Genomic DNA, 55809 nt, shown 5'->3' on the forward strand with positions numbered 1-55809 from the left:
GACGTTGCGAAGGTTGTGCGTGCGGCGATCAGCCATGATCAGTCAAGCCTACGGTGGCAGGCCGAGTGCCGCCCCGGTCACGTGGCTAACGACCCGGCGTGCCGAACCGGCAGCAGGCACGGCACCCGAGTCGCACCGTGTTCAGCCGCGACACCTGGACCCTGAGCGGGAACTTTCCACTCCTGTCCAGCGACTATCCGGTCGGATCCCCGAAGCGGCCGCTACGGTGACACGCGGCCCGGGACAGGGCGACGCGTCCGGGAGAGGATCGGCGATGTCAGCGGCAGGCAAGCGGACGGCGACCGTCACCGCCATGGTGATCACGGCGGTGCTGGCGGCACCCGGCGCCGCCTGGGCGCACGGGGTGGGCGGGTCCAGCGACACCGTCGGTGGGTTCGTGTGGCTGGGCACGAAACACATGCTCGCCGGCTGGGACCATCTGCTGTTCGTCGGCGGGATCCTGCTGCTCGCCGGCGGGATGCGCCGGGCCGCGAAACTGATCTCGCTGTTCGCCCTCGGACACAGCGCCACCCTGTTCACCGCCACCGTCGCGGACTGGCACGTCAACCCGGTCCTGGTGGACGTCGTGGTGGCCTTGAGCCTGGTCTTCGTCGGCGTCGTCGGCCTGCGCGGCCGGCCGAAGGACTGGACGTGGTTCGCCGCCGCCGTACTCGCCTTCGGCCTCGTCCATGGCCTGGGCCTGGCCACCCGGCTGCAGGAGGTCGGCCCGCCCGCCGGCGGGGAGATCCCCCGGGTACTGGCGTTCAACGTCGGCGTGGAGATCGGCCAACTCATCGCCGTTGTCGCGATGTTCATGCTCGGTGACGTGCTGCGCCACTACATCCCCAGGCTGCGCGACGTACGGCTGTCCCACGCAGCGCTCGTCGCCGCCGGCACGGTGGCCGCGGCGGTGCTGGCGATCAGCTCCGGTGGTGAGGTGCTGCGCCCGGTCCAGGCGCAGGCCGGCGCAGGCGGCTCGTGTGAGGTCCGTGACCGCACCGAAGCGTTCCCGGCCGGCGGGGGTCATCCGGCCAAGGACTTCTTCGAGCCGGGCGAGGCGGTGCCGGCGACGTCGTTCGGGCACGTGATCGGCGACGGGTACGTCATCGTCACCTACCGGCCCGACCTGCCCGCCGAGCAGGTGTCCCAGCTGCGCGGCTTCGTCACCGACCCGGCCGCCGGGCGGGTCGTCGGCGGCTCCGCCGCCGAGCAGGGCGAGGTGGTCAAGGCCGTGCACGCCTACCGCACCCTCACCTGCGACACCGTCGACCCCGACGCCCTGGCCCAGTTCACGCGCGACTGGTTCGACGACCCCCGCTCCCGACCCATCGAGTGACCTCCCCCGCCGGCGCCGGACCCTGCGCCGGTCAGCTGCGCCCGTCAGTCATGGCCGGGCTCACCGGTGACCCGGTGGGCGGCGGCGTGTCGGACTTCGGTAACCAGCCGGCGGACGTGTCCGCCGCGGGCGGTGTAGAGGGCGCGGCGGCCGTCGCGGCGCACCGTGACCAATCCGGCCAGGCGCAGCTTCGCCAGGTGCTGCGACACCGCCGGCCGGGCCACCCCCACCGCCGACACCAGCGCGCTCACGTCGTGCTCCCCCTCGCCGAGCAGGCACATCAGGCGTAGCCGGGTGCCGTCGGCGAGCATGCGCAGCATGTCGGTCGCCGCCAACACCTCGCTGTCGCGGGGTAGGCGTTGTTGCAAGTCACCGGCACCTGCAACGTTGTCGCGTGCATACATGAGCACATATTATCCGGGCGGGAGACAGCGGGGAATGACCGCGCTGTGCCGCACCTCGGGGAGCCTGAGCCTGTGCAGGACGAGCAGCACGACGACAGCCACGACCACAGGGCGGGACATCGTCACGACCACGACGCCGGCCGCGGCCGCGAGCAAGGGCAGGACGTGTCGCACGGCCACCACCACAGCCATGAGCATGGCCACGGTCGGGGGCCAGGCTCGTGGTGGCACCGGTTGCGTCACGTGCTGGTTCCGCACTCGCACGATTCCCGGGCGAAGATCGACCCGGCGCTGGAGTCCTCCCGCGACGGGTTGCGGGCGCTGTGGATCTCCCTGGTCGGCCTCGGCGTCACGGCCGCCGCGCAGGCAGTCATCGTCGCCATGTCCGGGTCGGTGGCGCTGCTCGGTGACACCCTGCACAACGTCGCCGACGCGCTGACCGCCGTACCCCTGGCCATCGCCTTCCTGCTCGGCCGCCGCGCCGCGACCCGCGCCTACACCTACGGCTACGGCCGCGCAGAGGACCTCGCCGGCATCGTCATCGTCCTGGTCATCGCAGGCTCCGCCGTCGCCGCCGCCTGGACCGCCGTCGACCGGCTCCTGCACCCCGCCCAGGTCACCCACCTGCCCTGGGTACTCGCCGCCGGGATCGTCGGATTTGTCGGCAACGAACTCGTCGCCCAGTATCGCGTCCGCGTGGGTCGGCGGATCGGCTCGGCCGCGCTGGTCGCCGACGGGCTGCACGCCCGCACCGACGGCTACACCTCCCTCGCCGTCGTCGCCGCCGCCCTCGGGGCCTGGGCCGGCTGGGACTGGGCCGACCCGGTCGTGGGCCTGGCCATCGCGGTGGCGATCACGTTTGTGCTCAAGGACGCCGCGCGGGAGGTGTACCGGAGGCTGATGGACGCGGTCGACCCCGCGATCGTCGACCAAGCCGAGGACACCCTGCGTGCCGTGGACGGTGTCCGCGACGTCACCGCCGTACGACTGCGGTGGATCGGCCACCGCCTCCACGCCGAAGCCGACCTCGTCGTCGACACCCACCTCAGCCTCGTCGCCGCACACGCCATCACCGCCGACGCCGAACACCAACTCACCCACGCCGTACCCCGGCTCACCACCGCCACCGTGCACACCGACCCCGACTGCCACCCCGGCGCCCACCACCACCCCGTCCTGTCCCACCACCGCCGCGCCATCACCCCACCACCGGGGAGCTGACCTCCGCGACCAGCCGACACGGACAAGGGGCACGCCGGTGAGCTGGTCACCTCACTTGTGCACTGGCGCAACAAACCTGGATCCCACGTGCGCGTGCAGAGGCGTGGTGGGCAGCTCCGTGACGAGCGGCTGATCGGCGGCCGATCCAGCTTCCCCGGCTCGGGCCGCCCGACACCCACAGCCTCAACGCCGCAGCCGCCACCGGCCACGTCGCCGCGACCCATGGCCGAGCGATCACGGGTGGCCAGCGTGACCAGCCCGAAGACGCAGCCGCCGCACGAGAGCATCGTCAACCGTGGCGTGCGCGGCAACGGCCGCCCATCCTGCCTCTCAAGGACTCGGAAAGGGTGGCTCGCATGACATCGGCAGGCACGATCTTCAAGCGGTGCGGATGCCGCGACCCGTACGGACGACGGCTGGAGAAGGCCTGTCCCCGGCTTCGCGAGCGGAACCATGGCACCTGGTACTTCCACTGCTCCGCCCGCAACGTGCTCGGCCGCTTCGAGCGGATCCGCCGCGGCGGCTACCCGTCCCAGACCGCCGCCCGCCAGGCCCGTCAGGAGTGGTTGAGCACCACCGAAGCCGACCGCACCGCGCAGGGCTGGACCGTCGAACGGTGGCTGCGACACTGGCTCGATACCCGCACGAAGATCCGACCCACCACCCGTTTCCACTACACCCGCGACGTCGAGAAGATCCTCATCCCCTACCTGGGTCGCTACCGGCTGACGGATCTCGACACCCGCCTCCTGCGCACCCTCTTCGCCCAGATCGCCACCACCATTAACAGCAAGGGCCGCCCGCAGTCGGCCTCGGCGATGCAGCACCTGCGCACCACCCTGCGCGCCGCCCTCAGCCTCGCCGTCAGAGAAGGGCTCCTCGACTGCAACCCGGCCAGGCACATCGAGATCAGTGGCTACCAGCAGCCCCACGCCAAGGTGTGGACCGACGCCCGCGTCGAGCGCTGGGAACAGGACGGCGAGCGGCCACCGGTGGCCGTATGGACCGCCAAGCATCTCGCCACGTTCCTCGGCGCCGTGACCGACGACTCCCTGTACGCTTTCTGGTGGCTGACCGCCCTGCGCGGCCTGCGCCGCGGTGAGATGTGCGGGCTTCGCTGGGCCGACATCGACCTGGACCGCGGCGTGCTCACCGTCGAACGCAACCGGACCACCGCCGGCTACCAGATTGTCGAAGGCGATCCGAAGACGCCGGCCGGCCGTCGCGCGGTCGCCCTGGACAAGCGCACCGTGCAGGTGCTGCGCGCGCACCGCCGCTGGCAGCTCGACCAGCGCGCCCAAGCCGCCGAAGACGGCAAGCCGTGGACCGACACCGGGTACGTGTTCGCGCGCGCCGACGGGCTGCCGATCAACCCGAACTACGCCACCACCCGGTTCCGGAAACTCGTCCAACGCACCGGACTTCCGCCAGTCCGGTTGCACGACCTGCGCCACGGCGCCGCGTCCCTCGCGCACGAAGCCGGCGCCGACCTGAAGACCCTGCAGGACCTGCTCGGGCACTCCAGCATCGTCACCACCGCCGACACCTACACCAGCGTCCTACCCGAAGTGCAACGGCGCTGCGCCGACGCCACCGCCCACCTCGTCCTCGCCGCCGCCCGCCGCACCCGCAAAAAGATCAAGAACAAAGCCCGGAAGAACCGACCCAACCCCCGGCCGAAAACAGGTGCCCCCACCCCGACGGCTCCCGCAGCCGCGGCGAAGACGCAGGTCAGCCGGCCGAGCCGCAGCACACAGCCCGCGCAGGCGCCGACACCCACATCGCACCCACGTGACACCCACCGTCCACACCAGGCGGACAACAGAAAAGGCCCGAACCGCGATCCCGCAGCCCGGACCCCTTTCGACCTTGCGCGCCCGAAGGGACTCGAACCCCTAACCTTCTGATCCGTAGTCAGATGCTCTATCCGTTGAGCTACGGGCGCTGGTGCTCAGCCAGCCTACACGACCGACTTTCGCGCGGAGACTCCGGGATTCGAACCCGGGAGGGGCTTTAAGACCCCAACCGCATTAGCAGTGCGGCGCCATAGACCAGACTAGGCGAAGTCTCCCCGGCGACCCCTGGAGGCCACCGGGCCCGAGGATACAGGGCCCCAGCCGTCGGGAGCAAAGCGACTTCCCCCGCGCGCCCCGACCAGGGCTCCGGGTCCGGCCCGATTCCCCGCTGTGCGGGAACGTGATCAAGACTACGCTCCATCGATATGCACGAGCAGCCGTCGAGCGAGCCGACCCGTCGAGAGCCTGCTGCCGAGAAGCGGAGGCGCTCCCCGAGGGCCACGTTCACCCCGCCTCCCGCTCCGGTGGAGCCCGCTCCGGCTGCCGACGCCGGACAACGGCGGCCACAGCGGGCAAAGCCGGCGCCGACCGTGCTCTTCCAGCCTCCCGCGCCGCAGCCGCCGGCACCCCGACAGCCCGACCCGGCACCGCAGGCCCAGTCCGTGACCCGACAGCCCGGCCCTGGACCGCAGGCCCAGGCCGTGCGGCCCGACGCTGGGCCGCAGGCCGAGGCCGTGACCCGGCCGCCGGAGCCGACACCGCCGACCCGGTCCCGCCAGCCGGGTCCGGCACCGTCGGGCGAACCCACGAGCCCCGAACCGGAGCTGAGCCCGGTTGGACCGAGACGTCCCGAGGCTGGCGCGAAGCAGCCGCCGGAGGCGCCGCCAGCAGGGGAAACACCGCAGGTCAGGGTGACCGACGACACAGACGCCGCATCCGGCCGGGCGCCGGGGACGACCAACGCGCCCCGGGCGAAGCGAACGCCGGCGAAGAAGGCCACGTCCGGTCGCACCACCCGGACCGAAGCCGAGCCCGCAGTCGGCGTCGACGCCCCCGCCGCCGACGCGCCGACCGCCACCCGCGCCAAGTCGGCCACCAAACGGACCACGAAAGCCGCCCCGAAGGACGCTCCCGCACGCGCCCGCAGGACCACCCGGACGGCACCGAAGCCGGCCATTGAGCAGGAGGGCCCCGCCACGGTGACCCCTCCCACGGCCACTCCCGCACCCGACGCGGACGCCCCCGCACGCCCCCCGGCGGCGACCACCGCACCCCAGCAGGACACCCCGGCAGACCCCCCGGCGGCGGCCACCGACCCCGACGCGGGAACCCCCGCAGACCCTCCCGCGGCAGCCACCCCACCGCACCAGGACACCCCGGCAGGCCCTCCCACGGCAGCCACCGCGCCTTCCGCGACGACGGCCGAGGATGACTACGCGGCGCCCTCTCCGCACGCCAGGACGCCCGCAGACGCCGCTGCGGCCCCGACCACGCCGCAGCCGGACAACCCGGCCCACCGGCCGGTCCTGACGCGTACGCCCGAGGTGGTCGCCCGGCGGGTGCTCGACCATCCGGGGTACGCGCCGGAGCTGCTCGCCCTGGCCGCCGTGCAGGGCGTCGGGCCGCGAGCGCGTGACTGGGCCGAGCGGCTGCGGTCGGCGTACCCGAAGGCGACGGGTGACGGCCTGGCCCGGCTCGCCACCCGGCGGTACGTCCGGCAGGCCGGGGCGGGTGGCGGGGTTGCCGCGCTGGCCGGCGTGTTCGCGCCGGTGGCGGAGTTGGGCGCGGTGCTGTGGACGCAGGCGAGCCTGGTGCTGCACCTGGCGGCGGCGTACGACCGGGACCCGACGCACCCGGACCGGGCGGTGGAGCTGCTGGTGCTGACGCAGGTACACCCGGACGCGGACAGCGCCCGCGCGGCGCTCCAGGCGGCCCGGGCGGCGGACGGGCCGGGTGAGGCGCCTTGGCCCCGGGCGGTGGAGGCCGCCTGGCGGCTGGCGGCGCCGCTCGCGGCACAGGCGGGCGGCTGGCTGGCGCTGCGGCTGGTGTCCCGGCTGCTGCCGGGCGCGGCAGCGCTCGCGGCCGCGACCGGCGACGCCGCGGCGACTGAGCGCCTCGCGGCCCGTGCCGTCGCGGCCTACCGACCGCCGCGGACCGCCCGGGTCAACTGAGGCCGGCTTGCACCGAGCGGCCGATCAGAGCCAGTCGAACCATTCCTTCGGGAGCAGGCTGTAGCCGACGAAGGCCACGATGTCGAGCAGGGTGTGCGCCACCACCAGCGGCATCACCCGCCGGGTCCGCAGGTAGAACAGGCTGAACACGACGCCCATGACCGCGTTGCCGACGAAGGCGCCGAAGCCCTGGTAGAGGTGGTACGAGCCGCGCAGCAGCGCACTCGTCGCGATGACCGCGCCGAGCCGCCACTGGAGCTGCCGGAGCCGGGTCATCAGGTAGCCGACCACGATCACCTCCTCCAGCACGGCGTTCTGCACGGCGGCCAGGATCAGCACCGGGACCGCCCACCACAGGTCGGGCAGTGCGGCGGGCACCAGCGTGGCGTTGACGCCGAGCTGCGCCGCCGCCCAGAAGAGGGCCAGGCCGGGCAGCCCGATCAGCGCGGCCAGGCCGGCGCCCCGGGCCAGGTCCTGGCCGGGCTGCCGGGCGTCCAGGCCGAGGGTCCGCGCCGGGTCGCCGGGGTCCCGCGCCAGCAGGTGTACGGCGAGCAGCACCGGCAGCAGGGCGAACACGACACCGAGCAACTGGTACGTGAGGTCGAGGTAGGGCCGGGCGGACCGGGACGTGTTCAGTGCCGCGGTCTGCGCCGAGAGCGGGCCGTCGGCGGTGAGCTTGGCGACGATCGACACGAGCGCGTAGACGGCCGACTGGCCGAGCGACAGGCCGAGCACGAGCAGCGTCTCGGTGCCGAGGGTCCGGCGGGTCACCGGGCGGTCGAGCTCGAGGGTCACCGCACCACTGTGCCTGACCGGAGCCGCGCTCGGCAGCGCCGAGGAGATCTCGCGGGCAGCGCCGAGGAGACCTCACGAGCTGGTCGCACATTCTGTGCGACCGGTCGGCACTCTCCGTGGACATTCTGTGGATGCCCGATCCCCGTACGGAGAAGGAGCACGCTCCCGTGGACAACGTCGCGCGGCTGCTGAAGGAGAGCTGGACCCTGGTCGAGGAGCACCGGGACCGGCTGAGCGGTCACTTCTACGCCCGGCTGTTCCTGCTCGACCCCGAGCTGCGCCCGCTCTTCCCGGTGCAGATGACCGGCCAGGGCGACCGCCTGCTGGAAGCGATCATCACGGCCATCCACACCGTGGACGACCCGGAGAGCTTCGACGAGTTCCTCCGCTCGCTGGGCCGGGACCACCGCAAGTACCACGTCGACGCGACGCACTACGAGACCATGGGTGTCGCGCTGCTGGACGCGCTGCGCAGCACCGCCGGCGACGGCTGGAACCTGGAGTACGACCAGGCCTGGCGGGACGCGTACGCGGCGATCTCGGCGAAGATGCTCGCCGGCGCGGCGGCGGACGACGACCCGCCGTTCTGGCACGCCGAGGTGCTCACCCACGAGCGGTACGGGCTGGACACGGCGGTGCTGACCGTCCGCGCCCTGCAGCACCCGCTGCGGTGGAGGGCGGGCCAGTACGTCAGCGTCGAGGTGCCCCGGTACCACCCGCGGGTGTGGCGCACGTACTCGGTGGCGAACGCGCCGAACGACGACAACGTGCTGGAGTTCCACGTCCGGACGCCGCAGGGCGCGGGGTGGGTCTCGGGCGCGCTGGTCCGGCGGGTGAAGCCGGGTGAGCTGCTGCGGCTGGCGGCGCCGATGGGGTCGATGACCCTCGACCGGGCGTCCGAGCGGGACATCCTCTGCGTCGCCGGTGGTGTCGGGCTCGCCCCGGTCAAGGCCCTCGTGGAGGAGCTGGCGAGCTACAACCGGACCCGCTGGGTCCACGTCTTCTACGGCGCCCGCACCCGGGACGACCTGTACGGTCTCGCCGGCCTCCAGGATCTGGTGGCCGCCCACCCGTGGCTGTCGGTGACGCCGGCGTGCAGCGAGGACGACGACTTCGACGGCGAGCTGGGCGACATCTCCGAGGTGGTCGGCCGGTACGGGCCGTGGACGGCGCACGACTGCTACATCTCCGGTTCGGCCCCGATGGTCCGGGCCACGCTGCGCGTGCTGGCCGGGGACGACGTGCCGCCGGAGCGCACCCGGTACGACACCTTCGGCGAGCTGTAGACATTTCCTCCCCCAAGGACCGGGGCGCGTGCCTCCGCCCGCTCGGGCACGCGCCCCGGTCCCCCCGAAACGGGCGGACCGGCACCGCCCCGCACGACCACGTCCGCCCTGCCGTCCTTCCCACCTGGGCGGACGTGGTCGTGCCGCCGGGGCTGGACGCGCGGCGACGCGCGAGAGGGCGTCAGTAGCGCCAGGGCTGACCGGAGTAGCGGTACTCCTCGACGGGCACCAGCGGCACGCCGGGTGCCATCCGGTCGACGTAGAGGCGCCCCTCCAGGTGGTCGATCTCGTGGGCCACGAGCCGGGCCATTCCGTACTCGAACGAGGTGATGATCCGGCCGCCGTCGACATGGGCGTGTTCGACGTCGATCCGCAGCGGGCGGGGCACGAGGCCCCGGTGGTCGAAGAAGGAGAGGCAGCCCTCGTACTGCTCGTCGACGTCGGGCGACGCGTCGACCACACGGGGGTTGAGCAGGACGACGGGTTCGGCTCCCCGGTCCGGTGGCCGGACCACGGCGGCGGCCCGCCCGATGCCGAGCTGGGGGGCGGCGATTCCGACACCCTTGCTGAACGGGTGCAGTTCGTCGAGGCGGAGCAGCGTCCCGGCGAGCCGGTCCACGACGTTGCGGGCCACCTGCTCCTCGCGCGGCAGGTCGAACGGTTGGGTGGGCTGGCGCAGCAGGTCGGCACCGCGCTGGACGATGCCGAGGCCGCGCATGCGGTCGCTGGGCCGGACGCGGTCGGGCTCGTCCGGGTCCCCGTCGGGCCGGGCGCGGAACCGCCACTGCATCCGGTAGCGGGCGTTCAGCGGCGGGTCGTCGGTCGCCCAGTCGAAGACCACCCGGTCGCCCGCCTCGCGGCGCGCCACCGGGGTGCGGAGCGGGCCCTCCTCCGCCGAGAGCGAGGTCTCCGCGCCCCAGACCTGTGGGTCGAGCGCCGCCGGCAGGTCCAGGCGTACGGCGAGGTGCCGCGTCGGCACCCGGACGGCCCGCTGGAACCAGGGGCCCCACTTGTCCGCTCCGACGTGGTACGCGTACTCGATGGTGGCGCGGTCGCCGGGGTAGAGCGGGAAGCGCCGGTCGGCGTTCTCGAAGAGGAGCCAGATCTCCTTGAAGGCGTCCCGGTCGTGCTTGGCGCGCCAGTGCATGACCTCGCGTTCGCCCGCGTCCAGCCGGTGCGCCCGCAGTCGCAGCTCGGCGAAGGTGAGCGGGTGTTCCCGGTGGTGCCGGTTCGATCGGCCCGGGTCGGCGGGGTAGCGGTCGACGGCGACGCGCACGAGGTAGCGGGTGACCGGTTCGGTCCCCGCGTTGTACAGCCCCCGCCGGATCACGCACCGGTACACCTCGTCGAGGTAGGTGAGGGTGGCCTGTTCCCGCTCGACGATGAGGCCGGTGCCGGGCGGGAGCCACTGCCCGGGGATCGGGGACTCCCGGTGGTGGGCCTTGTCACCGCGGGCGTGCCGCAGTTCGTCGTACTCCCGGTAGCGTTGCCAGATCGCGCCGCTGGCGTCCAGGACGGCTTCCGCTCGGCGGGCGAAGTCCTCCGTGGGGCGGTGTCGCCGCCCCTCGACGTGGCTGACGTACGACGGGTCGAACCCCATCAGCGTCGCCAGCTGTTTCTTGGACAGTCCCCGCCCGGTCCGGTGACGGGCGAGTTCGGCGGCGAAGGAGTCGGCAGCCCGATCGAGCGGTGAGGTCGTCATCAGCTTCCTCGTGGCCGGGAGTATTCAGTTTCACGTTCCGTCGCCGGTCGCGTACACAACTGCCACCTTGTCGACACGTGCCTTGACGCGCGAGCGACGGGCGTCGATACTCCGGCCGTCGTTTCCCGAGCCGGACGCCGGGTAGAACCCCTGAGCGCGAGCGGGCCGGTCATCCATCCGACTGAGGTGGGCCTTCCCTTCGCCCGATCGATGTGGTTAGGCTAGCCTTAGCTCAGAGACGCGGCGCTTCGGACGGGGGACGAGTCAGGTGACAGCGGTCATGCCGGGGCGGGAGATCGCCGCCACGCTGGCTCCGGTCACCGCCGCCCTGCGTCAGATGTTCGGCACCGACGACGTGCCCGGGCTCGCCCGCGGCCTGCTGGTGGCCGACGAGTTCGGTTGGTCCCCCGCGACCGAACTGGTCGACGGCACCCGGCTGCCCGAGTTCCTGCGCGCGGCCACCGCCCGCTGGGGTGGCACCCCGCACGCCTGCGCCGCGCTCGCGTGGAAGTCGTACAGCTACTGGACGGCGCTGCCGGTGGTGCTGGGCTGGGCCTCCGCCCGGCGGGTGCCCCTGCTGACCCCGGCCGACGTGCTGATCCACTTCGAGGACCACCGGCCGCTGCTGACGATGGGCCTGCGGCGGTCGACCACGGTCGCCGTCCTGCCGGGCGACCCGCTGGCGCTGGCCGGCCTGCCCGAGGTGCGGGTCGTGGCCGGCGAGGCGGAACTGCTCCAGGCGCTCCGGGCCTCGCTGCTCGACGCCCACCTGACTCCGATGATCGCGGCGATCCAGGCCGAGGTGCGGATCGGCACCCGGACGCTGCTCGGCTCGGTGGCCTCCGGCATCGCGCACGGGATCCTCCGCGCCGCCGACAGCCTGCCGGGCTCCTCGGTCGCGACGATCGACGCCCTGCTCGGCGCGCTCGACCTGCGTGACCTGGTGGACCTGGTCCCCGGCCCGTCCGGCGAGCCGACCGTCCAGCGCCGCACCTGCTGCCTGGCGTTCACCCTCCCCAACCCCAAGATCTGCCAGGGTTGCTGCGTCCGCCAGTGAACGGCCGCCCGCCGGCCGTCAGTCGGTGAGTTCGCGCACGTCCCAGAGCCAGACACCCCCGGTGTACGTCGGCCGGACCCCGGTCAGCTCGGTCATGCCGCGGCGCAGCGCGTCGGCGTACGGGTGCGGGCCGAGCACCACCGCCCCGGCCCGCCAGTACCGCAGGTCGTCCACGGCGGCCACCCGGGCCCGCGGGGTGATCGGCGGCACGGCGCCGGTGCGCCGGATCAGGCCGAAGTAGTCGCTGGTCGGGCGGGGCGGCGCGCCGAACAGGGCCACCCGGTGTCTTCCGGGTCGGGTGTCCGGGCCGAGGAAGTAGCCCCGGGCGATCGGCATCTCCAGCCCGGTCTCGGCCGACCAGCGCAGCGGGTCGGCGTAATGGGTGTCCGGGAGCGGCAGGGTGACGATGCTGCGCCCGCCCGCCACGTAGGGGCGCCAGGCGCCGGAGGTGACGAAGGCGGGCGTGGGGTCGAGCCGCACCGCGGGCAGCGGCGTGGGCAGCAGTGGCAGAAGCGCCATCGCCAGCACGGTGCCGGTGACGAACCGGATCTGCGGTCGGGCGTCCGGGTGCCGGGCGGCGAGCGTACGAACGCGCTGGGCGCCGTAGGCCAGCAGCAGCCCGATGATCGGGGTGATCGCCAGGGACCAGCGGGTCGGCACCACCGAGTGCAGGATCGGCAGGTTCTCCAGCGCCGCCCAGGGGGCCGGGATGCCCGTACCCCGGCCGTTGAACTGGATCTCCCGGCCCAGCGAGAGCACCGCGAACAGCAGCGCCAGCACGGCCAGCCCGCGGACGACGGGGTCGCGCCGCAGCCACCAGACCAGCGCGACGACGAGCACCACCAGCGGCCAGCCGAAGAACGCGTTCTCCTCGGTGGGGTTCTTGGCCAGGCCCGTCGCGCTGCGCTGGTCCCCGGCGAGGGACTCCCGGGAGTACGCGACGAAGGACGCGAGGTCGGTGGAGTAGCCGCGGATGAGGCGGGACAGCCCCTGGTAGGCGCCGGGCCCGAAGAACTGCACGGAGAGGGGGTACGCGAGCACGACCAGCGCGACCACGGCGGCGACGCCCAGCCCGGCGACGAAGGGACGGGCCAGCCGGCGCAGCTCGGGCCGGCCGAGTGCCAGGGCGACCACGACCACGCCGAGGCCGATCGCGGTCATCAGCAGGATCTCCAGGTTGATGAAGGCCTGCCAGACGATCACCAGGGCGAGCAGTACGCCGTTGCGCAGCCAGCGTCCCGGCTCACCGAGGCGCAGGGTGCGCCAGATGATCAGCGGCACCACGAACTGCGAGACGATGTTCGGGTGGGCGTTGGCGTGCGAGACCATCGCCGGGGCGTACGCGCAGAAGGCCGCCCCGAGCCAGGCCGGTCCGCGCGAGCGGAGCAGCACCCGGGAGAGCAGGAAGTACCAGGAGGTCGCGGTGGCGGCCATGCCCAGAGTGAGGAAAAGGAGAAAAGACGTTCGCGGACCGGCGAGCAGGGTGACCGGCGTCATCGGTATAGACACGGATAATACGGACGTATTCGCCATCAAATTGACGGTGTCCGGAACGTTCATCCGGTCGGACGTGAAGGGATGGACGAACTCGGTCACGACCCGTGCGCCGTGCGCCATCATCCATTCGAACTGCGACTGGTCGGTGCGGTTGTCGCGGAGCCCTCGGTCCGGGTGGAGCCAGAGCCGGGCGGTCACCCAGAGGGCGAGTGCGACGAAGCTCAGGACCGCGAGCAGGTCCGCCCGCCGCCCGCGGAGCGGAAACGCGCCCTCGTCGGGCCCTTCCCGCTCGCCCCGGCTCCCGGTAGCGCCGAGGGGTGCGCCCGATTCCGGAGTAGTCATGACGATTCGTAGAGTAGTCAGGCGATGAGCCTGCCGTGACAGGTTTCGGGGTACTGAGTACTATGTGCCGGGTTCGCCGACCGCCGATCACGTGCCCGCCCCCCGACCACAATTCGGCCACCCCGGTGCCCCGATTTGTTCTGCCTTCGATGCGGATGATTCACTCTGTCGGTCCAGGCGCGGATCGAGTCACACCGTGAGGAATCGACGCATGGCAGATATCACCGGAGATCAGCGCGTGCAGTCCGAGGTTCTGGAGGGCCTCGCGACCGCCGTGAACCACCGTCGCTGGTTCGTCGAGCTCGCCCTGCCGTACCTCGGTGACAACCCGATCGAGATCGGCAGCGGTCTCGGTGACTACGCGCTGGAGTGGGCCGAACGGGTGCCGCGCTTCACCGCCACCGAGGCCGACCCGGACCGGCTGGTCGCGCTCAAGGAGCGGCTCGCCGCCGAGCCGTCCGTCGAGGTGCGCCAGATGCTGCTGCCCCACTCGGAGCGCGGCGACTACAGCGCGGCCGTGTCGTACAACGTGCTGGAGCACATCGACGACCATGTGGGCGCACTGCGCAGCATGCGCGACCTGGTCCGCCCGGGCGGAGCGGTGATCATCATCGTGCCGGCCTTCCAGTTCGCGATGAGCCCGGCCGACATCGCCACCGGCCACGTCCGGCGCTACACCAAGAAGACCCTGGCCGCAGCGATGACCGAGGCCGGCCTCACCGTGGAGAAGATCCACTACGCCAACGCGCTCGGCCTGATCGGCTACTTCATGGCCACCAAGGTCTTCCGGCTGATGCCGAAGGAAGGCCCGATGGTCAAGGTGTACGACACCCTGGTCCTCCCAGCGACGAAGGCGGCCGAGCAGCGCATCCGCCCCCCGTTCGGCCAGTCCGTCTTCGCAGTAGCCCGCACCCCGTCCTGACCGGGCCCGGGCTCCCTCCCCCCTCCCTCGCGATCTTGCACTTTCGGCCCCGGCTACGCGGCTTTTGACACGATTTGTCGGGGCAAGAAGTGCAAGATCGCGGGGGTCAGGCGCGGGTTACTGCTTGACCTGGTAGGTCGGGCGGATCACCGCGCGGGCCAGGGTGTGGAAGGCCAGGTTGAAGCCGACGTACGCCGGGGTGGCGTCCGGGGTCACGTCGAGGCGCTCCACGTCCAGGGCGTGCACCGCGAAGACGTACCGGTGCGGACGGTCACCCGGCGGCGGAGCGGCGCCCCCGTACCCCTGCTCGCCGTAGTCGTTGCGGACGGTGAACCCACCCGCGAGGTCGGCGTCGCTCGCCCCCCGGGGCAGCTGCGTGACGCTGGCCGGCAGGTTGACCAGCACCCAGTGCCAGAAGCCGCTGCCGGTGGGCGCGTCCGGGTCGAAGCAGGTCACCGCGAAGCCCTTGGTCTCGGCCGGGAAGTCCGACCAGGCCAGCTGCGGGGAGACGTTGTCACCACCGCCACCGGGGTGGGCGTGGGCCGCGTCCATCGGCTCGCCGTTCTGCACGTCCTCGCTGGTGAGCGTGAACGACGGAACGGTCGGCAGCAGCTCGTACGGGTCCGGGGCGATCGGACGTTCCAGGGTCATCGGGACGGATCCTTCCGGTGAGCGCGATATCTCCTGCGCACCTTCATACCCCGACCGCGCCTCCGAGCGAACCGGAAGCGCCCGCTGGACCCGGTGCGGAGGGTGTGGGATTCGAACCCACGAGGACGTTGCCGCCCTACCGGTTTTCAAGACCAGCGCCATCGGCCACTAGGCGAACCCTCCCGGCCCGCGCACCCCGTGGGGTACGCGACCGTGCCTAGTCTGCCACGGCGGCCGGCCGAGCGAACGCGCACGCCCACCCCCGACCGGCGTCCACAGTGGGGCGCGCCGCTTCGCCGGGGATGCGCCGCCGGCCGCCGAGCCGGTGCGGTAGACAGGGACCATGCGCGCGATCACGATCCCGGAGCCCGGTGGACCCGACGCCCTGGTGTGGGCCGAGGTGCCCGACCCGGAGCCCGGCCGGGGCGAGGTGATCGTCGACGTGCGCGCCAGCGCGGTGAACCGAGCGGACCTGCTGCAACGGCAGGGGCTCTACCCGCCGCCGCCGGGCGCGCCCGCGTACCCCGGTCTGGAGTGCTCCGGGGTGGTCAGCGCGACCGGCCCCGACGTGACCGGGTGGGTGGTCGGCCAGGAGGTGTGCGCGCTGCTGGCCGGCGGCGGGTACGCGGAGCGCGTGGCCGTGCCCGCCGGGCAGCTGCTGCCGGTGCCGGGCGGCGTCGGCCTGGTCGACGTGGCGGCCCTGCCCGAGGTGGCGTGCACGGTCTGGTCGAACGTGGTCCAGCTGGCCGGGCTGACGAAGGGGGAGACGCTGCTGGTGCACGGCGGCGGCAGCGGGATCGGCACCTTCGCCATCCAGCTCGGCTCGGCGCTCGGCGCGACGGTGGTGGCGACCGCCCGGGCGGCGAAGCACGGCCCCCTGCGGGAGCTGGGTGCCGCGCACACGATCGACTACCGCGAGCAGGACTTCGTCGAGGAGGTCCGGCGCGTCACCGACGGCCGGGGCGCGGACGTCGTCCTCGACATCATGGGCGCCTCCTACCTGGGACGGAACGTCGCCGCACTGGCGACCGGAGGCCGGCTCGTGGTGATCGGCATGCAGGGCGGCCGCAAGGGCGAGCTGGACCTCGGCACGCTGCTGGCGAAGCGGGGGACGGTGGCCGCGACGGCGCTGCGCTCGCGGCCGATCGAGGAGAAGGCGGAGATCGTCCGGGGCGTACGCGAGCAGGTGTGGCCGCTGGTCGAAGAGGGGAAGATCCGTCCGGTGGTGGACCGCCGGCTGCCCATGGCGGACGCCGCCGCGGCGCACCGCCTGATCGAGTCGAACGAGCACGTCGGCAAGGTGCTGCTGACCGTCCCCTAGCGCGGGAGCACCAGCCGCGCGCCGGACCCCTCACCGGCCAGCGTGTCGCCGGGGTTGTAGAGGGCGCAGCGCCGCAACGACAGGCAGCCGCAGCCGATGCAGCCGTCGAGGTCGTCGCGCAGCTTGGTCAGGAGCCGGATCCGCTCGTCGAGCCGGTCCCGCCAGACGCGGGAGAGCCGGGTCCAGTCCTCCGGGGTGGGGGTCCGCGCGGCGGGCAGCGAGTCGAGCGCCTCGCGGATATCGTCGAGCGAGATGCCGACCTGCTGCGAGATCCGGATGAAGGCCACCCGCCGCAGCTCGATCCGCGCGTACCGGCGCTGGTTGCCGCCGGTGCGCTCGGCCCGGATCAGGCCGAGCCGCTCGTAGTAACGCAGCGCGGACGGCGCCACTCCGCTGCGCTCGGAGAGCTGGCCGATGGTCAGTGACTCCTGCATCACGTCGCCTTGAGTTGAAGTTAACTTGAACTTGCAGGCTATCCGCATGACCAGACTCGCCACCACCACGAGGCTCGTCGAGGCCGCCGCGCCACTCGACGGCCGGAACGCCGCCGCACCCCCCCGACGGCCGGAACCCCACCGCGCCACTCGACGGGCGGCACGCCGTCGCGCCGCTGCTCGACCGGGTCCGCGCGGGCCGGGAGTTCGGCGCGAACGTGTACTCCACCCTCGACGTGCTCTGGGTGCTCTACGACCGGATCCTGCGGGTCAGCCCGGCGACCGTCGACGACCCGGACCGGGACCGCTTCCTGCTCTCCAAGGGGCACGCGGTCGCCGGCTACTACGCGGTGCTCGCCGCGAAGGGCTTCATCCCCGTCGACTGGCTCGACGACCAGGGCGGCCCGGCGAGCCGGCTCGGTGACCACCCGGACCGGCTGCTCGTGCCGGGGGTGGAGATCGGCTCCGGCTCGCTCGGCCACGGCCTCGGCCTCGGCGTGGGCACCGCGCTCGGGCTGCGGGCCCAGGGTCTGCTGGACCCCCGCGCGTACGTGCTGGTCGGCGACGCCGAGCTGGACGAGGGCTCCAACCACGAGGCGATCGCGTACGCGGGGGCGACCGGGCTGGCCAACCTCACCGCGATCGTCGTCGACAACTCCTCCGCCACGCACGGCTGGCCCGGCGGCGCGGCAGCCCGGTTCACGGTCAACGGCTGGACCGCGGCGACCGTCGACGGGCACGACCACGACGCCCTGCACACCGCCCTGACCGGGCAGGACAACCACCGGCCGCACGTCGTCGTCGCGGCCGTCGACACCGGGGAGTGACCGTGCGCGACAGCTTCATCGACACCACCACCGCGCTGCTGGCGGAGGATCCGCGTACGGCGCTGGTGCTCGCCGACATCTCGGCCGCCCAGTTCGCCCCCGCCGCCGCCCGTCATCCGGACCGGGTGGTCAACGTGGGCATCCGGGAACAGTTGATGGTCGGCGTGGCCGGCGGGCTGGCCCTGACCGGGCTGCGGCCGGTCGTGCACAGCTACGCGCCGTTCCTGGTCGAGCGGGCGTACGAGCAGCTCAAGCTCGACCTGGACCACCAGGGCGTGAGCGCCGTGCTGGTCAGCGTCGGCGCCTCGTACGACCGGGCGGCCGCCGGGCGCACCCACCTCTCGCCGGCCGACGTCGCGCTGATCGACACCCTCCAGGACTGGACCGTGCACGTCCCCGGGCACCCGGGCGAGGTGCCCGCGCTGCTGCGCGCGACGGTGGCCGCGGACACGTCGGCGTACGTGCGGCTGTCGGTCCTGCACAACGACCGGCCGTACGGGGGTGACGGCTCGCTCCGGGTGGTCCGGGACGCGGGGCCGGGGGCGCCGCTGCTGGTGGCGGTCGGGCCGGTCCTGGACGCCGCGCTGGCGGCGACGGCCGACCTGCCGGTCACGGTGGCGTACACGCACCGGCCGCGGCCGTTCGACGTCGCCGGGCTGCGGGCACTCGCCGGCACCGACGTGATCCTGGTGGAGCCCTACCTCGCCGGGACGTCGAGTCGGGTGGTCACAACCGCGCTGGCGGACCGCCCGCACCGGCTGCTGGCGCTCGGCGTCGGCCGGCAGGACCTCCGGCGGTACGGGTCCGCCGAGGACCACACCCGCTGGCACGGGCTGGACGCGGCAGGGCTGCGCCGGTCGGTGGCCGACTTCCTGGCGCCGGCGTTGGTCCGGGCCTAGCGGGAGCGGGGGCGGCGGCGGGCGCGCTCACGGCCGAGGATCCAGAGCGCCTCGACGCCGTCCTTCCAGGTGATCTTCTTGCCCTCTTCGCGGTTCCGCGCGCGGTAGCTGATCGGGACCTCGTACGGGCGGATGCGGCGGCGCAGCAGCTTGCCGGTCACCTCGGCCTCCATGCCGAAGCCCCGGGAGCGGATCTCGAGCGAGCGGTACAGCTCGACCGGCATGAGCTTGAAGCAGGTCTCCAGGTCGCCGATGTAGGAGTTGAACAGCACGTTCGCCGCCATCGTGACGCCCTTGTTGCCCATCACGTACCAGAAGCTGTAGGCGCTGTGGCTGCCGAACGTGCGGTTGCCGTAGACGACGGTGGCGCGCCCGTCGAGGACCGGCGCGAGCAGCTTGGGGATGTCCTGCGGGTCGTACTCGAGATCGGCGTCGAGGATGACCATGTACTCACCCTCGGCGTTGTCGACCGCCGTCCGGATCGCCGCGCCCTTGCCGGCGTTGCGCGGGTGGGTGATGACGCGCAGGCGCGCGTCGTCGGCGCGGCCCAGGATCTCCCCGGTGCCGTCCCGGCTGCCGTCGTCCACCACCACGAGCTCGATCTCGCACGGGTAGTCGACCGCCAGAGCCTGCTTCAGGGCGTCCGCGATGCGTTCTTCCTCGTTGTAGACCGGCATGAGGATCGAGAGCTTCACGGAATTCTCCCCGGTAACGGACAATACGCCGCCACAGCCTACCCTGCCGGCCAGCTCCGCCCGACGCTCGGCCACCGTCCGACCGGCTCGTTCCCGCCGGTGAACGGCCGGTCCTGCCCTCTCGACGCCCCGATCCGCGTCGGCGATGCGCCCGGATCGTCCGGTTCGGCAGCCGACGCGCAACCATTCTGAGATGCATTCACATGCCTGCATCACACGCGTTACCGTCCGGTAACCCGATCGACGTCCGACGATCGGACCGAAAGGAGTGCGTCGATGCGTGGAAACCCCAGGCGCGAACGGACGACCCGACGGAGAACCCTCACCGCCGCGATCGTCACCGCGCTCGTTCTCCCGCTGCTCGGCCTGCCGGCCACCCCCGCCGTCGCGGCCGACCGTCCGACCGTCCAACCACTCCCCGCCAACCTCGAGGCGATCCGCGCCGCCGAGGCCACCGCGCTCTACGGGGCGCCCGACATCCGCCCCCTGGAGCAGCGCCGCACCTCGCTCGTCACCATGGGCGACAGCGAGATCTCCGGCGAGGGGGTCGGCAACTACGTCCCCGGCACGCACCAGCCCGGCAACTGGTGCGACCGGTCGTACGACCAGGCGGTGTTCCGCACCGGCATCGCCGCCGACGCGAAGTACAACATCGCCTGCTCCGGGGCGACCCCGTGGAACCTGATCGCCGGCGGCCCGACCCAGCACAACGAGCTGAACCAGGGCGACTACCTCGGCATCAAGGCCCGCAACACCCACGTCAAGCTGATCTGGGTCGTGGTCGGCGCCAACGGCGACGGCACCATCCAGTTCGGTCCGGTCGCCACCGACTGCGCCGTACGCCGGGTGTTCTTCCAGGGTCCGTGCTGGCCGACCTACACCGACCAGTGGACGATCCGCACCGACGGCAGCCGCCGCGCGGTCGAGGACGCACTCCGCGACATCCGGCAGACCATGACGAAGGCGGGCTACCTCACCTCGGACTACGAGCTGGTGCTCATGTCGTACCCGAGCCCGGGCAGCCCGGACGTCGAGGACAACCCGAACTTCCCCGGCTGGTACGCGGGCGGCTGCCTGATCTACCTCGCCGACGCGGCGTTCGCGCGGAACAAGGCGGTGCCGCTGTTCGAGACGGCGTTGCGGGCGGCGGCGGCGAACACCGGAACCCGCTACCTGGACGCGAGCCGGCTCTTCCACGGCCACGAGGTCTGCATGGACGTCACGGCGGTGCGCGGCCTCTACATCGAACTCGGCATCTGGGACGAGAACGCGGCCCGGCAGTCCTTCCACCCCAACTACCGGGGCCACGGCATGTTCGCCCAGTGCATCACGCAGTTCTACGCCTCCGGCCAGGACCGGGCGACCTGCGTCGACCCGGCCAGCACCGGCAACGGTGTGCTCTACCCCGGCCTGTTCGAGTTCCGGCAGCTCCGCAACGCCGCCACCGGCACCTGTGTCGACGGCCGGGGGTACGACTCGCGCAACAGCACCGTCCAGCAGTCGTACGGCTGCCACGGCGGTCGTAACCAGGGCTTCTGGTACGACCCGACGCGCCAGTCGCTGCACTCCGAGCTGTCGCACGACCGGTGCCTGGACGTGGCCGGCGGGTCGTTGACCGCCGGCACGGCGGTGAACATCTACGACTGCCACGGCGGCGCCAACCAGAAGTTCGTGTTCAGCGGTCGGCAGATCAAGGCCGCCGGCAACACCAACCTCTGCCTGGCGTTCGACAACCCGTGGCTCGGCACCCCGCGGCTGCGGCTGGCGACCTGCTCGACGAGCAGCCGCCAGCAGTGGTCCTTCGAGTCCCGCACCTTCGCCAACCCGGTCGGCTACGGCCACGACGACTTCATCGGGTCGCGCGTCTACTGAACAGGGTGGGAGCCCCCGGCCGACGCGACCGGGGGCTCCCCTCCGCGTACCTACTTGCCGCGAGGCAGGACGATCAGGCGGGCCACGCCGTTCTCGCCGTCCTTCGCGCCGGCGACTCCGAGCACGCTGCCCACCTCGACCGCCTCGGGCTGGACCGTCCGGCGGCGCTCCAGCACCCGCAGTTCAGGGCCGAAGGTCCAGGTCATCGTGAAGCCGTCGGTGGACTTCACGGTCATCTTCTGCCCGTCGATCGCGGTCACCTCGCCGCGCTGCACCGCGACGGTCTTCGTACCGCCGTCCTTCGTCTGCACCACGACCTCGCCGTGCAGGGTGTTCTTCCGCAGCAGCACCCGGGCCTGCCGGCGCTTGCGCCACTCCTCGGCACGCTCCCGGCGACCCGGCGCCGCGGAGGTCGACGGCGACGGCGAGGCCGGCGCGGCGACGGTCGCCACGTCCATCTCGGCCGGGTCGAAGCCCATCGCGGCCAGCGCCTGACCCTCGACCCCCATCGCGGCGGCGACCTCGACGGCCGCCTCCCGCGCCGGTTCACCCGTCACCTGGGCCGCGCCGCAGCCGGTGAGACCGAGCGTGACCGCCGCGAGCAGCGTGGTGGCGGCGAATCCCCAACGTGCCATGACTCTCCCTCTCGTCGCTCCGTGTGGCCGCGCCAGCCGCGACTTCGACACGAGCCCAGCCTGCCCTCGACGGGCGAGCGGCGCGTCAGGCCGATGTTCGGGTCCGGTAAGGATCCGGCGGCAGCCGGACCGTGAACGCGGCACCGCCCTCCGGCGCGTGCCCGGCGGTGATCTCCCCGCCGAGCCGCCGGACCAGGCCCGCGGCGAGCGCCAACCCCAGGCCGCTGCCGACCTTGCGCACCCCCCGGTACCGCTGGTGCAGGGCGCCGCGCTCGAACGCCACCGCCAGGTCGTCGTCGGTGAAGCCGGGTCCGCCGTCACGGACCTCGACCACTCCGCCGTCGGCCCGGTCCGCGCCCGCCGGCCGGACCGCGAGCACCACCGGCGCTCCCGGGGGTACGACCCGCAGCGCGTTCTCCAGCAGCCCGTCCACCACCTGCCGGATCCGGCCCGGATCGGTGTACGCGGGCACCGGCCGGTCCGGAATCTCGGCCCGGAACGGCACCCCCACGGCGGCGCACCGGGCGGCCCAGGCGGGTTCCGCGTCGGCGGCGAGCCGGGTCAGGTCGACGGGCACCGGTTCGAGCGGGAAGTCGGCGGCCTCCAGCCGCGCCAGTGCCAGCAGGTCGCTCACCAGCCGGTCCAGGTGCTCGGCCTCGGCCAGCACGGTGCGGCCGGTACCGGTCACCTCCTCCGGGCCGATCACCCCGTCGGCCAGCGCCTCGGCGTACCCGCGGATCGCGGTCAGCGGTGTCCGCAGCTCGTGGGAGACGGAGAGCAGGAACTCCCGCTGCCGCCCCTCGCTGGTCGCGAGCGCGGCCGCCAGTCCGTTGAGGGCCTCCGCCAGGTCCGCCACCTCCTCCGGTGGCTCGACCGGGATCCGGACCGCCCGCTCACCGGCCCGCAGCCGCGCGGCGGCGGCCGCCGCGTGCCGGATCGGCCGGGCCAGCCGGCGGGCGAGCAGCAGCCCGGCGACCACGCCGGCCGCGAGCCCGGCGAGCAGCGGCAGCCAGAGACTCCGGACCACCTGCCGCCACACGCCGCCGCGCTCGACGGCGCGGGCGAGCACCACCCCGTCGCCGCCCGGCAGGGCGCGCCCCTCGACCAGGGCCGGACGGCCGGCGACCGGCCGGCGGCCGGAGAAGTTGTGGCCCTCGGCGACGCGCTGCACCACCCGGGGCGGCAGGCCGGGCCGGGCAGCCTCGCCGTCCCGGATCAGGTACGCCTCGACGCCCTGCGCCCGGAGCTGCCGGATCAGCCGCTCCTCGTCGCCGGTCCGGGGCGTGTCCAACCGGCTCCGCAGCGCCTCGGCGGCAAGCCGGGCCTGGGCGGCCAGGGCGCGCTGCTCGCCCCGCTCCACCCCGCGTACCACGAGGGGGATCCCGACTAGCGCGGTGACCAGCACCGAGATCAGCGCGACCGCGCAGGTCACCAGCACGGCACGGGACGTCAGCGTGCGGCCGGATCGGGGACGGGGGGCCGGGTACGCCCCGGTCACCGGCAACGCGACGGTCGGCGCGTCGACCGGGTGGTCACGCATCGGCGGCGTACCCCACACCCCGGTGGGTGCGGATCACGCTCACCGCGCCGAGCTTGGCGCGGACCTGCGCCACGTGCACGTCGACCGTGCGGGTGCCGGCGTGCGCGGCGTACCCCCAGACGGCGGCGAGCAGTTCCTCCCGGGTGAACACCCGGCCGGGGCGGGCCATCAAGTGGGCGAGCAGGTCGAACTCGGTGGACGTCAGGTGCACCGGGACACCGGCGGCGGTGACCGTACGCCGGCCCGGGTCCAGCGTGACGGGGCCGACCGCGCGCGGCCGGTCCGCGCTCTCCGGCGGCCCCGCGGTACGCCGCAGGACCGCCCGGACGCGGGCCACCAGCTCGCGGGGGCTGAACGGCTTCGTGACGTAGTCGTCGGCGCCGAGTTCGAGCCCGACGATCCGGTCCACCTCGTCGTCGCGGGCGGTGAGGAAGATGACCGGCGTCCAGTCGCCGGCCTCGCGCAGCCGGCGGCACACCTCGGTGCCGGCCAGACCGGGCAGGGCGATGTCGAGGACACAGGCCACCGGGCGGAGCCGGCGGGCGGCGGCCAGGCCCGCCTCGCCGTCGCGTTCCAGGTGTACGCCGAAGCCGTCCCGCGTCAGATAGAGCCGGACCAGGTCGGCGATGGCCGGCTCGTCCTCCACGACGAGGACGAGTCCGCGGGACGGCGCGTCGGCGGTCACCGGCCCATGATGGCCGACCGGGTCGGTGCCGCGAGGTCCGGGACGTGTTCGGGTTCGGTAAGGACGTGCCCGGTCAGCGGACCACGACGGGACGGAACGCCGCCGGCCGCGCGGTGGCTGGCGCAGGGTCCCCGATCGTGGCCACCAGCCGCTCGCGGGCGGGGCGTACGCGGGTGCGGAAGGCGTGGTTGAGCAGGGCGTCCAGCTGCCACACCTGCTTCGGGTGCCGGGTGCGGATGAGGAACCGCTCCCGGACGCCGTCGATCGCGGTGGCGGCCAGCTCGACGGAGTGCAGTCGCGGATCCGGGCTCCACGTGACGTTGCTCAGCTCACGCAGCTCGGTGTTGAGGTGCAGGCGCAGCCGGTGCAGGACCCGGGTCTGCTGGGTGACGACCAGTCGGCGGTGGGTCAGCAGCAGCAGGTACTCGCCGGCCACCGGCCGGTCCGGCCGGCTGCACCGGGTGACCAGGATGGTGGCGTCGCCGGAGCCGACACAGCGGCGGAAGACCGGCATGTGCCGGCTGGCGGTCTGCATCGCCACGCCGGCGTCGGCGGCGGCCGGGAGGAACGTTCGGGAGAAGACGTCCATGCCCTGCCCAACGACGCCCGAGCGGGGGTGACGTGGGCCACTCGGCGGAATTTGCAAGTTGCATGCCCGCCGTCGCACCGGGGGTGCGACGGCGGGCGTTGCGAACGGCGGGGGCAGTCCGGAAGCGCCCGCTACAGCAGCGGCTTCTGGAGGTAGTTCCACTTCATGCCGACGATGAGGACCGGGCCCGACCAGCCGCTGCCGAGCCAGCCGTACCGGTGGAGGAGACCCGTCGTCAGGTCCACCGCGACGAGGTCGGCCCGACCGTCCCGGTCGAAGTCACCGACGCGGACCAGATCCCGCTTGTTGGCGAACCCGCTGCCGACCTTCACCGGGGAGCCGAGCTTCCCCGCGGTGGTCACCGAGTAGCGGTACAGGGAGCCGCTGCTCTTCTCGCGGGCGATCAGGTCGACCTGGCCGTCGGCGTTGAGGTCCGGCCCGCCGGTCAGCTCGTCCATCTTGTTCCAGCCGCCCGTGGCCAGCAGGATGCGGCTGCCGAAGGAGGTGCCCCGGCCCGGGTAGAGGTACAGCGCACCGGTGGCGGCACTGACGCCGAGCAGGTCGGGGTATCCGTCCCGGTTGTAGTCACCGATCGGGGTGATCTCCCGCAGCCCGTTCCACCCGGTGCCGATCCACACCCGGGACGCGAACGCGCCGGTCCCGGTGCCCGGGTACAGCCAGAGGTTGCCGTTGGTCGAATCACGGGCGATGACGTCCTCGCCGCCGGACCGGTTGAAGTTCCCGGGGCGGACGACCGCGTCCATCACCTTCCAGCCGGTGCCCAGGGAGACCGGGGCACCGAGTCTGGTCCCGTCGCCGTGGCGGACGAGGAGCTGCCCGCTGAAGCCGTCCCGGTAGAGCAGGTCGGACCAGCCGTTCCCGGTGAAGTCACCGGTACCGGTCGCGGGTAGCGGCGCGAAGTCGACGTAGTTGGAGTCGATGTTGAGGGTGACCCCGCCCCAGGTCTCGTGGTGGTCGCCCCGGTACTGCTTCATGCGTCGCTTCGGCATCCAGTAGCTGGCCGGGATCGCCGCATCGGTGACGGTCGACACGCCGTCCCACTTCGCGAAGTCCAGGTAGTCGGGCCGGACGTGGTCGGTCCGGGGGTACGCCGTCACCTGGTCCGCCACGCCGGAGGAGAGGCTGCTGTAGAAGCCGGAGAAGTAGCCGTGGTCGTGCAGCCGGGCCGTCCACGCGCTCAGGTATTCGTTGACCGCTTTCGTGCACGCGGTATCTCCCGTGGGATACGCCTCGATGTCGACGATCAGGACGCTCTCCGGGGCGAGCCCGAGGTTCCGGGCCTGGGCCGCGGCGTCGTCCGCCTCCGCCCGGCCCTGCGCGGCCGCCAGCTCCGGGTTGATGCGGTTGCGGAAGCCGGTGCACGGAGCCTGGAGACCGACGTAGAGCGGGATGAGATGCCATCCCGCCGCCTGCTGCGCCGCCACCCACTCCCTGGTGAGGTTGGGCTGGGCGCAACCGCGGCTGATCCCACCGATGTAGATCCCCACGCCCCGGTACGGCGACTGCAACCAGGCCTGCATCTGGGCGCTGGAGGGAGCGGTGCAGGTGTCGAACGCCTGCCCGGTGAAGGTGCCGGGCTGTGGACCGGTGGTCGCGGCCGCCAGCCGGACGGCGGACGCCGCGTCGGTGCCGGATCCCGTCCCGTCGGGTCCGCTGAGCACGGTGGTGCCGAGCAGCGCGGTTGCCAGCACAGCGGAGAGCCCTGCGGCGAGACGGCGCGACCGGCACCCGGAGGTGCGAGAAGTCATGTGTCCCCGTTTTTCGTCGGCGAAGAGCCGGCGGACGGGCCTGTGAGGCCCTCACTCGACGCCGGCTGGCTGATTCTGCCTGGCCGGCGTCGTCGATGTCCACAGAGGCCGTGCTGATGACCGCGAATCCGTCCAGGGACCGTCGGCTCGCAGCGGGATTCCGGCACCCGGCCTACACCGGGTTGGGGGCGAGCAGCTCCTCCAGCCAGCCGGGCACCGCCTCGGCGTACTCGCGGCGGGCCGGGTCCGGCGTGTCGAGGGCCCGGCGCCAGGACAGGGAACGGCTGACCGTGGTGACCCGCGTGGCGATCCCGGCCAGCTCGCGCAGCGTCGCCCGGTCGTGCCGGTCGGTCCACGGCTCCAGGTACGCGTCGCGCAGCCGCACCAGCGTCGGGTCGTCCGGCGACAGCTCGGACGAGTACGCGACCGACCGGAGGGTCACCAGCAGCGTGCCGAACGGATGGGCCAGCGAGGCGTCGCCCCAGTCGAAGAAGCGGTACCCGTCGCCGGTCACGAAGATGTTGCCGTCGTGCAGGTCGTCGTGCTGCACGGTGGGGGCGACACCCGATTCGGCCAGCCGCCGGCAGTCCTCGGCGAACGTGTCCCGGTGCGCGCGGAGCCGCTGGTGCGCCTCCGGGCTGAGCCCGCCCTCCGCACCGAGCAGCAGGGACTCCTCGTCGTCGAGCAGCGCCTCGAACAGCTCGGGCAGCACCTGCGGACGGTGGTCGGGCAAACCCAGGGCGAGCAGTTCGTCGGCGTACGCGGCGGTGGTGAGCTGGAGGTCGGCGTACTCCGGCAGGATCCGCTCCCAGCGGGAGAGGTCCCGGTCGCGGGACAGCACGTCCCGCAGCGACTTCCCGCCGGCGGGCAGCAGCGACCAGCCGCGCCGCGCGTCCACGGCGATCGGTTCCAGCACCCGGCCGGGGGCCAGCCGGGCCAGCGCGGCCAGCAACCCGGCCTCGTGCACCGTCCCCGGGTTGTTGGCCTTGAACCAGACGTCGCCACCGTCGGTGGGGACGCGCCAGACCAGGGACCACGGTCGGACCCGGGCCTCGACCGGCCCGGTCACGTGTCGGCCGTGCGGCCGGAGCCGCTCGGCGACCCAGTCGAGGGCGAGGTCGCCCCAGCGCGGGTCGGCCCAGTCGGCCTGCGGTGTGTCGGTGGTCGTCACGCTCGGCAATCTAGGTCGCCGGCGGGTCCGCCGGCGACCTAGATTACGCCGGTCAGAGCAGCTCGACGATGGTCGCGTTGGCCATGCCGCCGCCCTCGCACATCGTCTGGAGGCCGTAGCGGATGTTGTTGTCGCGCATGTGGGCGAGCATCGTGGTCATGATCCGGGCGCCGGAGCCACCGAGCGGGTGCCCCAGGGCGATCGCGCCGCCCCGCGGGTTCAGCCGCTCCGGGTCGGCCTCGGTCTCCGCGAGCCAGGCCAGGGGCACCGGGGCGAACGCCTCGTTCACCTCGTACACCCCGATCTCCTCGATGCCCAGCCCGGCACGGCGCAGCGCCTTCGCGGTGGCCGGGATGGGGGCGGTGAGCATGGTGACCGGGTCGTCGGCGGCGACCACGGCGGTGTGGATGCGGGCCAGCGGACGCAGGCCGTGCCGGCTGGCCCACTCGGCGGTGGTGACGGCGAGCGCGGCCGCGCCGTCGGAGATCTGGGACGCGGACCCGGCGGTGACCACACCGTCGGGCCGGAACGGGGTGGGCAGCTCGGCCAGCTTCTCCAGTGAGGTGTCGCGGCGGATGCCCTCGTCGGCGCTGAACTTGCCGCCGTCGGCGAGGGCGACCGGCGCCAGCTCGGGGTCGAAGGCGCCGGCGTCCTGCGCGGCGGCCGCCTTCTCGTGGCTGGCCAGCGCGAACTCGTCGAGCTGGGTGCGGGAGAAGCGCCAGCGCTGGGCGATCAGCTCGGCGCCGACCCCCTGGTTGAACGGGAGCGGAGAGTCGGCGGCGACGCCCTCGACGCCCCGGTAGCGCTCGAGGATCGCCGGGCTGAACGGCATGCCACCGGCCACGCTGGAGCCCATCGGCACCCGGGTCATCGACTCGACTCCACCGGCGACGACCAGGTCGGCCTGCCCGGACAGCACGGTCGCGGCGGCGAAGTGCAGAGCCTGCTGGCTGGAGCCACACTGGCGGTCGAGGGTGGTGCCGGGCACGGACTCCGGCCAGCCGGCGGCGAGGACAGCGTTGCGGGCGACGTTCCACGACTGCTCGCCGACCTGGGAGACGCATCCCCACATCACGTCGTCCACCAGGGCGGGGTCGATGCCGGTGCGCTCGGCGAGAGCGCGCAGCACGTGCGCGGACAGGTCGACCGGATGCACACCGGCGAGGCTTCCCTTGCGCCGCCCCACGGGGGTGCGTACGGCGCCGACGATCACTGCGTCACTCATGTCTACTCCCCGGTAACCTGGGCCGGCTTCGATCGTACGTCGCCGCCCGACCGGCCGTCTCGCCCCACTGGCATGCTGGGCGCATGGATCCAGAGTCGTCCGGGAGGCGGGAGTGGCGGGTGCCGGCCGCCCTGCCGGCGGTCAAGGCCGGTGGCGCGGTCGCCCTGGTCGCGCTCGGTCTCCTGCTCGCCGACGGTGACCCGGTCCGGCTCGTCCTGGCCGGGGTGGTCGCCGCGGCCCTGCTCGTCTGGGCCGCCCGGGACGTGCTGGCACCGGTCCGCCTGGCCGTCGACCCGGACGGGCTGACCGTCGTCCACGGCTTCGCGGGGCACCGGCGGCTGCCCTGGTCGCAGGTGGAGGCGGTCTCCGTCGACCGGCGGACCCGGCTCGGCCTGGCCAGCGCCGTCCTGGAGGTCGACACCGGGGAGTCGCTGCACCTGTTCGGCCGCTACGACCTCGACGCCGACCCGGCCGAGGTCGCCGAGGAGCTGAACGCCGTCCGGCCGGCGCCCTGACCGGCGCGCACTGGTCCTGACCGCGCGCGGAGCCCGACCGGCGCCCGGCGGGCCGGCCGGCACACGGCGGGCTGGCCGGCACGCGGCGGGCTCGTTCTCAGGCGAGCAACGCGGCGGTGCGGATCAGCGCCAGGCCGAGCAGCGCCGCCACGATCACCGCGCCACCGGCGCCCTGCACCAGCGTGCGCCGCGAGCGCGGGGCGTACGCGAGGACGAGGGCCATCAGCCCACCGACCGCGAGGCCGCCGAGGTGGCCGGGGATCGAGATGCCCGGCACCGTCAACGTGAAGACCAGGTTGATCACCAGGATCGGGATGACCTGGGAGATGTCGCGACCCATCCGGCGCTCGATGACGATCAGCGCGGCGAAGAGCCCGAAGATGGCGGTCGACGCGCCGGCGGTGGGCCGGTTCGGCTCGGTGAAGACGTAGGCGAGGACGTTCCCGCCGAGGCCCGAGATCAGATAGAGCGCGGCGAAGCGCAGCCGACCGAGCTGGGCCTCCAACGACCGGCCGAGCACCCAGAGCGCCCACATGTTCAACGCCAGGTGGATCACGCCGAAGTGCAGGAACATCGCGGTGACCAGGCGGTACCACTGGCCCTCCGCGATGCCGCCGACCGTCCCGTCGGGGAAGATCGCCGCGCCGAGCACGGAACCCCAGTTGGTGAGGGGGGTGCTGTCACCGAGCAGCCCCCCGAGGCCGCTGCCGCCGATCACCGCGCCACCGCTACCGGCGGAGGCGATGGACAGCAGCATGACCAGCACGTTGATCACGATCAACGCCTTGGTCACGTAGCCGTGCCGGCCGGCGGCACCGCCACCGAAGGCGGTGCGCGCCGGCCGTACGCTGCGGCGCCCCTCGTTGACGCACTCCGGGCACTGGAAGCCGACGGACGCCTCGCGCATGCAGTCCGGGCAGATCGACCGGTCGCAGCGGGTGCAGCGGACGTACGTCTCCCGGCCGGGGTGCCGATAGCAGACCGGGGTGGTCGGCGGGGACTCGCTCACCGGTCGGTCCTGGTACCCGGGCGCTCAGTCATGCGAGCAAAGGTACCTCGCGACCGCTCAGGAACCGCTGCGCTCGATCTCGACCCGCTCGATGACGACGTCCTGCAGCGGCCGGTCGGCCGGGCTGGTCGGGGTGTTGGCGATCGAGTCCACGACCTTCGCGGACTGCTCGTCCGCCACCCGGCCGAAGATGGTGTGCCGGTTGTTCAGGTGCGGCGTCGGCGCGACCGTGATGAAGAACTGCGAGCCGTTGGTGCCCGGCCCGGCGTTCGCCATCGCCAGCAGGTACGGCTGGTCGAAGCGCAGCTCGGGGTGGAACTCGTCGGCGAAGGTGAAGCCGGGGCCGCCGCGGCCGGTGCCGGTGGGGTCGCCCATCTGAATCATGAAGCCGCTGATGACGCGGTGCGAGATCGTGCCGTCGTAGTACGGCCCGCTGCCCGGCTGGCCGGTGCGCGGGTCGGTGTACTGCTTGGTGCCCTCGGCCAGTTCCACGAAGTTGCGGACGGTCTTCGGGGCGTGGTTCGGGAACAGCTCCAGCCGGATCGGACCGGCGTTGGTGTGCAAGGTGGCGTAGACAGCCTCGGCCACGGGTACTCCTCACTCGTTGGTCAGTTCCATGCGGATCCTCCCATGTGCCCGATCTGGTCATGCGGAGGCATCCGAAGGTGGAGGATGACGGAGGACAACTCCCAGGAGGTGGGACCGTGTTTGGAATCGGGCGGCGAAAGACCCAGGGGCAGCTCGCGAAGGCCGAGTTGAACCAGGGCTTCGGTCACCTGAAGCAGGCCGCGACGTACGCGGCGAAGGGTGCCGGCGCCACGGTCGGCCCGCGGGTCCAGGCGGCCCGGGGTGCCATCGCGCCGACCGCCGTCGTCATGCGTGACCGCGCTTCCAGCGGCTACGCGTCGACGGTCGCAGCCCTCGCCCCGCTGGCCCTCGCCCTCCGCAACGCGCAGGTCGAGGGTAAGGCCGCCAACGGAAAGGCCGCCGCCAAGCAGGCCGCCGTCAGCAGGAAGGTGAAGGCGAAGAACATGAAGGCAGCGCGCAAGAAGAAGAAGTCGGGCCGGGGCGGGATGATGACCGGCCTGCTCGCCGCCGGCGCGGTGGCGGGCCTGGCCGGCGCCATGGCCATGCGGCGGCGGCGCGAGCAGCAGGAGTGGGCCGAGTACGACCCGACCCGCTCGCTGGAGCCGATGCGGGACGAGGTGGACACCATCGAGGTCACGACTCGCACGCCCGCCGAGAAGGCGACCTCGGCGTCCACCGTGGCCGGTGGTTCCGGCACGGCTGGCGGGCCGACCGGCGCGGGCAGCTCGGCGGTGGCCGGCGGCAGCAGCGCCTCGACCACCAGCCCCACCAAGCAGGCGTCGGTCCACGCGACCGACAAGATCCCCTCGGTGGCCGAAGGCGCCAAGGAGTCCTCGGGCCGCCCGGCCGACGACCTGAGCAAGGCCCTCAACAAGAACGGCCGCCGCTGACCCCCGGCCGTGTCAACCCCGCGATCTTGCACTTGTGGTCCCGCGTTCGCGGCTTTCGCCACGTTCGTCCGGGCAGGAAGTGCAAGATCGCGGGGTTTTGACCGTCAGAGCCAGCCGTTGCGCCGGAACCAGCGGTACAGGGCCAACGAGATGCCCAGCATCAGGGCCAGGATCGTCGGGTAGCCGTAGGTCCATCTCAGCTCGGGCATGAATTCGAAGTTCATGCCGTAGATGCCGGCGATGGCGGTCCAGACCGCGGCGATCGCCGCCCAGGCCGCGATCTTGCGCATGTCGTTGTTCTGGTCGACGGTGACCTGCGCCAACCGGGCCTGGAGGATCGAGTTGAGCAGGTCGTCGTACGAGTTGACCTGTTCGACGGTGCGGCTGAGGTGGTCCTGCACGTCGCGGAAGTAGCGCCGGATCTCCTTCGGCACGTCCCGGTTCATCTGCGCGGTGAGCGTCATGAGCGGGCGCTGGAGCGGCATCACCGCCCGCTTGAACTCGACCAGTTCCCGCTTCATCTGGTAGATCCGCTGGATGCGACCGGTGGCCTGCCGGTCGAACACCTCGGCCTCCAGGATGTCGAGGTCGTCCTCCAACTGGTCGGCGACCTCCAGGTAGAGGTCGACCACCCGGTCGGTCACCGCGTACGCGACCGCCCAGGGGCCGTGGAGCAGCAGTTCCTCCTTGGTCTCCAGATCCGCGCGAACGGGGGCGAGCCGACAGGCGTCGCCGTGCCGCACGCTGATCAGGAAGTTCGGCCCGATGAACAGCATCACCTGACCGGTCTCGACGACCTCGGAGGTCTCGGTCAGCTCGGTGTGCTCGCAGTAGCGGGCCGTCCGCAGCACCAGGAAGCTCACGTCACCGAACTGCTCCAGCTTCGGCCGCTGCTGGGCCTTGACCGCGTCCTCGACGGCCAACTCGTGCAGCCCGTACGTGGCGGCGATCTCGGTCATCTCCGCCAGCTCGGGCTCGTGCAGACCCAGCCAGACGAAGCCGTCGTCCGTCTGCCGCGCCGCGGCCAGCGCCTCGGCGTAGGTCCAGGTGCCCGACCGGCGCTTCCCGCCGACGTAGAGCGCGCAGTCGACGACGGAGTTGCGTCGCGGACCGGCCGGCTCCGGCACGCGTGGCGAGCCGTCGGGGGCGAGCCGCCGGGTCATGGCCCGCACCGGCGCGACCCAGTCGCGGGACCGGGTCATCCGGCCACCACCCGGCAGCACCGTCCGTGCCCGCTCCGTGCCGTCCGCCATCACGCCCCCCCTTCCACGCAGCGTCGCGGATTGCAGGGTACGCCGTCGGCGACCTCACCGCCGGTGACGGACCGCCACGGGGGTGGCGCCGGGCGGGCCGGGCCGTGTTGGGGGGTGAGGGGACGACACGGCCCACCCGGCGCCCTGTGGGGGCGGGGGATTGTGCTGGTGGCGCCGTTCCACGTGCGTCGGGCGGGCGTGCCCGGATGGGCGCCGCCCGGGTCACCCGACGGTGACCTCCGCTACACGTGGTGAATGACGCTCGCAGCATTGTGGGCCGGCAGCCGCCCCGGCGGGAGCCCCGGGACGGCTGATATCGCCGAACTGTCGGGAACCCGACAGAAATTCAGCCCCGAACTGCTGCAACCGCCTCGGCGAGTCGGCGTACGCCCTCGTCGATCCGGTCGGCGGTCACCGCCGAGTACGCCAGGCGCACCGCGTGCCGCCCCCCGTCGAGGACGAAGTCGCTCCCCTTCACCACGGCCACGCCACGCTCGGCCGCGGCCGGGGCGAGCTTGTCCACGTCGACGTCCTCGGGGAACTCCACCCAGAGGAAGTAGCCACCGTCCGGCTCCACGAACCGGGCGTCCGGGATGTGCCGCCGCAGCGACTCGCCCAGCACCCGGGCGCGCTCACCGAGGGCGCGGCACACGGTCTCGATCGAGCGGTCGATCGCCCCCGAGACGCAGAACTGGTGCACGATCGCCTCGGAGACCATGCCCGGCGAGATGTAGAGGCTGGTCGCCTTCTTGGCGATGTCGGCGATCAGGTCGGCCGGCCCGACCAGGTACCCGACCCGGACGCCCGGGCAGACCGTCTTGGTGAAGCTGGAGGCGTGGACGACCACGTTGCGGGTGTCGAGCGAGAGCATCGACGGCAGCGCCTCGCCCCGGAACCGGATGTCCGCGTACGGGTCGTCCTCGAAGATCGTGAACCCGTACTCGGCGGCGAGGTCGAGCAGCTCCCGCCGCTTCTCCAGGCTCAGCGTCACGCCCGCCGGGTTCTGGTAGTTCGGGATGATGTGGGCCAGCCGGGGGCGCACGCCCGACTCCAGCAGCTTGCGCAGCTCGGCGGTGTCCAGGCCGTCCGGCTCGATCGTGATGCCGTGCAGCTCGCTGCCCATCCGCTTCAGGTTGAGCAGGGTCCGGTCGTACGTGGGCCGCTCCACGACGACCGCGTCGCCGGGACGGACCAGGTGGTCGAAGAGGAACGCGTCGGCCTGGAGCGATCCGTTGGTGACCAGGACCTGGTCGGCCTGGACCCCGTGCTTCTTCGCGATCCACTCGCGCAGCGGGAGGTAACCGACGGAGGTGCCGTACGCCGTCACTCCGGCGGGGTCGGCGTCGAACGCGCGGACGGCGGCGGCCTTGAGCCCCTCGACATCGACGATGTCCAACGAGGGAGCGCCACGGGCGAAGGAGATCAGCTGCTCGGCGGTCATGGCTGTTGAGCGTACGGAAGGCGACGGGGTGCGTGCGGTCGGCACGGCGATGTCCGCATCCTGAGCCACCGGGACGGGTGACCGGGCTCGACCGGTCGGCGGCAGATCAGACCGGAAGGCCGAGCGGGTCGTGCTGCGCCTCGCGGGAGAGCCCCTCCACGTGCAGGCCGAGCGCCGTGACCAACTGTCCCCAGTCGAAGTAGGACCGCCAGGCGGCGATCCGTCCGCGCCGTACGCGCACCACGTCCACGACGTCCCAGCTGATCGTCCGCATCGTCGGCGCGACGGTGCCGAAGGGCGTGTGCAGCACACCGGTGTGGGTGCCGGTCAGCCGCTGCTCCACCGCCGCCCCGCCGGCCGTCTGCACGGCGCCGAGCCGGTCCACGTACAGGTCGGGGAAGGCCCCGGTCCAGGTCCGCAGCAGCGCCGGCAGCTCGATCGGGCGCACGGTGACACCCGGCATGGCGTAGAAGGCATCCGCCGCGTACAGGTCGGGCAGCCGCGCCACGTCGCGGCGCAGGAGCATCGCGTACTGCTGCTCGACCAGTCGGTCCGCGCCGGGCATGGCGTCCTCCCCCGCGGGCCGCGGCCCGTCCGCGCCCGCAGGGGATCCTTACCCGTCGATCCGCGGCCCAACCCTGTCGCGGCCGGCCGATCCGGCACTCAGCCGGCGCCGACCATCCGGCTGGCCGCCCAGACCCGCATGATGTCCCGCACCGAGATCACCCCGGCGACCTCGCGGCCGTCGAGCACCACCAGGTGCCGGAAGCCACCGCGGGCCATCGCCGCGGCCGCCTCCTCGACCGTCCACTCCGGCCCCGCGTAGACCACGTCCCACGTCAGGTGGGCCCCGGTCCGCTCGACGTCGCAGTCCAGACCTGCCCCGATCGCGTTGAGCACATCCCGTTCGGTCATGATCCCGATCCCCTCGGAGTCCGGATCGATCACGACCGCCGACCCGATTCCACGGGCCGACATCATCTGCGCCGCCTGGCGGAGCGTGTGCTCCGGCCCGACCACGAGAACCTGGCTGGACATCGCTTCCCGAACCTGCATCACGCATCACCCCTGTGGGACGGTGGCACCCGGTACGGAACATGGTGCGCCGGGTGTGTTTCCGGGACAAGACCAGACATCGCCGCGGCCCTGGGCGGCTCGCTACTGTCGAGGCGTGTCCACCGAGCCCCTGCGCTGCGCGGGCGCGCTGATCGTCGACGACGACGGCCGCCTCTTCGTCCAGCGGCGATCCCCCGACCGACGCCTTTTTCCCAACTGCTGGGACATCGTGGGCGGTCACCTGGAACCGGGCGAGGAGATCGAGGACGCCCTGCGCCGGGAGGTGACCGAGGAGACCGGCTGGACGGTCGCGTACGTGCTCGGCCTGGTCGGCGAGTACCGGTACGTGGCCGACGACGGGCTGGAGCGGATCGAGAGCGACTGGCTCGTCCGGGTCGACGGCGACCTCGCCCGGCCGACGCTGGAGGCGGGCAAGCACACCGAGTACCGCTGGCTCGCCGAGCAGGACCTCGACCTGCTCGACGAGCACCGGGACGTCAACGACGGCCTGATCCGCCGGATCGCGGAGGACGCCTTCGCCCTGCTCCGCACGATCGGTTCGTGAACGACACCGTCGACCTGGCGCCGCACCGGTTCGCCGGGCTGGTGGCCCCTGCGGTCGAGCGGACGTTCGTCGCCGGCATGCGCGCCGGCCGGGACGCCGGCGGCGCCGAGGTCAGCCGGCGGTACGGCGGGCCGGCGGCCACCGGCTTCCTGGTGGATCTGCGCACCCGGCTCGCCGTGCCGGGCGGCACCGTCGAGGCGGCCGGCTTCACGGCGGTCACCCGGTACCGGGACCCGGCCGCCTGCCGGCGGGCGCTGGACCGGCACGTCGCACACGGGCTGGTCCACCGCGGGGCGGACGGCGCGATCACCGCGACGGAGCGGGGGCTGGCCTTCCTCGACGAGCTGTGGCAGGTGCACGCGCGGGCGACCGGGGAGCTGTGGGCCGGGCACGCCGACCGGGTCCTTCGGCTGGTCGAGGCGCTCGGCCGGGTGCTCGCGTACGCCCTCGTGCTGGCCGAGGACGACGGCGACCCGGCGGCGGACGGCGCGTTCCTGGCCATGGCGCCGCCCCACGAGCCGGACGGCACGCCACCCGGTGTGCTGCTGCTCAACCGGCTCGGCACGCTGCGCTACCACCGCGCCGACGCGCACGCGGCCGCGTGGACGGCCGCCGGGCACACCGCCACCAGCATCGTCCAGCTGGCGTCGGGGCCGGAGCGCCTCGCCATCGAACTGGAGACCGACCGCCGGGCGGCCGGGCCGTACGTGGTGCTGACCGCCGAGGAGCGGCTGACGATGCTCGCCGACCTGGCGGCCCTGCCCGGCTAGGGCCGCTGCCGAAGTCCCCGGCCGAGCCGAGGCGGAGTCCAGGCCGGCGGTCCCGGCCGGCGGCGCTATCCTCCTCCGGTGAACGCCAGACGAACGGGACATGATGCCGGCATGGTCGGAATGGTGCTGGCAGCTGGTGCCGGGCGGCGGCTGCGCCCGTACACCGACACGCTGCCGAAGGCGCTGGTGCCGGTGGACGGGGACACCACCATCCTCGACATCGCGCTGCGCAACCTCGCCGAGGTCGGGCTCACCGAGATCGTCGTCGTGGTCGGCTACGCCGCCGGCGCGGTCCAGGAGCGGCAGGCCGACCTGGAGAAGAGGTACGGCGTCACGATCACCCTCGTGCACAACGACAAGGCCGAGGAGTGGAACAACGCGTACTCCCTGTGGCTGGCCCGGGAGTGGTTCGCGCGGGGCGTCCTGCTGGTCAACGGCGACACGGTCCACCCGGTGAGCGTGGAGAAGACCCTGCTGGCCGAGCGCGGTCCGGGCGTCCTCCTGGCGATCGACACGATCAAGACGCTGGCCGAGGAGGAGATGAAGACGACCTTCGACGTCGCCGGCCAGCTCACTCGGATCACGAAGCTGATGGACCCGGGCGAGGCGTACGGGGAGTACATCGGTGCGACGCTGATCGAGCCGCACGTCGCCGACGCGCTGGCCGACGCCCTGGAGACGACCTGGCGGCGGGACCCGAACCTCTACTACGAGGACGGCTACCAGGAGTTCGCCGACCGGGGTGGCGAGGTGCGCGCGGCGCCGATCGGCGACGTCTCCTGGGTCGAGGTCGACAACCACGACGACCTGGCCCGCGCCCGGGAGATCGCGTGCCGCTACTAGCCCGTAGCGTGCTGACCCCGCTGCACATCGACGTGCGCCGGGGCGCGGTGGCGGATCTCGGCACGATCCTCGCCGACGGGCGCATCTCCTCCGGCGGCGACGTCGCCGTCGTGGTGGGGCCGGGACAGGGCGAGACGGTGGCCGGCCTGGTCCGCCCGTCGCTGCGGTCGGCTGACGTGTTCACCGTCGCCGGAGGCAGCCTGGACGCCGCCGACGAGCTGGGCAGCAAGCTCCGCAACCGGTCCTACGACGCGGTGGTCGCCATCGGCGGCGGCAAGACGATCGACGTGGCGAAGTACGCGGCCACCCGTCGCGGCCTGCCGATGGTCTCGGTGGCGACGAGCCTCGCCAACGACGGGATCGCCTCGCCGGTGGCCAGCCTGATCACCGAGGGGATCAAGGGCTCCTACGGGGTGCACATCCCGATCGCGGTGATCGTGGACCTGGATTTCGTGGAGGCCGGGCCGGAGCGGCACAACCGGGCCGGAATCGGCGACGTGGTCAGCAACATCAGCGCGCTGGCGGACTGGGAGCTGGCCCGGCAGGTGCGCGGTGAGCCGGTCGACGGGCTGGCGGCCTCGCTGGCCCGGGCGGGTGCCGAGGCGGTGCTCAACCACCCGGGCGACATGTCCGACGACGCCTTCGTCACCGTGCTGGCCGAGGCGCTCATCTCCAGCGGCCTGGCGATGGCGGTGTGCGGCACCAGCCGACCGTCCAGCGGCGGCTGCCACGAGATCATGCACGCCGTCGACGCGCTCTACCCGGGCACCGCCTCGCACGGCGAGCTGGCGGGGCTCGGCGCGCTTTTCTGCACCTTCCTGCGGGGCGACGAGCGGCGCTTCGTCGAGATGTCGGCCTGCCTGGCCCGGCACGGCCTGCCCCGGCTCCCCGCCGACGTCGAACTGACCGACGAGCAGTTCGTCGAGGCGGTCCTCTTCGCCCCGCGGACCCGCCCGGACCGCTACACGATCCTCGAGCACCTCGCCCTGTCCGCCGACGACGTCCGGAACCGGTTGGGAGACTACGTTGACGCCCTCCGTGATCACCTTGGCTGAGCAGTCCCGGCCGACGGTTGCCGACTTCTACCGGACCAACCGGGGCGGAGGGCTGTTCAGCGAGTCGGTCAGCCAGTGGATCGGCGCGACGTTCGCCGTCGTCGCCCACCGGCTCGGGCTCCGGCCCACCGCGCTGACGATCACCAACCTGGTGCTCGGGCTGAGCACCTCGGTGGCGGTCGTGGCGCTCGCCGAGCCGGTCGCCGACGGCCGCGTACCGGCCTGGCTGGTCGGGGTGCTGGCGCTGGTCGGCTGGCAGGTCGCGTACGCCCTGGACTGCGCCGACGGGCAGCTCGCCCGGGTCACCGGCCAGGGCAGCGCCGCCGGGGCCCGAGTCGACGTGCTCTGCGACGTGGCGGCCCAGATCGCCCTGGTCGCGGCGCTCACCGCGACCACCGTGGCGCAGACGCCGTCGACGCCGACCTGGCTGATCGCGGCGTTCGCCGGGACCTGGATGGTCAACCTGGTGACGTCGGTGATGCAGTCCGGCCCGAACGCGGCGAGCATGGTCACATCGACGTCGCTGCCCGTACGCCTGGTGAAGCTGGTCCGCGACTACGGTGCGGTGATCTTCGTGGCCGGGCTGGTGCTGCTGTTCGCGCCCGCGCTCACCCTCTGGGTGGTGGTCGCGTTCACGGTCGTCAACGGCGGCTTCCTGCTGGCCAGCATCGCCTTCTCCGCCCGCGCCAGCCTCCGCTAGGGCTGCACCTGGCCGCCGACCGCCGCGGCCGGCCGATCACCCGGCACACGACCCCCGGCCAGCGCGCCGACTGCACCGGCTTCACGCAGGTCATGGCCGCGATCCGGATCCGACGGAGGGTCGGGCGGCCGCGGACCCGGCCCGGGCACGTGCTGGCTGACAAGGGCCGTCGATGCGCCCTTCGAGCCCGAGGGGCCGAAACCGAGCCGACCGCAAGCCCGTGACCAGCACAGACCCGCCGACGATCACGCCCGTGTGTCCACGAATTGCGGAACTCGGGCTTTCGGTTGAACCGGTTGGCCGGTTGCACCGTTGTCCCAACGTCCACTGTCCTCAGTTGTCGGCCGGCGCGCTGGCCAGCTTCGACGTACCGAGGAAGCTTCGACGCACAAGGAAGCTTCGACGCAGCGAGGAAGGCTATGACCAAACTCACGCTCGATCTGCACCCGATCTTTCAGAGTGATCGCGACATCGACCGCACCCTGCGCGAAATCATGTTCGAGGCGGTGCGCACGAAGGCCGAGCTCGTCGAGATCATCCCGGGCAAGGGCCGCGGGCAGCTCAGGCGGCGCGTGTTGGGCTTCCTCGCCCAGCGGCACATTCGCCGGCTGTACGACCGAGTCGAGACCGACCCCGACAACAGTGGCGTCATCTACGTCCGGTTCAGCCGCCACGCCTGAACCCCTTGTTCACCAGGCTCTAAGGAGGCCATAGATCGTGACCGTTCCAGCATCGTCTCAGCTTGCGGGGAGCGACGGATCAACACCCGATGGCGACCAGTTGGCCGAAGAAGGCGGCCGCGTTGTTGAGCCTGTCTCGGCCAATGCTGCAGGAGTGGTTCTTACGCCTGCGGCGGTCCGCAAGGTTTGGGAGCTGCTCGAGCAGGAGGGGCGGAGTGGTCTGCGGCTGCGTCTCGCGGTCCAGCCTGGCGGCTGTTCCGGCATGCGGTACCAGTTGTTCTTCGACGACCGGCTTCTTGACCGTGACCAGCGCTTCGTGTTTCCCGTAAACCCGGAACCTGCTCACACGGATGACGCCGGCACTGATAGCGGATACGAAAGCGGGAACGATGAGTGACGTGACCCAGCTGAGTCAGCAGAAGGTTCCTGGTGTGGGGGATCCCGTGGTCGAGGTGGTGATCGACAGGATGAGCCTGCCGTACCTGGCGAACGCGACGATCGACTACGTGGACACCATCGCGCAGCAGGGCTTCACCATCGACAATCCCAATGCTGCCGGTGCCTGCGCATGTGGGGATTCCTTCCACTGACGATGGGTACTCCGACAACGGTGCCGATCGGCTGGTTCGCCGCGGAACAGGCCGCCCAGGATCTCATCGCGCACGTCGATGATGAGCTGGCAGTAGCGACGTTCGAGTACCGAGCTACCAGCGACGTCCTCGCACTCACCTGGTCCCTGGCGGAAATAGCGACCCCCTCAGCCGCTGATCCCGTCAGGTCGATTCGGCAGCTGCACGCGCATCTGACGAATGAGCGGCACTGGCGGGCGTGGTGCCATGCTCGGCTTTTGCGTCCACCTGCCGCACTCACACACGCCGACCTGCGACTGGCCAGCCAGGCCTGGAGCCGGTTGGTCAGACGGGGACTGCTTGCGGGCTTCACGGTATCCGGCGTGACAGCTGAGGTCTCCTCCTCGACAGCATGCTGCATCGGGCTGCATCATGCCCGACGTCTCCTTGACGCCTACTAGCCCGGGGTCGGAGCTGATCCTCCGACCCCTAGCCCCTGCGGGCGATCGACGCGTAGACGTCGATGAGGCGCTTGGTGACCACGTCCGGGTGGAAGGTGCGCTCGTAACGGGCGCGGGCGGCGGGCGCCAGCCCGGCGGCACCGGCGGCGGCCACCGGCAGGGCGGCCGCGAGGGCGGCCGGCTCCGGCGGCACCACCCAGCCCGCCTCCCCGGCAACGATTCCGGCCGGCACGGCGGCGGCCGAGGCCGGCGGCGGGGAGCCCGGCCCCGTCGCCGGGGCGGCGGCCGAGGCGGACGCGGCCGGGCCGGTGCCGGCCGGCTCCCGCGGGGTGTCCGCGCCGACCAGGTACGGGATGCCGCCGAGGGCGGTGCCGAGCACCGGACGACCGGCGGCCAGCGCCTCGATGATCACGGTGGGCAGGACGTCGTGCCAGGTGGAGGTGGCCAGCACGACCGCGCTGGACTCGATCGCGGCACGGACCCCGGCCCGGTCCAGCGGGCCGAGGAAGGTCACGTCCGCCCGCTCCGCGGCGGCGGCCTCGACGAGCGGCCGCAGCTCTCCGTCACCGGCGATCCGCAGCGGCCCCAGCGCGCCGTCCGGGTGCCGGCGCCAGGCGTCGACCAGCAGGTCGAGCCCCTTCTCGGGGGAGAGCCGGCCGAGGAAGAGGAAGCCGGTGCCGAGCGGGGCCGGCGCCCCCGGGTCGGGGATCGCATTCGGCTTCACCACGATCCGTTCGTCCGGAATGCCGTAGTCGCGCAGGTGGTCGGCGACCGCCGTGGTCAGTGCGATGAAGCGGTCCACCGACCGCCAGGTGCCCCGGTGCACCGCCAGCGTCGTCGCCATCAGCGCACTCTGCGCCCGCGAGCCCCGGTAGCAGCGGTGCACGACGGCGGGCACGCCCAGCGCGCGGCCCCGGCAGTCCTGGCAGATCATGCCGTCCCGGAAGTACAGGCCGGAGGAGCAGACCTGCCGGTAGTTGTGCACCGTCTGCACCACCGGCACCCCGTGCCGGTGGGCCGTCCGCACCACCCAGGGCGAGAGCAGGGGGTACGGGTTGTGCAGGTGCAGCACGTCCGGCCGCTGCTCGGTGAGCAGGCGGCTCAGCTCCTGCTGGGCCTTGGGGGCGTAGATCGGGGAGATCGGCAGCAGCGCCTTGGCGGCCCGGGACATCGACGGGATCTCGTCGGAGCTGCGCAGGAACGGCAGCACCTCGACCCCGGCCGCGGTCAGCTGGGCGATCTCCGCGTCGACGATCGTGTTCTCGCCGGACGGCTGGGCCTCCCGGTACCGGTTGTGCGCCACCACGATTTTCATGAGATTGGAGGCTACCGTTGGCGGGTGCCCGAACTACCGGAGGTTGAGGCGCTCGCGGAGTACCTGCGCCAGCGCGCGGTGGGCCGGCGTGTCGACCGCCTGGAGGTCGCCGCGATCAGCGCCCTGAAGACGTACGACCCGGCACCCACGGCCGCCGCCGGGCAGGTGGTGACCGACGCGCGCCGCCACGGCAAGTTCCTCGACGTGGTGCTCGGCGACGACCTGCACGTGGTGGTCCATCTCGCCCGGGCGGGCTGGCTGCACTACCGGGAGGCGTTCCCGTCGAGCGCACCGCTGCGCCCCGGAAAGGGCCCGGTCGCGCTGCGGGTACGCCTCGACGACGGCTCGGGGTTCGACCTGACCGAGGCCGGCACCCAGAAGAGCCTCGCCGTGTACCTGGTGACCGATCCGGCGGCGGTGCCCGGCGTGGCCCGCCTCGGCCCCGACGCCCTGGCCGTCGACCCGGCCACCTTCGCCGACCGCATCCGCAGCCGGAAGGGCCAGGTCAAGGGGGTGCTCACCGACCAGACGGTGCTGGCCGGGGTGGGCAACGCGTACTCCGACGAGATCCTGCACGCGGCGAGGCTGTCGCCGTTCGCGCTGACCAACCGGCTCACCGACGAGCAGCTCGCCACCCTGCACGCCGCGACCCGGGACGTGCTCGGCGACGCGGTGGCCCGGTCGGTGGGCCAGCGGGCGGCGGAGCTGAAGGGCGAGAAGCGTTCCGGGCTGAAGGTGCACGCCCGCACCGGGCTGCCGTGCCCGGTCTGCGGCGACACCGTCCGGGAGGTGTCGTTCGCCGACTCGAGCCTCCAGTACTGCCCGACCTGTCAGACGGGCGGCAAGCCGCTCGCGGACCGTCGGTTGTCCCGGTTGGTACGGTGAGTGACAACCCTCACCGACTACGGAGAGGAATCGGCAGCCGCGCGACGAACGTCCGGGTCGCGTCTCTACTCCGGCCCTCATCCATCGGTATAGTGGCTCGGTCCCCGGCTTCTGAAATGGTCCGGAGCCGGCCAGATGCCACGCGGTTCGTCCCGACGCCACGCCCCTCGGGTCAGCGTCCGGGTGCGGTGACCGCGTGGGAGACTGGGACGGTGGGCGACGTGGACCCCTCACGCCGAGTGAGCGGCTCACGTCATGCGGGAGGACATGGGTGAGGTGACGACAAGCCTCCAGCGCCCGGTATCCAACGAAGGGCCGAGCAAACTCGTGCGGCACGTCGACAGCTTCGAGATCCAGCCGCCGACACCGCCGTCCACCAACGGCGTACCCCGGTCGGCGTGGGCGCGGGCCCGGCGGCGGGTCTCCCGCTGGCACCGCCCGTACACCGCGATCCTGCTGCTGCTGGACTTCGCCGCCGCGGCGTTCGCCAGCTTCACCGCGATCCGCACCTTCGACCAGGCCCGGGCCGGCTTCTACCAGGCCCACGACGATCCGACCTGGTTCTACACGGTGGCCTTCGGCCTGCTTCCGCTCGGCTGGGTGGTCATCCTCTGGTTCAACCGGTCGTACGACCGGCGCTACCTGGGCCTCGGGCCGGACGAGTACAAGCGGGTGATCCGCGGCGGCGTGGCGGTCTGCGCGACCGTCTCCTTCCTGGCGTTCGCCACCAAGACCGACCTGTCCCGGTTCACCGTCGGCACCGCGCTGCTCCTCGCGCTGCTGCTGATCCTGCTGGGCCGCATCCTGGCCCGGTTCGTGCTGCACGTCGTCCGGCGCAACGTCGGCCAGGCCGGGCACCGGATGGTGCTGGTGGGCACCCTGCCGGAGTGCCTGGAGGTCTACCGGTCGGTCACCCGCAGCCCGGCCGCCGGCCTGGTGCCGGTCGCGATCCACATCACCGACGGGTACGCGGCGGCCCGGGGCGTGGAGACGCCGGTCCCGATCTACGCGGGGCGGGACGTCCTCGCCCTGGTCCGCGAGGTCGGCGGCGACACGATCGCCGTCTGCGGGTCGGCCAGCGCCGAGCCGGGTGAGCTGCGCCGCCTGGCCTGGCAACTGGAGGGCTCGGGCGTCGACCTGGTCGTGGCCCCGCAGCTGACCGACATCGCCGGCCCCCGGGTGCACATCCGGCCGATCGAGGGCCTGCCGCTGCTGCACGTGGAGGAGCCGACCCTCTCCGGCCCGGCGCTGCTGGCGAAGAACCTGCTGGACCGGGTGGCCGCCGGGCTCGGCCTGCTGCTGCTGGCGCCGATCTTCCTCGCGATCGCCGTCGCGATCCGGATCTCCGACCCGGGTCCGGTCTTCTTCCGGCAGCCCCGCGTCGGCCACGAGGGGCGGACCTTCCGGGTCTGGAAGTTCCGCACCATGTACGTCGACGCCGAGGACCGGCTGGCCGGCCTGGTCGACCAGAACGAGACCGACGGCATGCTCTTCAAGATCAAGCAGGATCCCCGGGTGTTCCCCGTGGGTCGGTTCCTGCGCGCGTCGTCGCTGGACGAGCTGCCTCAGTTGATCAACGTGCTGAAGGGCGAGATGTCGCTGGTCGGGCCGCGCCCGCTGCCCGCCGACGACGGTGACTTCCTCGGCGACGTCCGGCGGCGGCTGCTGGTCAAGCCCGGTATGACCGGTCTGTGGCAGGTCTCCGGCCGCTCCGACCTGTCCTGGGACGAGGCGGTCCGGCTGGACCTCTACTACGTCGACAACTGGTCGCTGGCGTACGACCTGAGCATCCTGTGGCGGACGGTCGGGGTGGTGCTCGCCCGCAAGGGCGCGTACTGACACCCTTGGCGCGCTGCCCCCTTGGCGGGGCGGCCCGCACGGGCAAGGATCGCTGCGTGGGTGGCAACCTCTCCGCCGTCGTCGGCGTCGTCTCGCTGGTCACCGCGCTGGCCGCGGCCCTGTTCGCGGTGGTACGCCTGCGCGGGCGCCGGGGGATCGCCACCGCCACCCAGCGGGCCACGTACGAGGTGCTGCACACCGCCGGGCTGGCGGCCGAGCCGCTGCGCGCCGGGCTCACCACCGCGAACGCGGCGAAGGCGGCACGCCATCTGCGGGCCCTGGTCGGTGCGGTGGGCCTGGCGCTGACCGACGCCGACGGGCTGCTCGCCCTCGACGGCCGCGGCGCGCACCACGAGGCCCAGCTGGTCGGGGCGGCCCGGCGGGCGGTGGCGGCCGGCCGGTCGACCGTGCTCGGGGAGGCGGAGCTGCACTGTGACCGGGTGGACTGCCCGGTCCGGGGAGCGGTGGTCGCCCCGCTGACGGGGGTGGACGGGCGGGTCGTCGGGGCGCTCCTCGCCGTCGCCGACGGCGCACCCGCACCCGGCCTGGTGCAGGCGACGCTGGAGACCGCGCACTGGGCCGGCAACCAGCTCGCCCTGGCCGAGCTCGACTCGTCGCGGGAACGGCTCGCCCGGGCCGAGGTCCGCGCGCTGCGGGCGCAGATCAGCCCGCACTTCATCTACAACGCGCTGACCGCCATCGGCTCGTTCGTCCGGACCGACCCCGATCGGGCCCGGGAGCTGATCCTGGAGTTCGCCGAGTTCACCCGCTACTCGTTCCGGGCGCACGGCGAGTTCACGACGCTGGCCAAGGAGCTGCGGTCGATCGACCGCTACCTGACCATCGAGCGGGCCCGGTTCGGCGACCGGCTCCAGGTGCGGCTCCAGATCGCGCCGGAGGTCCTGCCGGTGACGCTGCCCTTCCTCTGCCTCCAGCCGCTGGTCGAGAACGCGGTGCGCCACGGGTTGTCCCGGAAGCCCGGCACGGGCATGGTGAGCATCGAGGCCCGCGACGCGGGCACCGAGTGCCACATCACGGTGGAGGACGACGGAGTGGGGATGGACCCGGCCGCGCTGACCGCCGGCATCGCCGAGCTGGCCGGCGCCAGCGGCGACCCCGGCGACGACCCGGGCGGCCACGTGGGCCTCTCCAACGTCGACGAGCGGCTCCGGTCGGTCTTCGGGGACGGCTTCGGCCTGGTGGTGGAGACCGGCCTCGGTTCCGGTACGAAGGTCAGCATGCGCGTGCCGAAGTTCCACCCGGGCGTACGGGCGGGCTCGTGAGCGGGTTCCTGCGGGTGCTGGCGGTGGACGACGAGCCGCCGGCGCTGGACGAGCTGGCGTACCACCTGCGGACCGACCCGCGGGTGGCCCGGCTGCACACCGCCGGGGACGCCACCGAGGCCCTGCGGGTGCTCCGCGACGACGACGTCGACGTGGTCTTCCTCGACATCCGGATGCCCGGTCTGGACGGCATGGAGCTGGCCCGGGTGCTGCGGCGCTTCGCCCGGCCTCCGGCGATCGTGTTCGTCACCGCGTACGACGACGGCGCGGTGGACGCGTTCGACCTGGGCGCCACCGACTACGTCCGCAAGCCGGTCCGCGCCGAGCGGCTGGCCGAGTCGCTGCGCCGGGTGATCGGATCACGGGTGGTGCCCACCCATCCGGCAGCGCTGGCGCGGGCCGAGGAGGACCCGACCATCCCGGTCGAGCTGGCCGGGACGACCCGCATGCTGCCCCGCTCGGCGGTGCGCTGGGTGGAGGCGCAGGGCGACTACGCGCGGCTGCACACCGCCGAGGGCTCGCACCTGGTCCGGGTGTCGCTGGCGACCCTGGCCGAGCGCTGGGCGGACGCCGGGTTCGTCCGGATCCACCGGTCCTACCTGGTGCAGTTGAAGCTCATCGCCGAGCTGCGGCTGGTCAACTCCGGCTACGTGGTGGTGGTCGACTCGACCGAGCTGCCGGTCAGCCGTCGGCACACCCGGGAGCTGAAGGACAAGCTGGTCCGGGCGGCCAAGCAGGACTGGAGCCGCTAACCGCTCACGACCATGGCAGCGATCGCCGCGACGAGCATCGCCGGCCCGTACGGGACGGGGGTCCGCCAGCCCGCGCGACGGGTGACCAGGAGGCCGGCGACGAGCGGCAGGTTCACCAGCGGGGCGAGCAGCACACCGGCCACGACGGCCGGCCACCCGAGCCAGCCGAGGTGGAACCCGAGGACGGCCCCGAGCTTCACGTCACCGAAGCCGAGTTGGGAGCGGGGCAGCAGGGCGAGCGTGAGGTAGCCGGCGGCACAGGCCAGCGCGGCGAGCGCACCGCGTACCAGTGCCGGGACGGCCTGGTCGGCGAGCGCCGCCACCACCAGGAGCGCCACCCCGCCGAGGAGGGCGGCGCCGACCAGCGGGTCGGGCAGCCGCAGCACCCGCAGGTCGACCAGCGCCAGCGGCACGGCGAGGGCGGCCAGCAGGAGGAACGCCGGCAGTGCCCAGGTCGGGCCGAGCGCGGCCGCGGCGACACCGCAGGCGAAGGCGGACAACGGGACGGTGACCCAGCGTCCCGGTACTACCCGCCGATCGCACCCGGGGCACCGGCCGGACGACCGCCACCAGGGCGGACTCGCCGTCGCGCACCGGGGGCAGGCGGTACGCCAGGGCGGCTTCGGGTGGCCGTCCGGCCACGTCACCGCGTACCGGTCGATCAGCCCGGGCAGCAGCATCCCCCAGCCGGCCCCGGCGACGGTGGCGGCGGCCACGAGGGGGAGCAGCACGGGCGGGATCGTATCGACGCTCACCGCCGGAGCGGGGTCCCGAAGGAAGAGATCGGTGGATCGGGAACAACCGGCCATCGTCGTACACTGTACGGTAGGCCGTACGAGACCGAGGAGGACGCGCGTGACCGAGACCCCCTTCGACCCCGGCGCCGAATTCGACCGCCAGGTGCACCGACTCGTGGAACTGGGCTATCCCGCGCTGGCCGGCCTGACCCCGGAGAGCTTCCGCGACCTGGCCGCCCCCTTGCGGGGGGCGGCGGTCGCCGGCGCGGCCAACCTCCCCGCCCCGACCGAGGGACGCGTGCCGTTCCTGCTGGTCGTGACCCGCGAGATGGTGCCCGTCGAGGCGCGCGTCGGGCTGACGACGCTCGCCGGCAAGAGCAAGCCCGGGATCGTCGACCGGCACTACGCCGAGGGCGACCTGGCCCGCTTCGATCCGATCAAGGAGCTGGAGGTGCCGGCCGGACCGGCGTACCTCCTGTTCGACGTCGACCGGGGCGAGGAGACCCTGAACCTCGCCCCCGCCTCCGCGATGGAGGTGATCACCGGCCAGGACCGGCTCCCGCTCACCATCGACGAGGGCCTCGCCTTCGTCACGCTGCACCCGCCGGCCCTGGCGAAGAACAAGTGCTTCTCCCTGGTCGGCTCCCGCTGCGGCGACAAGCGGGTGCCGGCGATCTGGATCAGCCAGGGCGCGCCGAAGCTGGGCTGGTGCTGGTGGGGCAACCCGCACACCTGGCTCGGCTCGGCCTCCGCCCACCCGGTCCGCGTCGGACTGGGGTGACCCCCGCCGGTGGGCCGGGCCCCGCGTGCCCGGCCCACCGGCGGCCCCCCATGACCGCAGGTCACCCGGGTCGGCGTCGACGTTATCCACAGGGGTGACGCGTTCTCCACAAGTTATCCACAGGGCTCCTGTGCACCGCTTGACATTCCTGCCGATCGGGCCAGACTGCCGGAGTGGCCGCTGCCGACGATCCCGTCCCGGCGCCCGGGGCGGGGACGGGGCCCGGGGCGCCGCCCCGGCGTGACGACCCCGGCCGGGTGCCGGTCCAGGCCGCCCGGCCGCCGGCGCGTACCCGGATCGTGCTGGCCGACGTGGCCCGGCGGGAGACGCGCGCCAACCGCACCCGCACCGAACTGGCCCAGCAGACCCGGGTCGGCGAGGCGCTGGTCCGGGGCCTGGTCCGCGCGCAGCTCTCCCTCGCGCTGCGGCTCTCGCTGGTGGTGGCGATCGGGCTCGGCGGGCTGCCGTGGCTGTTCGCCATCGCTCCCTCGGTCGGCCGGGTCACCGTGCTCGGGGTGAACCTGCCGTGGCTGCTGCTCGGGGTCGCCGCCTTCCCGTTCCTGGTCGCTGTCGGCTGGGCGTACGTGCGGCTGGCCGAGCGCAACGAGCAGGACTTCACCGACCTGGTCCAGCGGCCGGAGCGCTGACGTGGACAACGGGTACGTCGTCCCGGCGATCGTCGCGGTCACGCTGGTCACCGTCGGCATCGGCTTCTACGGCCTGCGTCTCGCCCGCACCACCTCGGACTTCCTGGTCGCGTCCCGGATGGTCAGCCCGACGTGGAACGCCGCCGCGATCGGCGGGGAGTACCTGTCGGCGGCGAGCTTCCTCGGCATCGCCGGCCTGATCCTCAAGTACGGCGTCGACGTGCTCTGGTACCCGGTCGGGTTCGCCGCCGGGTACCTGGCACTGCTGCTCTTCGTCGCCGCACCGCTGCGCCGCTCCGGCGCGTTCACCCTGCCCGACTTCTGCGAGCTGCGGCTCGGCTCCCGGTGGCTGCGTACGCTCGCCACCGTCTTCGTGATCTTCATCGGGTGGCTCTACCTCGTACCCCAGTTGCAGGGCGCCGGCTTGACGCTGGCCACGCTGGCCGGCTCGCCGTACCCCGTGGGTGCCCTCGTGGTGGCGGTGGTGGTCACGGCGAACGTGGCGCTCGGCGGCATGCGCGCCATCACCTTCGTGCAGGCGTTCCAGTACTGGCTGAAGCTGACCGCGCTCGCCGTACCCGCGATCTTCCTGGCGTTGCAGTGGCAGGCCGACGCCCGCCCGGCGGTGACCCCGCCCGACGGGCCGGCGTTCCGGACCGCGACCACCGTCGTGGTCGAGCATCCCGCGACGCTCACCCTCCCGGGCGGGACCACCCGGGAGGTACGCCCCGGCGACGAGCTGACGTTCGCGGCCGGTGACCCGGTGCCGGAGGTGTCCGGCGTGGCCACCGACGCGGCGGACTGGCTGCTGCCCAGCACCGCCGGGGACGACGACCAGGGGCTGTTCGCCACGTACTCGCTGATCCTGGCCACGTTCCTCGGCACCATGGGCCTGCCGCACGTACTGGTCCGCTTCTACACCAACCCCGACGGCGCCGCCGCCCGGCGCACGACCCTGGTCGTGCTGGCCCTGGTCGGCGCCTTCTACCTGCTCCCGACGATCTACGGCGTGCTCGGCCGGATCTACACCCCGCACCTGCTGGTCACCGGGCAGACCGACGCGGTGGTGGTCCTGCTGCCCGGCGCGGCGCTCGGCGACGGGACAACCGGGCGGCTGCTCGCCGCGCTGGTCGCCGCGGGGGCGTTCGCGGCGTTCCTCTCCACCTCCTCCGGGCTGCTCACCAGCGTCGCCGGGGTCATCTCGACCGACGTGCTGGGCCGGGGCTCGGTCCGCGGGTTCCGGCTGGCCACCGTGATCGCCGGGACGATCCCGGCGGTGCTCGCGCTCAACGTCTCCGGGCTGGACGTGTCACAGGTGGTGGGGCTGGCCTTCGCGGTCGCCGCGTCGAGCTTCTGCCCGCTGCTCGTGCTCGGCATCTGGTGGCGCGGGCTGACCGACCTGGGCGCCGCCGCCGGTGTGCTGGCCGGCGGCGGCGCCGCGGTCGGGGCGGTGCTGGTGACGGTGCTCGGGCCGCCGCTGTCCGGCTGGCCGGCCACGCTCACCGCGCAGCCGGCCGCCTGGACGGTGCCGCTCGCCTTCACCGTGATGGTGGCGGTGTCGGTGGCGACCCGCCACCGCGTCCCGGCCGCAATCGGCGCCACGATGCTCCGCCTGCACGCCCCCGAAGCCCTCCGCTTGCAAGGAAGGGCACCTTCTTAACGCCTGCGGTAGCGGGAGGGGCCCTTCTTAGCACTCTCAGCAGGCGTCGGTGCCGGCACAGAGCCGGCTCGCCGCCGCGCGCGCGTACGACCGCGCCTCGGCCCTGGTCGCACGGCCGTCCAGTCGGATCTGCGCCACCAGGTCGCCCCGACGGACGAGGAGCAGGCGGCCCGGCTCGCCCCCGACCACCGAGCCCACCAGCAGCGACTCGACTCCGCCCAATCCCTCCGCCAGGACGGTGAGCGAGTCGCCCGGACGGTTCGGGACGCAGGCCGCGACGAGCCGGCGCGCGTTGTCCATCACCGTGGCAGCGGCATCCCCCGAATGACGGGTCACGCGCTCGATGAGCACGTCGGTCTGCGAGTCGTACCGGACGTCTCGCCGGTCCACCTCGCCGACGAGCAGCGGGGGTGAGGTGTCGCGGCAGTGGCTCGCCACCGACTCCAGCGGCCAGTCGCCGCCCACGTCGCTCCTGAGGGACCGGAAATCTTCGGGCAGGTCGGCGAGTTGGAGCATCGCCGCGGCCGGAACCGACCGGGGCGGGGTGCCGGTGCTCGGCCGGGCGCCGGATTGCGGGCCGACGGCGTCGGATCGGCCGTCGGGCTGGGGGCCGCGCTCGGCTTCGCGGAGTCGGCCCTGGGCGCGAGCGGTGGCGCGGCGTCCGGACCGCCCGCCACGGCCGCCGCGCCGCCGACGACCGTGGCGACGGCGACGGCACTGGCGAGACCGGCGGCGATCCGGGTACGGCGGGCACGCTGCCGACTCTGCCGGCGCAGCTGCTCGGTGGGCTCCCGGAGCAGGTCGTCGAACGCCTCGAACCCGTCGTCCCCGTGCATACCTCGCCCCTTCCTCAAGTCCTGCCCTTCTTACGCGCGGAGCGCGGCGACGGTTGCACGACCAGGGCCTGTCCTGCCGACTGATGATCGGCGGGACAGCCCTACGTCCGAGGTATGACGGTGGATCATCCCTGCGCCGGAGCGCTCCACTGGTCACCGCCGGATACGGTCGGACGCATGACTGGTGAGCACCCCGCCCTCACGTTGCGTGCGCTGGTCAAGCGCTTCGACGACAAGGTGGCCGTGGCCGGCGTCGACCTCGACGTGCCGGCCGGCTCGTTCTACGGCCTGCTCGGCCCGAACGGTGCCGGGAAGACGACCACGCTGTCGATGGCGGTGGGCCTGCTCCGGCCGGACGCCGGGCGCGCCTGGGTGCTCGGGCAGGACGTCTGGGCCGACCCGGTCCGCGCGAAGCAGCTGCTCGGCGTCATGCCCGACGGCGTACGCCTCTTCGACCGGCTGAGCGGCGCGGAGCTGCTCGCGTACCACGGTCTGCTGCGTGGCATGGACCCGGCGGTGGTCGACCAGCGGGCGGCGGAGCTGCTGGACGTGCTCGCCCTCGGTGACGCCGGCCGGACGCTGGTGGTGGACTACTCGGCCGGCATGAAGAAGAAGATCGGTCTGGCCTGCGCGCTGCTGCACGGGCCCCGGCTGCTCGTGCTGGACGAGCCGTTCGAAGCGGTCGACCCGGTGTCGGCGGCGTTGATCCGGGACATCCTCCGGCGGTACGTCGCCGGAGGCGGGACGGTCGTGTTCTCCAGCCACGTGATGGAGGTGGTGGAGCGGCTCTGCTCGCACGTCGCGATCCTCGCCGCGGGCACCATCAAGCGGGTCGGCACGCTGGCCGAGGTTCGCGGGGACCGCTCGCTGGAGCAGGTATTCGTGGAGGTCGTCGGCGGGCGCACCGCGACCGGTGAGGAGCTGGCGTGGCTGTCGCAGTGACCGGCTCCGCCGCGTCGACCCGGCGGGTGTCCAGCCGGCACTTCGTCCGGCTCAAGCTGCGGGTGATGGGCAACAACTTCCGGGGCCAGGGCTGGCGGGTCGCCCTCTTCGTGGTCGGGTCGTTGGTCGGGCTCTGGTTCGCCGCGACCGGCTTCTTCCTCTTCGCCGCCCCCGGCCTTGCCGACGGCGACCGGTACGCGCTAATGGTCGCGGCGTTCGGCGGCGGGCTCATGGTGCTCGGCTGGCTGCTGCTGCCCCTGGTCTTCTTCGGCGTCGACGAGACGCTGGACCCGGCCCGCTTCGCGCTGCTGCCGCTGTCCCGCCGGACACTGGTCACCGGCCTGTTCGCGGCGGCGCTGGTGAGCGTCCCGGCGGTCGCCGTGCTGCTGGCGCTCTCCGGCCTGGTCGTCACCGCCGGTGCGCTCGGCGGGTGGTCGGCCGCCCTGGTGCAGGCCGTCGGGGTGGTGGCCGGCCTGCTGCTCTGCGTCGCCGCCGCCCGGGCGGTCACCAGCGCCTTCGCCACCATGCTGCGGTCCCGCCGGGTCCGTGACCTGGCGGCCGTCCTGCTGGCCGTGGCCGCCGCGCTGATCGGCCCGCTGCAACTGGCCGCGACCGCCGCGCTCCGCGACGCGGACTGGGACCAGTTCACCTCGGTGGCCACGGTGGTCGGCTGGACGCCGTTCGGCGCGCCGTGGACCGCGGGCATCGACGTCGCGCAGGGGCGGGTGTGGGCGGCGCCGGTGAAGCTGCTGATCACCGCGCTCGCCGTGGTGGCGCTGCTGGCCTGGTGGTCCCGCTCGCTGGAGTCGGCGATGGTCGGCGCGGCCAGCAGCGGCAAGGCCCCGACCCGGCCGGAGACGAGCGGCACCCCCGTCGCGCAGTTCTTCCCCCGCGCGCTCGGCTGGCTTCCACGGGACCGCTTCGGCGCGCTCGTGGCACGGGAGGTGCGGTACTGGTGGCGGGACGCCCGCCGGCGGGCGAACCTCGTCACCCTCGCCGTGGTCGGCCTGTTCGTGCCGGCCATGGTCAACCTGGGCGGCTCGAACGTCGTCGACGGCACCGGTGGCTTCGGCACTCCGGACACGTCCTCCCCGGTGCTGGTGAGCCTGTCGATGCTGTTCGTCGGCGTCCTCGCCGCGGTGACCCTGGCCAACCAGTTCGGCTTCGACGGCAGCGCGTACGCGGCGCACGTGGTCGCGGGCGTACCGGGGAAGGTGGAGCTGCGGGCCCGGATGGCGGCGTTCTCGGTCTACGTGCTGCCGCTGGTCGTGGTCATCTCCGTGGTGCTGGCGCTGATCCTGGGCGAGCCGGGCTGGATCGGGATGACGGCGGGCAGCCTGCTCGCCACGTACGGCGTCGGGCTGGCGGTCAACACGTTCCTGTCGGTGCTCGGGGCGTACTCGCTGCCCGAGACGAGCAACCCGTTCGCGCTCAACACCGGTGCCGGGGTGGCCCGCAGCTTCCTGACCCTGCTGTCGATGCTCGCCTCGGCGGCCGCCGCCGTCCCGATGGTCGTGGCCGCCGCGCTCCTCGGCGACGTGTGGCTCTGGCTGGCCCTGCCGGTCGGTGCGGCGTACGGGCTGGGCGCGGCGCTGCTCGGCGCGTACCTGGCCGGCGACGTGCTGGACCGCCGCCAACCCGAACTCCTGGCGATCGTGACGCCACGACGCTGACGCCGGTTCAACTCCACTTGGCTGGGCGAGCATAGATCTGCCCAGTGGCCGCGTCCGCGACGATGTTCGGTAGTTGAGCGTCACGAAGGGCCCGCTCACGGATGAAGAATTGGCCGAGGTTGCCAACTCGGGTCAGGTGATTCGAGGCCCGCGTGTTGCCGGGGGGCATTGCGAGGTAGATCCGCTGGTCGGGATTGACCGCCTTAACGGTGGCGAGCGCTGGGGCGAGGTCGGTGTCGGCGCTGACGAGCAGGGTGGTGTCAGCGATCCGGAGAGCGGCGTCGGCGACAATCATGGCGCCGAGTGCCACGTCCGTCCCCTTCTCCTCATAGCTTCTGTACTGCCGGCCGCAGCTGCAGGTGTAGCTCTTGCCGCACCGGCGGCAGTCCTTGATCGTCCGCTCCTTGAATCGCCCCAGGTGCACGTGCAACAGGTCTCCGTTGCGGACCTTCATGGCGTCGATGTAGCTGGTCTGGTTCTGGGCGGCAACGGGCTCGTTCTTCACGATCGCCGAGAAGTAGTGGACGGCTGTCACGGTGTCCTTGGGTCTGAGCTGGCGAACGAGCTCAACGACGTCGAGCCACATGTGCCTGCGGCCATACTTGTTCTTCATCCCGTAGTACAGGTTGAAGCCGTCGATGTAGGCAGCGACTGTCGCCACGTTCACCTCTCTTGGCTCTCGGCGCTGGTGTATGGTGGGTCCATACGACGCCGAGAGATACGGCAGGAACGGCCCCTACGGGGGCCGTTTTTTTGTCCGAGAACATCGGCACCATATCGTCACTGACCGACGGTCGATCGGGCGGCTACGTGACGTAAGGCCGCCGATATCACCGATGGTGCTCGGACAGGTGGCGGCGCGAGTTGCGGGGCGGGGGCAGAATGCCGGGATGCCCGTCGTCGAGGCGGTGGTGACCGTGCCGGTCCCACCCGAGCTGGCCTTCGCGGTCTCGCAGACCACCGCGCCGGTGCGCTACCGATGGGACCCGTTCGTCCGGGAACAGCACTTCGTCGACGGTGCCACCCGGCCCGGCAAGGGGGTGCGGACGTTCACCCGCTCGCGGCACGGCCTCGTGATGGTCAGCGAGTACGTCTCGTTCGCGCCGCCGACCAACGTCGGCATGAAGATGGTGCGCGGTCCCTGGTTCTTCGAGATGTTCGCCGGCGGATGGCGGTTCGCCCCCGCTCCCGAGCCCGGCCACACCGTCGCCACCTGGCGGTA

53 protein-coding genes, 3 tRNA genes and 1 pseudogene (1 of these 57 only partly in view) are annotated in these 55809 nt (G+C 72.7%); 30 read left to right on the forward strand and 27 right to left on the reverse strand.

Annotated elements, in window-relative coordinates; genetic code table 11:
* Nucleotides 1-274: 274 nt before the first annotated feature.
* On the forward strand, nucleotides 275-1336 hold the full coding sequence (locus HCJ94_RS00005) for a HupE/UreJ family protein (protein WP_167998869.1): 1062 nt from the start codon (nucleotides 275-277) through the stop codon (nucleotides 1334-1336).
* A gap of 44 nt (nucleotides 1337-1380) precedes the next feature.
* On the opposite strand, the gene HCJ94_RS00010 is transcribed toward HCJ94_RS00005, so the two are convergent.
* Nucleotides 1381-1740, reverse strand: a complete 360-nt coding sequence (locus tag HCJ94_RS00010) for an ArsR/SmtB family transcription factor (protein WP_167998870.1) — start codon at nucleotides 1738-1740, stop codon at nucleotides 1381-1383.
* A gap of 243 nt (nucleotides 1741-1983) precedes the next feature.
* Between HCJ94_RS00010 and HCJ94_RS00015 the strand changes: the two genes are divergently transcribed.
* Together HCJ94_RS00015 and HCJ94_RS30860 are read left to right on the forward strand one after the other, a co-directional pair.
* Nucleotides 1984-2961, forward strand: coding sequence for a cation diffusion facilitator family transporter (locus tag HCJ94_RS00015; protein ID WP_309227089.1), 978 nt, complete (start codon nucleotides 1984-1986; stop codon nucleotides 2959-2961).
* Nucleotides 2962-3317: 356 nt separating this feature from the next.
* Nucleotides 3318-4868 carry a tyrosine-type recombinase/integrase gene (locus tag HCJ94_RS30860; RefSeq protein WP_167998872.1) on the forward strand — a complete coding sequence of 517 codons (1551 nt, stop codon included), beginning with the start codon at nucleotides 3318-3320 and terminating at the stop codon, nucleotides 4866-4868.
* Here the strand turns inward: HCJ94_RS30860 and HCJ94_RS00025 are convergent.
* Nucleotides 4834-4906, reverse strand: a tRNA-Arg gene (locus HCJ94_RS00025). The genes HCJ94_RS30860 and HCJ94_RS00025 overlap by 35 nt on opposite strands.
* A gap of 35 nt (nucleotides 4907-4941) precedes the next feature.
* Nucleotides 4942-5032 (reverse strand) — tRNA-Ser (locus HCJ94_RS00030).
* Nucleotides 5033-5668: 636 nt separating this feature from the next.
* Here HCJ94_RS00030 and HCJ94_RS29790 point away from each other — a divergent pair.
* Nucleotides 5669-6928 (forward strand): hypothetical protein, encoded by a 1260-nt coding sequence (locus HCJ94_RS29790; RefSeq protein WP_240943716.1) that lies wholly within the window; start codon nucleotides 5669-5671, stop codon nucleotides 6926-6928.
* A 24-nt stretch (nucleotides 6929-6952) separates the two neighbouring features.
* Here HCJ94_RS29790 and HCJ94_RS00040 read toward each other — a convergent pair whose 3' ends face one another.
* Entirely contained in the window at nucleotides 6953-7723 is a 771-nt protein-coding gene (locus HCJ94_RS00040) for a CPBP family intramembrane glutamic endopeptidase (protein WP_167998873.1), read from the reverse strand.
* A 167-nt stretch (nucleotides 7724-7890) separates the two neighbouring features.
* Between HCJ94_RS00040 and HCJ94_RS00045 the strand changes: the two genes are divergently transcribed.
* On the forward strand, nucleotides 7891-9009 hold the full coding sequence (locus HCJ94_RS00045; protein ID WP_167999152.1) for a globin domain-containing protein: 1119 nt from the start codon (nucleotides 7891-7893) through the stop codon (nucleotides 9007-9009).
* A 181-nt stretch (nucleotides 9010-9190) separates the two neighbouring features.
* On the opposite strand, the gene HCJ94_RS00050 is transcribed toward HCJ94_RS00045, so the two are convergent.
* Nucleotides 9191-10711, reverse strand: coding sequence for a peptide deformylase (locus HCJ94_RS00050; protein WP_167998874.1), 1521 nt, complete (start codon nucleotides 10709-10711; stop codon nucleotides 9191-9193).
* Between the two features lie 280 nt (nucleotides 10712-10991).
* Here HCJ94_RS00050 and HCJ94_RS00055 point away from each other — a divergent pair, with 280 nt between their 5' ends.
* Complete coding sequence (locus HCJ94_RS00055; RefSeq protein ID WP_167999153.1) at nucleotides 10992-11768, forward strand: IucA/IucC family C-terminal-domain containing protein; 777 nt, start codon at nucleotides 10992-10994, stop codon at nucleotides 11766-11768.
* 18 nt (nucleotides 11769-11786) lie between these two features.
* Here HCJ94_RS00055 and HCJ94_RS00060 read toward each other — a convergent pair whose 3' ends face one another.
* The gene (locus HCJ94_RS00060; protein ID WP_240943717.1) at nucleotides 11787-13607 is read right to left on the reverse strand and encodes a DUF6311 domain-containing protein; all 1821 of its coding nucleotides are present in this window, start codon (nucleotides 13605-13607) and stop codon (nucleotides 11787-11789) included.
* A 211-nt stretch (nucleotides 13608-13818) separates the two neighbouring features.
* Here HCJ94_RS00060 and HCJ94_RS00065 point away from each other — a divergent pair, with 211 nt between their 5' ends.
* Nucleotides 13819-14529 (forward strand): class I SAM-dependent methyltransferase, encoded by a 711-nt coding sequence (locus tag HCJ94_RS00065; protein ID WP_167998875.1) that lies wholly within the window; start codon nucleotides 13819-13821, stop codon nucleotides 14527-14529.
* A 117-nt stretch (nucleotides 14530-14646) separates the two neighbouring features.
* Here the strand turns inward: HCJ94_RS00065 and HCJ94_RS00070 are convergent, their stop codons facing one another.
* Nucleotides 14647-15180: a YbhB/YbcL family Raf kinase inhibitor-like protein gene (locus HCJ94_RS00070; RefSeq protein WP_167998876.1), complete on the reverse strand. Its 534-nt coding sequence runs from the start codon at nucleotides 15178-15180 to the stop codon at nucleotides 14647-14649.
* Nucleotides 15181-15276: 96 nt separating this feature from the next.
* Nucleotides 15277-15363, reverse strand: a tRNA-Ser gene (locus HCJ94_RS00075).
* Nucleotides 15364-15523: 160 nt separating this feature from the next.
* Between HCJ94_RS00075 and HCJ94_RS00080 the strand changes: the two genes are divergently transcribed.
* Nucleotides 15524-16501, forward strand: a complete 978-nt coding sequence (locus HCJ94_RS00080; protein WP_167998877.1) for an NAD(P)H-quinone oxidoreductase — start codon at nucleotides 15524-15526, stop codon at nucleotides 16499-16501.
* Here the strand turns inward: HCJ94_RS00080 and soxR are convergent.
* The gene (gene soxR, locus HCJ94_RS00085) at nucleotides 16498-16935 is read right to left on the reverse strand and encodes a redox-sensitive transcriptional activator SoxR (RefSeq protein WP_167998878.1); all 438 of its coding nucleotides are present in this window, start codon (nucleotides 16933-16935) and stop codon (nucleotides 16498-16500) included. The two genes, HCJ94_RS00080 and soxR, sit on opposite strands and share 4 nt — an antisense overlap.
* Before the next feature lie 176 nt (nucleotides 16936-17111).
* On the opposite strand from soxR, the gene HCJ94_RS00090 reads away from it, so the two are divergent.
* Nucleotides 17112-17762, forward strand: coding sequence for a thiamine pyrophosphate-binding protein (locus tag HCJ94_RS00090; protein ID WP_167999155.1), 651 nt, complete (start codon nucleotides 17112-17114; stop codon nucleotides 17760-17762).
* A 2-nt stretch (nucleotides 17763-17764) separates the two neighbouring features.
* Nucleotides 17765-18661, forward strand: a complete 897-nt coding sequence (locus tag HCJ94_RS00095) for a transketolase family protein (RefSeq protein ID WP_167998879.1) — start codon at nucleotides 17765-17767, stop codon at nucleotides 18659-18661.
* Here HCJ94_RS00095 and HCJ94_RS00100 read toward each other — a convergent pair.
* Nucleotides 18658-19356: a glycosyltransferase family 2 protein gene (locus HCJ94_RS00100; RefSeq protein ID WP_167998880.1), complete on the reverse strand. Its 699-nt coding sequence runs from the start codon at nucleotides 19354-19356 to the stop codon at nucleotides 18658-18660. The genes HCJ94_RS00095 and HCJ94_RS00100 overlap by 4 nt on opposite strands.
* 276 nt (nucleotides 19357-19632) lie before the next feature.
* On the opposite strand from HCJ94_RS00100, the gene HCJ94_RS00105 reads away from it, so the two are divergent.
* On the forward strand, nucleotides 19633-21228 hold the full coding sequence (locus tag HCJ94_RS00105) for a ricin-type beta-trefoil lectin domain protein (RefSeq protein WP_167998881.1): 1596 nt from the start codon (nucleotides 19633-19635) through the stop codon (nucleotides 21226-21228).
* A gap of 50 nt (nucleotides 21229-21278) precedes the next feature.
* Here the strand turns inward: HCJ94_RS00105 and HCJ94_RS00110 are convergent, their stop codons facing one another.
* The 7 genes from HCJ94_RS00110 to HCJ94_RS00140 form a co-directional block, all read right to left on the reverse strand.
* Nucleotides 21279-21863, reverse strand: coding sequence for a hypothetical protein (locus tag HCJ94_RS00110; protein ID WP_167998882.1), 585 nt, complete (start codon nucleotides 21861-21863; stop codon nucleotides 21279-21281).
* 85 nt (nucleotides 21864-21948) lie between these two features.
* Entirely contained in the window at nucleotides 21949-23403 is a 1455-nt protein-coding gene (locus tag HCJ94_RS00115; protein ID WP_167998883.1) for a sensor histidine kinase, read from the reverse strand.
* Nucleotides 23396-24088 (reverse strand): response regulator transcription factor, encoded by a 693-nt coding sequence (locus HCJ94_RS00120; protein WP_167998884.1) that lies wholly within the window; start codon nucleotides 24086-24088, stop codon nucleotides 23396-23398. Before HCJ94_RS00120 ends, HCJ94_RS00115 begins: the two co-directional genes overlap by 8 nt.
* A gap of 73 nt (nucleotides 24089-24161) precedes the next feature.
* A complete protein-coding gene (locus HCJ94_RS00125; protein ID WP_167998885.1) occupies nucleotides 24162-24677 on the reverse strand; it encodes a hypothetical protein in 516 nt (171 codons plus the stop codon).
* 131 nt (nucleotides 24678-24808) lie between these two features.
* Nucleotides 24809-26389, reverse strand: coding sequence for a glycoside hydrolase domain-containing protein (locus tag HCJ94_RS00130; protein WP_167998886.1), 1581 nt, complete (start codon nucleotides 26387-26389; stop codon nucleotides 24809-24811).
* A gap of 229 nt (nucleotides 26390-26618) precedes the next feature.
* Nucleotides 26619-27617 (reverse strand): phosphotransferase, encoded by a 999-nt coding sequence (locus tag HCJ94_RS00135; RefSeq protein WP_167998887.1) that lies wholly within the window; start codon nucleotides 27615-27617, stop codon nucleotides 26619-26621.
* 52 nt (nucleotides 27618-27669) lie between these two features.
* Complete coding sequence (locus HCJ94_RS00140) at nucleotides 27670-28842, reverse strand: thiolase family protein (protein ID WP_167998888.1); 1173 nt, start codon at nucleotides 28840-28842, stop codon at nucleotides 27670-27672.
* 83 nt (nucleotides 28843-28925) lie between these two features.
* On the opposite strand from HCJ94_RS00140, the gene HCJ94_RS00145 reads away from it, so the two are divergent.
* Nucleotides 28926-29357 (forward strand): PH domain-containing protein, encoded by a 432-nt coding sequence (locus tag HCJ94_RS00145; RefSeq protein WP_167998889.1) that lies wholly within the window; start codon nucleotides 28926-28928, stop codon nucleotides 29355-29357.
* Between the two features lie 97 nt (nucleotides 29358-29454).
* On the opposite strand, the gene HCJ94_RS00150 is transcribed toward HCJ94_RS00145, so the two are convergent.
* Nucleotides 29455-30366, reverse strand: coding sequence for a rhomboid family intramembrane serine protease (locus HCJ94_RS00150; protein WP_167998890.1), 912 nt, complete (start codon nucleotides 30364-30366; stop codon nucleotides 29455-29457).
* A 57-nt stretch (nucleotides 30367-30423) separates the two neighbouring features.
* Nucleotides 30424-30954, reverse strand: coding sequence for a peptidylprolyl isomerase (locus tag HCJ94_RS00155; protein ID WP_155329715.1), 531 nt, complete (start codon nucleotides 30952-30954; stop codon nucleotides 30424-30426).
* A 59-nt stretch (nucleotides 30955-31013) separates the two neighbouring features.
* On the opposite strand from HCJ94_RS00155, the gene HCJ94_RS00160 reads away from it, so the two are divergent.
* Complete coding sequence (locus tag HCJ94_RS00160) at nucleotides 31014-31844, forward strand: hypothetical protein (protein ID WP_167998891.1); 831 nt, start codon at nucleotides 31014-31016, stop codon at nucleotides 31842-31844.
* Between the two features lie 104 nt (nucleotides 31845-31948).
* Here the strand turns inward: HCJ94_RS00160 and corA are convergent, their stop codons facing one another.
* From corA to HCJ94_RS00180, 4 genes are all read right to left on the reverse strand, one after another.
* Nucleotides 31949-33007, reverse strand: coding sequence for a magnesium/cobalt transporter CorA (corA, locus tag HCJ94_RS00165; protein ID WP_167999156.1), 1059 nt, complete (start codon nucleotides 33005-33007; stop codon nucleotides 31949-31951).
* 436 nt (nucleotides 33008-33443) lie between these two features.
* Nucleotides 33444-34538, reverse strand: a complete 1095-nt coding sequence (locus HCJ94_RS00170; protein WP_167998892.1) for an aminotransferase-like domain-containing protein — start codon at nucleotides 34536-34538, stop codon at nucleotides 33444-33446.
* A gap of 106 nt (nucleotides 34539-34644) precedes the next feature.
* Nucleotides 34645-35103: an ester cyclase gene (locus tag HCJ94_RS00175; protein ID WP_167998893.1), complete on the reverse strand. Its 459-nt coding sequence runs from the start codon at nucleotides 35101-35103 to the stop codon at nucleotides 34645-34647.
* A gap of 98 nt (nucleotides 35104-35201) precedes the next feature.
* A complete protein-coding gene (locus HCJ94_RS00180) occupies nucleotides 35202-35594 on the reverse strand; it encodes a CBS domain-containing protein (RefSeq protein WP_167998894.1) in 393 nt (130 codons plus the stop codon).
* Between the two features lie 115 nt (nucleotides 35595-35709).
* Between HCJ94_RS00180 and HCJ94_RS00185 the strand changes: the two genes are divergently transcribed.
* The 7 genes and pseudogenes from HCJ94_RS00185 (at nucleotide 35710) to HCJ94_RS31345 (ending at nucleotide 40797) form a co-directional block, all read left to right on the forward strand.
* On the forward strand, nucleotides 35710-36159 hold the full coding sequence (locus tag HCJ94_RS00185; protein WP_309227090.1) for an NUDIX domain-containing protein: 450 nt from the start codon (nucleotides 35710-35712) through the stop codon (nucleotides 36157-36159).
* Complete coding sequence (locus HCJ94_RS00190; RefSeq protein ID WP_167998896.1) at nucleotides 36156-36929, forward strand: hypothetical protein; 774 nt, start codon at nucleotides 36156-36158, stop codon at nucleotides 36927-36929. Before HCJ94_RS00185 ends, HCJ94_RS00190 begins: the two co-directional genes overlap by 4 nt.
* 111 nt (nucleotides 36930-37040) lie before the next feature.
* Entirely contained in the window at nucleotides 37041-37772 is a 732-nt protein-coding gene (locus tag HCJ94_RS00195; RefSeq protein ID WP_167998897.1) for a phosphocholine cytidylyltransferase family protein, read from the forward strand.
* Nucleotides 37760-38827 carry an iron-containing alcohol dehydrogenase family protein gene (locus tag HCJ94_RS00200; protein ID WP_167998898.1) on the forward strand — a complete coding sequence of 356 codons (1068 nt, stop codon included), beginning with the start codon at nucleotides 37760-37762 and terminating at the stop codon, nucleotides 38825-38827. The genes HCJ94_RS00195 and HCJ94_RS00200 overlap by 13 nt, the downstream gene beginning before the upstream one ends.
* Nucleotides 38811-39527: a CDP-alcohol phosphatidyltransferase family protein gene (locus HCJ94_RS00205; RefSeq protein WP_167998899.1), complete on the forward strand. Its 717-nt coding sequence runs from the start codon at nucleotides 38811-38813 to the stop codon at nucleotides 39525-39527. Before HCJ94_RS00200 ends, HCJ94_RS00205 begins: the two co-directional genes overlap by 17 nt.
* Before the next feature lie 419 nt (nucleotides 39528-39946).
* On the forward strand, nucleotides 39947-40207 hold the full coding sequence (locus HCJ94_RS00210; protein WP_167998900.1) for a Smr/MutS family protein: 261 nt from the start codon (nucleotides 39947-39949) through the stop codon (nucleotides 40205-40207).
* A gap of 262 nt (nucleotides 40208-40469) precedes the next feature.
* A pseudogene (locus tag HCJ94_RS31345) lies at nucleotides 40470-40797 on the forward strand (HesB/IscA family protein).
* A gap of 468 nt (nucleotides 40798-41265) precedes the next feature.
* Here the strand turns inward: HCJ94_RS31345 and HCJ94_RS00225 are convergent.
* On the reverse strand, nucleotides 41266-42552 hold the full coding sequence (locus tag HCJ94_RS00225) for a glycosyltransferase family 4 protein (RefSeq protein WP_167998901.1): 1287 nt from the start codon (nucleotides 42550-42552) through the stop codon (nucleotides 41266-41268).
* Between the two features lie 24 nt (nucleotides 42553-42576).
* Here HCJ94_RS00225 and HCJ94_RS00230 point away from each other — a divergent pair, with 24 nt between their 5' ends.
* The 4 genes from HCJ94_RS00230 (at nucleotide 42577) to HCJ94_RS00245 (ending at nucleotide 47311) form a co-directional block, all read left to right on the forward strand.
* Entirely contained in the window at nucleotides 42577-43437 is an 861-nt protein-coding gene (locus HCJ94_RS00230; protein ID WP_167998902.1) for an Fpg/Nei family DNA glycosylase, read from the forward strand.
* A gap of 267 nt (nucleotides 43438-43704) precedes the next feature.
* On the forward strand, nucleotides 43705-45276 hold the full coding sequence (locus HCJ94_RS00235; protein ID WP_167999157.1) for a sugar transferase: 1572 nt from the start codon (nucleotides 43705-43707) through the stop codon (nucleotides 45274-45276).
* 56 nt (nucleotides 45277-45332) lie between these two features.
* Nucleotides 45333-46559, forward strand: coding sequence for a sensor histidine kinase (locus tag HCJ94_RS00240; RefSeq protein ID WP_167998903.1), 1227 nt, complete (start codon nucleotides 45333-45335; stop codon nucleotides 46557-46559).
* The gene (locus HCJ94_RS00245; protein ID WP_167998904.1) at nucleotides 46556-47311 is read left to right on the forward strand and encodes a LytR/AlgR family response regulator transcription factor; all 756 of its coding nucleotides are present in this window, start codon (nucleotides 46556-46558) and stop codon (nucleotides 47309-47311) included. Before HCJ94_RS00240 ends, HCJ94_RS00245 begins: the two co-directional genes overlap by 4 nt.
* Here HCJ94_RS00245 and HCJ94_RS00250 read toward each other — a convergent pair.
* Nucleotides 47308-48042, reverse strand: coding sequence for a prepilin peptidase (locus tag HCJ94_RS00250; RefSeq protein WP_309227091.1), 735 nt, complete (start codon nucleotides 48040-48042; stop codon nucleotides 47308-47310). The genes HCJ94_RS00245 and HCJ94_RS00250 overlap by 4 nt on opposite strands.
* 124 nt (nucleotides 48043-48166) lie before the next feature.
* Between HCJ94_RS00250 and HCJ94_RS00255 the strand changes: the two genes are divergently transcribed.
* The 3 genes from HCJ94_RS00255 (at nucleotide 48167) to HCJ94_RS00265 (ending at nucleotide 51136) form a co-directional block, all read left to right on the forward strand.
* The gene (locus HCJ94_RS00255; protein WP_167998906.1) at nucleotides 48167-48829 is read left to right on the forward strand and encodes a DUF5701 family protein; all 663 of its coding nucleotides are present in this window, start codon (nucleotides 48167-48169) and stop codon (nucleotides 48827-48829) included.
* Nucleotides 48830-49086: 257 nt separating this feature from the next.
* Nucleotides 49087-49476, forward strand: a complete 390-nt coding sequence (locus HCJ94_RS00260; RefSeq protein WP_167999158.1) for a DUF485 domain-containing protein — start codon at nucleotides 49087-49089, stop codon at nucleotides 49474-49476.
* Between the two features lies 1 nt (nucleotide 49477).
* A complete protein-coding gene (locus tag HCJ94_RS00265) occupies nucleotides 49478-51136 on the forward strand; it encodes a sodium/solute symporter (protein ID WP_167998907.1) in 1659 nt (552 codons plus the stop codon).
* 36 nt (nucleotides 51137-51172) lie between these two features.
* On the opposite strand, the gene HCJ94_RS00270 is transcribed toward HCJ94_RS00265, so the two are convergent.
* Entirely contained in the window at nucleotides 51173-51601 is a 429-nt protein-coding gene (locus tag HCJ94_RS00270) for a hypothetical protein (RefSeq protein WP_309227092.1), read from the reverse strand.
* A gap of 548 nt (nucleotides 51602-52149) precedes the next feature.
* Between HCJ94_RS00270 and HCJ94_RS00275 the strand changes: the two genes are divergently transcribed.
* Nucleotides 52150-52914, forward strand: a complete 765-nt coding sequence (locus tag HCJ94_RS00275; protein WP_167998909.1) for an ABC transporter ATP-binding protein — start codon at nucleotides 52150-52152, stop codon at nucleotides 52912-52914.
* Nucleotides 52899-54587 carry an ABC transporter permease gene (locus HCJ94_RS00280; protein WP_167998910.1) on the forward strand — a complete coding sequence of 563 codons (1689 nt, stop codon included), beginning with the start codon at nucleotides 52899-52901 and terminating at the stop codon, nucleotides 54585-54587. The genes HCJ94_RS00275 and HCJ94_RS00280 overlap by 16 nt, the downstream gene beginning before the upstream one ends.
* A gap of 7 nt (nucleotides 54588-54594) precedes the next feature.
* On the opposite strand, the gene HCJ94_RS00285 is transcribed toward HCJ94_RS00280, so the two are convergent.
* Entirely contained in the window at nucleotides 54595-55254 is a 660-nt protein-coding gene (locus HCJ94_RS00285; protein WP_167998911.1) for an NYN domain-containing protein, read from the reverse strand.
* A gap of 223 nt (nucleotides 55255-55477) precedes the next feature.
* On the opposite strand from HCJ94_RS00285, the gene HCJ94_RS00290 reads away from it, so the two are divergent.
* Nucleotides 55478-55809, forward strand: partial view of an SRPBCC family protein gene (locus HCJ94_RS00290; RefSeq protein WP_167998912.1) — the 5' portion only. Its footprint extends 160 nt past the window's final position; only the first 332 of its 492 coding nucleotides appear in the window; it begins with the start codon at nucleotides 55478-55480; its stop codon lies off the right edge, out of view.

This window comes from Micromonospora thermarum (assembly GCF_012034245.1).
GTDB classification, from domain to species: Bacteria; Actinomycetota; Actinomycetes; order Mycobacteriales; family Micromonosporaceae; genus Micromonospora; species Micromonospora thermarum.

What these genes read in the sequence shown, in the direction of transcription:
- HCJ94_RS00005 (WP_167998869.1), top strand. Translation starts at nt 275, where the DNA reads ATGTCAGCGGCAGGCAAGCGGACGGCGACCGTCACCGCCATGGTGATC.
- HCJ94_RS00010 (WP_167998870.1), bottom strand. Translation starts at nt 1,740, where the DNA reads ATGTATGCACGCGACAACGTTGCAGGTGCCGGTGACTTGCAACAACGC.
- HCJ94_RS30860 (WP_167998872.1), top strand. Translation starts at nt 3,318, where the DNA reads ATGACATCGGCAGGCACGATCTTCAAGCGGTGCGGATGCCGCGACCCG.
- HCJ94_RS00050 (WP_167998874.1), bottom strand. Translation starts at nt 10,711, where the DNA reads ATGACGACCTCACCGCTCGATCGGGCTGCCGACTCCTTCGCCGCCGAA.
- HCJ94_RS00055 (WP_167999153.1), top strand. Translation starts at nt 10,992, where the DNA reads ATGCCGGGGCGGGAGATCGCCGCCACGCTGGCTCCGGTCACCGCCGCC.
- HCJ94_RS00060 (WP_240943717.1), bottom strand. Translation starts at nt 13,607, where the DNA reads ATGACTACTCCGGAATCGGGCGCACCCCTCGGCGCTACCGGGAGCCGG.
- HCJ94_RS00065 (WP_167998875.1), top strand. Translation starts at nt 13,819, where the DNA reads ATGGCAGATATCACCGGAGATCAGCGCGTGCAGTCCGAGGTTCTGGAG.
- HCJ94_RS00070 (WP_167998876.1), bottom strand. Translation starts at nt 15,180, where the DNA reads ATGACCCTGGAACGTCCGATCGCCCCGGACCCGTACGAGCTGCTGCCG.
- HCJ94_RS00080 (WP_167998877.1), top strand. Translation starts at nt 15,524, where the DNA reads ATGCGCGCGATCACGATCCCGGAGCCCGGTGGACCCGACGCCCTGGTG.
- soxR (WP_167998878.1), bottom strand. Translation starts at nt 16,935, where the DNA reads ATGCAGGAGTCACTGACCATCGGCCAGCTCTCCGAGCGCAGCGGAGTG.
- HCJ94_RS00105 (WP_167998881.1), top strand. Translation starts at nt 19,633, where the DNA reads ATGCGTGGAAACCCCAGGCGCGAACGGACGACCCGACGGAGAACCCTC.
- HCJ94_RS00110 (WP_167998882.1), bottom strand. Translation starts at nt 21,863, where the DNA reads ATGGCACGTTGGGGATTCGCCGCCACCACGCTGCTCGCGGCGGTCACG.
- HCJ94_RS00115 (WP_167998883.1), bottom strand. Translation starts at nt 23,403, where the DNA reads ATGCGTGACCACCCGGTCGACGCGCCGACCGTCGCGTTGCCGGTGACC.
- HCJ94_RS00125 (WP_167998885.1), bottom strand. Translation starts at nt 24,677, where the DNA reads ATGGACGTCTTCTCCCGAACGTTCCTCCCGGCCGCCGCCGACGCCGGC.
- HCJ94_RS00140 (WP_167998888.1), bottom strand. Translation starts at nt 28,842, where the DNA reads ATGAGTGACGCAGTGATCGTCGGCGCCGTACGCACCCCCGTGGGGCGG.
- HCJ94_RS00145 (WP_167998889.1), top strand. Translation starts at nt 28,926, where the DNA reads ATGGATCCAGAGTCGTCCGGGAGGCGGGAGTGGCGGGTGCCGGCCGCC.
- HCJ94_RS00160 (WP_167998891.1), top strand. Translation starts at nt 31,014, where the DNA reads ATGCGGAGGCATCCGAAGGTGGAGGATGACGGAGGACAACTCCCAGGA.
- corA (WP_167999156.1), bottom strand. Translation starts at nt 33,007, where the DNA reads ATGACCCGGCGGCTCGCCCCCGACGGCTCGCCACGCGTGCCGGAGCCG.
- HCJ94_RS00170 (WP_167998892.1), bottom strand. Translation starts at nt 34,538, where the DNA reads ATGACCGCCGAGCAGCTGATCTCCTTCGCCCGTGGCGCTCCCTCGTTG.
- HCJ94_RS00175 (WP_167998893.1), bottom strand. Translation starts at nt 35,103, where the DNA reads ATGCCCGGCGCGGACCGACTGGTCGAGCAGCAGTACGCGATGCTCCTG.
- HCJ94_RS00180 (WP_167998894.1), bottom strand. Translation starts at nt 35,594, where the DNA reads ATGCAGGTTCGGGAAGCGATGTCCAGCCAGGTTCTCGTGGTCGGGCCG.
- HCJ94_RS00195 (WP_167998897.1), top strand. Translation starts at nt 37,041, where the DNA reads ATGGTCGGAATGGTGCTGGCAGCTGGTGCCGGGCGGCGGCTGCGCCCG.
- HCJ94_RS00210 (WP_167998900.1), top strand. Translation starts at nt 39,947, where the DNA reads ATGACCAAACTCACGCTCGATCTGCACCCGATCTTTCAGAGTGATCGC.
- HCJ94_RS00225 (WP_167998901.1), bottom strand. Translation starts at nt 42,552, where the DNA reads ATGAAAATCGTGGTGGCGCACAACCGGTACCGGGAGGCCCAGCCGTCC.
- HCJ94_RS00235 (WP_167999157.1), top strand. Translation starts at nt 43,705, where the DNA reads ATGGGTGAGGTGACGACAAGCCTCCAGCGCCCGGTATCCAACGAAGGG.
- HCJ94_RS00275 (WP_167998909.1), top strand. Translation starts at nt 52,150, where the DNA reads ATGACTGGTGAGCACCCCGCCCTCACGTTGCGTGCGCTGGTCAAGCGC.